At 61.8% G+C, this 56,050-nt stretch carries 54 protein-coding genes, 1 tRNA gene and 1 riboswitch (1 of these 56 cut by a window edge); of the genes, 28 read left to right on the top strand and 27 right to left on the bottom strand.

Annotated elements, in window-relative coordinates; translation table 11 throughout:
• Together MOV63_RS06395 and MOV63_RS06400 are read right to left on the bottom strand one after the other, a co-directional pair.
• On the bottom strand, window positions 1-273 hold a 273-nt coding region (locus MOV63_RS06395), incomplete at its 3' end, for a hypothetical protein (RefSeq protein WP_247032741.1).
• On the bottom strand, window positions 270-1,031 hold the full coding sequence (locus MOV63_RS06400; protein WP_247032743.1) for a helix-turn-helix domain-containing protein: 762 nt from the start codon (window positions 1,029-1,031) through the stop codon (window positions 270-272). The genes MOV63_RS06395 and MOV63_RS06400, both read right to left, overlap by 4 nt.
• A 440-nt stretch (window positions 1,032-1,471) precedes the next feature.
• On the opposite strand from MOV63_RS06400, the gene MOV63_RS06405 reads away from it, so the two are divergent.
• From MOV63_RS06405 to MOV63_RS06435, 7 genes are read left to right on the top strand one after another with little or no spacing between them, the layout of a single operon-like run.
• Window positions 1,472-1,786, top strand: coding sequence for a helix-turn-helix domain-containing protein (locus MOV63_RS06405; protein ID WP_247032744.1), 315 nt, complete (start codon window positions 1,472-1,474; stop codon window positions 1,784-1,786).
• The gene (gene hyfB / locus MOV63_RS06410) at window positions 1,783-3,798 is read left to right on the top strand and encodes a hydrogenase 4 subunit B (protein ID WP_247032747.1); all 2,016 of its coding nucleotides are present in this window, start codon (window positions 1,783-1,785) and stop codon (window positions 3,796-3,798) included. The genes MOV63_RS06405 and hyfB overlap by 4 nt, the downstream gene beginning before the upstream one ends.
• Complete coding sequence (locus tag MOV63_RS06415) at window positions 3,789-4,745, top strand: respiratory chain complex I subunit 1 family protein (RefSeq protein WP_247032749.1); 957 nt, start codon at window positions 3,789-3,791, stop codon at window positions 4,743-4,745. Before hyfB ends, MOV63_RS06415 begins: the two co-directional genes overlap by 10 nt.
• Entirely contained in the window at window positions 4,745-5,413 is a 669-nt protein-coding gene (locus tag MOV63_RS06420; RefSeq protein ID WP_247032751.1) for a hydrogenase-4 component E, read from the top strand. The genes MOV63_RS06415 and MOV63_RS06420 overlap by 1 nt, the downstream gene beginning before the upstream one ends.
• Window positions 5,410-6,870 carry a hydrogenase 4 subunit F gene (locus MOV63_RS06425; protein WP_247032753.1) on the top strand — a complete coding sequence of 487 codons (1,461 nt, stop codon included), beginning with the start codon at window positions 5,410-5,412 and terminating at the stop codon, window positions 6,868-6,870. The genes MOV63_RS06420 and MOV63_RS06425 overlap by 4 nt, the downstream gene beginning before the upstream one ends.
• Window positions 6,871-6,883: 13 nt before the next feature.
• A complete protein-coding gene (locus tag MOV63_RS06430) occupies window positions 6,884-8,395 on the top strand; it encodes a hydrogenase expression protein HypE (RefSeq protein WP_247032761.1) in 1,512 nt (503 codons plus the stop codon).
• Window positions 8,396-8,410: 15 nt separating this feature from the next.
• Entirely contained in the window at window positions 8,411-8,944 is a 534-nt protein-coding gene (locus MOV63_RS06435) for an NADH-quinone oxidoreductase subunit B family protein (protein ID WP_247032763.1), read from the top strand.
• A 165-nt stretch (window positions 8,945-9,109) separates the two neighbouring features.
• Here the strand turns inward: MOV63_RS06435 and MOV63_RS06440 are convergent, their stop codons facing one another.
• A complete protein-coding gene (locus tag MOV63_RS06440; RefSeq protein ID WP_309493821.1) occupies window positions 9,110-9,328 on the bottom strand; it encodes a hypothetical protein in 219 nt (72 codons plus the stop codon).
• 323 nt (window positions 9,329-9,651) lie between these two features.
• On the opposite strand from MOV63_RS06440, the gene coxB reads away from it, so the two are divergent.
• The 5 genes from coxB to MOV63_RS06465 all read left to right on the top strand — a co-directional run bounded on the left by coxB (window position 9,652) and on the right by MOV63_RS06465 (window position 16,597).
• Window positions 9,652-10,719 (top strand): cytochrome c oxidase subunit II, encoded by a 1,068-nt coding sequence (gene coxB / locus MOV63_RS06445; RefSeq protein ID WP_247032768.1) that lies wholly within the window; start codon window positions 9,652-9,654, stop codon window positions 10,717-10,719.
• Window positions 10,716-13,232: a cytochrome c oxidase subunit I gene (gene ctaD / locus MOV63_RS06450; RefSeq protein WP_247032769.1), complete on the top strand. Its 2,517-nt coding sequence runs from the start codon at window positions 10,716-10,718 to the stop codon at window positions 13,230-13,232. Before coxB ends, ctaD begins: the two co-directional genes overlap by 4 nt.
• Entirely contained in the window at window positions 13,229-13,612 is a 384-nt protein-coding gene (locus MOV63_RS06455) for a hypothetical protein (protein WP_038543969.1), read from the top strand. The genes ctaD and MOV63_RS06455 overlap by 4 nt, the downstream gene beginning before the upstream one ends.
• Window positions 13,609-14,235, top strand: a complete 627-nt coding sequence (locus MOV63_RS06460) for a cytochrome c oxidase assembly protein (RefSeq protein ID WP_247032771.1) — start codon at window positions 13,609-13,611, stop codon at window positions 14,233-14,235. Before MOV63_RS06455 ends, MOV63_RS06460 begins: the two co-directional genes overlap by 4 nt.
• A gap of 307 nt (window positions 14,236-14,542) precedes the next feature.
• Window positions 14,543-16,597, top strand: a complete 2,055-nt coding sequence (locus MOV63_RS06465; protein WP_247032773.1) for a response regulator — start codon at window positions 14,543-14,545, stop codon at window positions 16,595-16,597.
• A 21-nt stretch (window positions 16,598-16,618) separates the two neighbouring features.
• Here the strand turns inward: MOV63_RS06465 and rfbA are convergent, their stop codons facing one another.
• The 6 genes from rfbA to MOV63_RS06495 form a co-directional block, all read right to left on the bottom strand.
• Window positions 16,619-17,527 carry a glucose-1-phosphate thymidylyltransferase RfbA gene (gene rfbA / locus MOV63_RS06470; protein ID WP_247032887.1) on the bottom strand — a complete coding sequence of 303 codons (909 nt, stop codon included), beginning with the start codon at window positions 17,525-17,527 and terminating at the stop codon, window positions 16,619-16,621.
• A 4-nt stretch (window positions 17,528-17,531) separates the two neighbouring features.
• Window positions 17,532-18,461, bottom strand: coding sequence for a dTDP-4-dehydrorhamnose reductase (rfbD, locus tag MOV63_RS06475; RefSeq protein ID WP_247032775.1), 930 nt, complete (start codon window positions 18,459-18,461; stop codon window positions 17,532-17,534).
• Entirely contained in the window at window positions 18,458-19,516 is a 1,059-nt protein-coding gene (gene rfbB / locus MOV63_RS06480; protein ID WP_247032777.1) for a dTDP-glucose 4,6-dehydratase, read from the bottom strand. Before rfbB ends, rfbD begins: the two co-directional genes overlap by 4 nt.
• A gap of 27 nt (window positions 19,517-19,543) precedes the next feature.
• Window positions 19,544-20,140: a dTDP-4-dehydrorhamnose 3,5-epimerase gene (rfbC, locus tag MOV63_RS06485; protein ID WP_247032888.1), complete on the bottom strand. Its 597-nt coding sequence runs from the start codon at window positions 20,138-20,140 to the stop codon at window positions 19,544-19,546.
• A 305-nt stretch (window positions 20,141-20,445) separates the two neighbouring features.
• A tRNA-Gln gene (locus MOV63_RS06490) sits at window positions 20,446-20,519 on the bottom strand.
• 169 nt (window positions 20,520-20,688) lie between these two features.
• Window positions 20,689-22,539 (bottom strand): PBP1A family penicillin-binding protein, encoded by a 1,851-nt coding sequence (locus MOV63_RS06495; protein WP_247032889.1) that lies wholly within the window; start codon window positions 22,537-22,539, stop codon window positions 20,689-20,691.
• A 693-nt stretch (window positions 22,540-23,232) separates the two neighbouring features.
• Between MOV63_RS06495 and MOV63_RS06500 the strand changes: the two genes are divergently transcribed.
• The gene (locus MOV63_RS06500) at window positions 23,233-23,487 is read left to right on the top strand and encodes a DUF982 domain-containing protein (protein ID WP_038543958.1); all 255 of its coding nucleotides are present in this window, start codon (window positions 23,233-23,235) and stop codon (window positions 23,485-23,487) included.
• Window positions 23,488-23,668: 181 nt separating this feature from the next.
• Here MOV63_RS06500 and MOV63_RS06505 read toward each other — a convergent pair whose 3' ends face one another.
• Entirely contained in the window at window positions 23,669-23,905 is a 237-nt protein-coding gene (locus MOV63_RS06505) for a BrnA antitoxin family protein (RefSeq protein WP_038543956.1), read from the bottom strand.
• Between the two features lie 361 nt (window positions 23,906-24,266).
• On the opposite strand from MOV63_RS06505, the gene MOV63_RS06510 reads away from it, so the two are divergent.
• The 13 genes from MOV63_RS06510 (at window position 24,267) to MOV63_RS06570 (ending at window position 36,297) form a co-directional block, all read left to right on the top strand.
• Entirely contained in the window at window positions 24,267-24,785 is a 519-nt protein-coding gene (locus tag MOV63_RS06510) for a Dps family protein (protein ID WP_038543954.1), read from the top strand.
• A gap of 109 nt (window positions 24,786-24,894) precedes the next feature.
• Window positions 24,895-25,284 (top strand): RidA family protein, encoded by a 390-nt coding sequence (locus MOV63_RS06515; RefSeq protein WP_247032779.1) that lies wholly within the window; start codon window positions 24,895-24,897, stop codon window positions 25,282-25,284.
• 157 nt (window positions 25,285-25,441) lie between these two features.
• Window positions 25,442-25,588 carry a DUF1127 domain-containing protein gene (locus MOV63_RS06520; RefSeq protein WP_151043146.1) on the top strand — a complete coding sequence of 49 codons (147 nt, stop codon included), beginning with the start codon at window positions 25,442-25,444 and terminating at the stop codon, window positions 25,586-25,588.
• A 786-nt stretch (window positions 25,589-26,374) separates the two neighbouring features.
• Window positions 26,375-27,103, top strand: a complete 729-nt coding sequence (minC, locus tag MOV63_RS06525) for a septum site-determining protein MinC (protein ID WP_038543950.1) — start codon at window positions 26,375-26,377, stop codon at window positions 27,101-27,103.
• Window positions 27,104-27,134: 31 nt separating this feature from the next.
• Complete coding sequence (gene minD / locus MOV63_RS06530) at window positions 27,135-27,950, top strand: septum site-determining protein MinD (protein ID WP_038543948.1); 816 nt, start codon at window positions 27,135-27,137, stop codon at window positions 27,948-27,950.
• The gene (gene minE, locus MOV63_RS06535) at window positions 27,947-28,207 is read left to right on the top strand and encodes a cell division topological specificity factor MinE (RefSeq protein WP_247032781.1); all 261 of its coding nucleotides are present in this window, start codon (window positions 27,947-27,949) and stop codon (window positions 28,205-28,207) included. The genes minD and minE overlap by 4 nt, the downstream gene beginning before the upstream one ends.
• A 205-nt stretch (window positions 28,208-28,412) precedes the next feature.
• Window positions 28,413-28,516: riboswitch (TPP riboswitch) on the top strand.
• 135 nt (window positions 28,517-28,651) lie between these two features.
• On the top strand, window positions 28,652-29,434 hold the full coding sequence (locus MOV63_RS06540; protein WP_247032783.1) for an ABC transporter permease: 783 nt from the start codon (window positions 28,652-28,654) through the stop codon (window positions 29,432-29,434).
• Window positions 29,431-30,375 carry an ABC transporter substrate-binding protein gene (locus MOV63_RS06545; RefSeq protein WP_247032797.1) on the top strand — a complete coding sequence of 315 codons (945 nt, stop codon included), beginning with the start codon at window positions 29,431-29,433 and terminating at the stop codon, window positions 30,373-30,375. The genes MOV63_RS06540 and MOV63_RS06545 overlap by 4 nt, the downstream gene beginning before the upstream one ends.
• Before the next feature lie 97 nt (window positions 30,376-30,472).
• The gene (locus MOV63_RS06550; RefSeq protein WP_038543940.1) at window positions 30,473-31,375 is read left to right on the top strand and encodes an NrtR DNA-binding winged helix domain-containing protein; all 903 of its coding nucleotides are present in this window, start codon (window positions 30,473-30,475) and stop codon (window positions 31,373-31,375) included.
• Window positions 31,376-31,443: 68 nt separating this feature from the next.
• Window positions 31,444-32,415 (top strand): quinolinate synthase NadA, encoded by a 972-nt coding sequence (gene nadA / locus MOV63_RS06555; protein WP_247032799.1) that lies wholly within the window; start codon window positions 31,444-31,446, stop codon window positions 32,413-32,415.
• The gene (locus MOV63_RS06560) at window positions 32,412-33,953 is read left to right on the top strand and encodes an L-aspartate oxidase (RefSeq protein WP_247032801.1); all 1,542 of its coding nucleotides are present in this window, start codon (window positions 32,412-32,414) and stop codon (window positions 33,951-33,953) included. The genes nadA and MOV63_RS06560 overlap by 4 nt, the downstream gene beginning before the upstream one ends.
• A 1-nt stretch (window position 33,954) precedes the next feature.
• Complete coding sequence (nadC, locus tag MOV63_RS06565) at window positions 33,955-34,812, top strand: carboxylating nicotinate-nucleotide diphosphorylase (RefSeq protein WP_247032806.1); 858 nt, start codon at window positions 33,955-33,957, stop codon at window positions 34,810-34,812.
• Window positions 34,813-34,899: 87 nt separating this feature from the next.
• Entirely contained in the window at window positions 34,900-36,297 is a 1,398-nt protein-coding gene (locus tag MOV63_RS06570) for a M20/M25/M40 family metallo-hydrolase (protein WP_247032808.1), read from the top strand.
• Between the two features lie 12 nt (window positions 36,298-36,309).
• On the opposite strand, the gene MOV63_RS06575 is transcribed toward MOV63_RS06570, so the two are convergent.
• Complete coding sequence (locus MOV63_RS06575; protein WP_247032819.1) at window positions 36,310-38,112, bottom strand: adenine deaminase; 1,803 nt, start codon at window positions 38,110-38,112, stop codon at window positions 36,310-36,312.
• A gap of 196 nt (window positions 38,113-38,308) precedes the next feature.
• Here MOV63_RS06575 and fdxA point away from each other — a divergent pair, with 196 nt between their 5' ends.
• Window positions 38,309-38,647, top strand: coding sequence for a ferredoxin (fdxA, locus tag MOV63_RS06580; RefSeq protein WP_247032820.1), 339 nt, complete (start codon window positions 38,309-38,311; stop codon window positions 38,645-38,647).
• Here the strand turns inward: fdxA and MOV63_RS06585 are convergent.
• The 8 genes from MOV63_RS06585 to MOV63_RS06620 form a co-directional block, all read right to left on the bottom strand.
• Window positions 38,644-40,047, bottom strand: coding sequence for an amidohydrolase family protein (locus MOV63_RS06585; RefSeq protein WP_247032821.1), 1,404 nt, complete (start codon window positions 40,045-40,047; stop codon window positions 38,644-38,646). The genes fdxA and MOV63_RS06585 overlap by 4 nt on opposite strands.
• The gene (locus MOV63_RS06590) at window positions 40,044-40,967 is read right to left on the bottom strand and encodes a LysR family transcriptional regulator (RefSeq protein WP_309500816.1); all 924 of its coding nucleotides are present in this window, start codon (window positions 40,965-40,967) and stop codon (window positions 40,044-40,046) included. Before MOV63_RS06590 ends, MOV63_RS06585 begins: the two co-directional genes overlap by 4 nt.
• 138 nt (window positions 40,968-41,105) lie before the next feature.
• Window positions 41,106-41,882: an enoyl-CoA hydratase-related protein gene (locus tag MOV63_RS06595; protein WP_247032823.1), complete on the bottom strand. Its 777-nt coding sequence runs from the start codon at window positions 41,880-41,882 to the stop codon at window positions 41,106-41,108.
• The gene (locus MOV63_RS06600) at window positions 41,879-43,036 is read right to left on the bottom strand and encodes a CaiB/BaiF CoA-transferase family protein (RefSeq protein ID WP_247032824.1); all 1,158 of its coding nucleotides are present in this window, start codon (window positions 43,034-43,036) and stop codon (window positions 41,879-41,881) included. The genes MOV63_RS06595 and MOV63_RS06600 overlap by 4 nt, the downstream gene beginning before the upstream one ends.
• On the bottom strand, window positions 43,033-44,391 hold the full coding sequence (locus MOV63_RS06605; protein WP_247032825.1) for an FAD-dependent oxidoreductase: 1,359 nt from the start codon (window positions 44,389-44,391) through the stop codon (window positions 43,033-43,035). Before MOV63_RS06605 ends, MOV63_RS06600 begins: the two co-directional genes overlap by 4 nt.
• A gap of 54 nt (window positions 44,392-44,445) precedes the next feature.
• Window positions 44,446-45,279, bottom strand: a complete 834-nt coding sequence (locus MOV63_RS06610) for an ABC transporter permease (protein WP_247032826.1) — start codon at window positions 45,277-45,279, stop codon at window positions 44,446-44,448.
• Window positions 45,276-46,070, bottom strand: coding sequence for an ABC transporter ATP-binding protein (locus MOV63_RS06615; RefSeq protein WP_247032827.1), 795 nt, complete (start codon window positions 46,068-46,070; stop codon window positions 45,276-45,278). Before MOV63_RS06615 ends, MOV63_RS06610 begins: the two co-directional genes overlap by 4 nt.
• Window positions 46,071-46,096: 26 nt before the next feature.
• Window positions 46,097-47,131 (bottom strand): ABC transporter substrate-binding protein, encoded by a 1,035-nt coding sequence (locus MOV63_RS06620; RefSeq protein WP_247032828.1) that lies wholly within the window; start codon window positions 47,129-47,131, stop codon window positions 46,097-46,099.
• Between the two features lie 364 nt (window positions 47,132-47,495).
• Between MOV63_RS06620 and MOV63_RS06625 the strand changes: the two genes are divergently transcribed.
• Entirely contained in the window at window positions 47,496-47,942 is a 447-nt protein-coding gene (locus MOV63_RS06625) for a helix-turn-helix domain-containing protein (RefSeq protein WP_247032829.1), read from the top strand.
• Here MOV63_RS06625 and MOV63_RS06630 read toward each other — a convergent pair.
• The 8 genes from MOV63_RS06630 to MOV63_RS06665 form a co-directional block, all read right to left on the bottom strand.
• The gene (locus MOV63_RS06630) at window positions 47,939-48,187 is read right to left on the bottom strand and encodes a hypothetical protein (protein WP_038543913.1); all 249 of its coding nucleotides are present in this window, start codon (window positions 48,185-48,187) and stop codon (window positions 47,939-47,941) included. The two genes, MOV63_RS06625 and MOV63_RS06630, sit on opposite strands and share 4 nt — an antisense overlap.
• Window positions 48,180-48,923 carry a TfuA-like protein gene (locus tag MOV63_RS06635; RefSeq protein ID WP_247032830.1) on the bottom strand — a complete coding sequence of 248 codons (744 nt, stop codon included), beginning with the start codon at window positions 48,921-48,923 and terminating at the stop codon, window positions 48,180-48,182. The genes MOV63_RS06630 and MOV63_RS06635 overlap by 8 nt, the downstream gene beginning before the upstream one ends.
• Window positions 48,920-50,191, bottom strand: a complete 1,272-nt coding sequence (locus tag MOV63_RS06640; protein ID WP_247032831.1) for a YcaO-like family protein — start codon at window positions 50,189-50,191, stop codon at window positions 48,920-48,922. Before MOV63_RS06640 ends, MOV63_RS06635 begins: the two co-directional genes overlap by 4 nt.
• Before the next feature lie 288 nt (window positions 50,192-50,479).
• Window positions 50,480-50,635 (bottom strand): hypothetical protein, encoded by a 156-nt coding sequence (locus tag MOV63_RS06645; RefSeq protein WP_247032832.1) that lies wholly within the window; start codon window positions 50,633-50,635, stop codon window positions 50,480-50,482.
• A gap of 95 nt (window positions 50,636-50,730) precedes the next feature.
• A complete protein-coding gene (locus MOV63_RS06650; RefSeq protein WP_258719128.1) occupies window positions 50,731-52,671 on the bottom strand; it encodes a BTAD domain-containing putative transcriptional regulator in 1,941 nt (646 codons plus the stop codon).
• Between the two features lie 577 nt (window positions 52,672-53,248).
• Window positions 53,249-54,112 carry a carbohydrate ABC transporter permease gene (locus MOV63_RS06655; RefSeq protein WP_038543907.1) on the bottom strand — a complete coding sequence of 288 codons (864 nt, stop codon included), beginning with the start codon at window positions 54,110-54,112 and terminating at the stop codon, window positions 53,249-53,251.
• Window positions 54,109-55,029 carry a carbohydrate ABC transporter permease gene (locus MOV63_RS06660; RefSeq protein ID WP_038543905.1) on the bottom strand — a complete coding sequence of 307 codons (921 nt, stop codon included), beginning with the start codon at window positions 55,027-55,029 and terminating at the stop codon, window positions 54,109-54,111. Before MOV63_RS06660 ends, MOV63_RS06655 begins: the two co-directional genes overlap by 4 nt.
• Before the next feature lie 58 nt (window positions 55,030-55,087).
• Window positions 55,088-56,050, bottom strand: the 3' portion of a protein-coding gene (locus tag MOV63_RS06665) for an extracellular solute-binding protein (RefSeq protein ID WP_247032834.1). 276 nt of this gene lie beyond the right edge of the window; only the last 963 of its 1,239 coding nucleotides appear in the window; its start codon lies beyond the right edge, outside the window; it ends in the stop codon at window positions 55,088-55,090.

Below are 56,050 nucleotides of genomic sequence, written 5' to 3' on the forward strand. Positions count from 1 at the left end.
CGGACGACGGCGGCGCGCCTCGGTGAGGCCGAGCGCTTCCCGCATCAGCGTGGCGAAGGGCAGACCGGCCCCCGCCGCGCGTGCGGTCAGCGCCTGCTTTTCCGATGCCGTGCAGCGGAAAACCACGACGGCATTGAGGTCGCCTTTCGGCGATCGCCGCGCGCTCTTGGTGGGGTTTGAAGGGGAGGCTTGCCTCCCCTCACAAGGCTCCCTGTCGGACGGCTCGCCGTATGACAGGGGTCGCCTTGCTCCCTTCAAATCGCCGTCCGTCATGACGCCCTCCGAAGGTCGGTTTGGCGGGCGGTTTCGGCGGCGATGTGGTCACGGCGGCGGCTGAAGAAAGCGATCCAATCGAGCGCGCTGGAGCTTGCTTCGTCCGGTGGCCAATAGCTTGGCAGGGCATAACCTGCTTTCCCGGTTTTCACCGTTCGCATGCCCAAGGCGTCGATCGAAGGAAAGCCGTGACGACGCAACCAATTGCGCCATTGCTCGACCTGATCCGCCTTGGTCTCGGCCACGAAAACGAGCGGGACGGCTCGCCGCGTCTCGACGCTCGGCGGGGCGTCCTCGCGCGGGTTAGGTTTATATATTTTTTCTTTCTCTAAGTTTGGTGGACATATTTGTCCCCCTTCGCCGGACAGATCTGACCACCTTTCCGGACGGTTTTGACCGCCTTTGTCAGGGTAAAGGGTGACAACTTTGTCCGTCTTTTCGCGGGCGTCCGATGCGCGTAAAATCGACGCCGCTGAGGGACGATATTCTGTGTTGTGCCCGACGCCATTTCCGCGCTGGATCTCGAACCATCCTTTGACCTCAAGTTCACGGACGGCGCGCTGAATGGTCTTGACGCTCTTGCCGGTCGCGTCGGCAATCGTTTGATAGGACGGCCACGCCTTCTCGGTGTGGCCGTTCAAATGCGTGGTGATAATGTAGAGTGCCACGGAGCGTGCGTTGTCGCTCAAATCCTTGTCGCAGCTCAATTGCTGAAGCCATTGCAGCTTCACATCCCGAAATGGCCGCGCCCCGCTCATGCGCGCCTCCCTGGTCGCAATGCGACCGAGAAAGAAGGGCAGAAAATGGCCGGAAAAAGTGGGACGGCGGCTTTACTAAGCCATTGATTTTTATAAAATGGGGTCTTCGTCCCACACGGGGTTAAGCTGCTGATTTTCTTGGAATTCGGCAGGCCCTCCGGGCCCACCAATTCTCTGTTGTCCAACCTGGAGACATAGGTAACAAAACGTACCTAAGACATGGGTGACAACCTCGTGCCGAACGGGTTGTCGATGGTTTGCAATGTCCTCTGCTCCAGGTCGATTTATCCCAGATCATGTCGTCGTCTGCCTGACGGGCACATAACCCGTCAGCCCTCAAAGATGCGTCGTCACCCATCGAAATATTGATCTGAAACATCAGTAGGTATATTATAAATATCGAATATCCGGGTCTGCATAATAAAAACGATGGTTGAATCGTGATTACTGCTGCTCAGATGCGCGCCGCGAGGGCTCTTCTCGGCATCGACCAGCGGAAGCTGGCGGAGCTGGCGGGGATTTCGGTGCCGACGATCCAGCGCATGGAAGCGAGCGCCGACGTGGTGCGGGGAAACGTCGATTCCCTGATGCGCCTGCTGGCGGCGCTCGACAGGGCCGGGATCGAGCTGATCGGCGAGAGAGTGGCCAGCGAAAATGGGGGGCGGGGGGTCCGGCTGAAGGCTGGAGCGGGACCTTCCGGAAACGAGAAGCCGGAACCATCCGGACGCACGCATGGAGCGAGGAGGCGCCCATGACGTCGGTACTTGTCATGCTGCTATGCGTTGCCGCGCTTCTGGCGACAGCGGCGCTCGCGGTTTTCATGGCCCGATCGAAGCAGGCAACGCCTGTCATCTACGGACTGAGCCTTTCCATTGCGGCTGTCGCTTTTGCAACCGGGTTGGTGCAGCTCGTCTCGCCGCCCGCCGAGGTTCCGATCCTCATGCTTCCCTTCAGCCTGCCCTGGCTCGGGGCGCATTTCAGGCTCGACCCGCTGGCCGCCTTCTTTCTTCTCGTCGTCGATCTGGGCGGTGCCTTCGCCAGTCTCTATGGCCTCGGCTACGGACGTCACGAACATGCGCCCCACAGGGTCCTGCCTTTCTTCCCGGCGTTCCTTGCCGGCATGAACCTTGTGATCCTGGCGGACGACGCATTCACTTTCCTGTTGTCCTGGGAATTCATGTCACTGGCCTCGTGGGCACTGGTGATGGCGCATCACCGCGACGCCGAAAACCGCCGGGCGGGCTATCTCTACATCGTCATGGCGAGCTTCGGCACACTCGCCCTGCTGCTTGCCTTCGGCCTCTTGGCAGGGCCCGACGGCGCCTATGGCTTCGCCGCCATGCGGGGCATGGACCACACTCCACTCGCGACCGGCCTCGTCCTTGTCCTGTTGCTGGTCGGCGCTGGTTCGAAGGCCGGTCTTGTGCCGCTGCATGTCTGGTTGCCGCTGGCACATCCGGCCGCACCCAGCCATGTCTCGGCCTTGATGAGCGGCGTCATGACCAAGGTTGCCGTCTACGGCTTCATCCGCGTCCTCTTCGACCTCGTCGGAACGCCGGCCTGGTGGTCGGGCCTCCTCGTCCTGCTGATCGGCAGCGGCACCGCCGTGCTCGGTATCCTGCATGCCCTGATGGAGCGGGATCTCAAGCGCATGCTCGCCTACAGCACGATCGAGAATATCGGCGTGGTCTTCGTCGGCCTCGGACTGGCGCTCGCGTTCAAGGACGCCGGCATGGAACTGGCGGCGGCGCTTGCCATGACCGCCGCGCTCTTCCACGTCCTCAACCATTCCTTCTTCAAGAGCCTCCTCTTCTTCGGCGCCGGTGCCGTCCTGACCCGGACGGGCGAGCGCGACATGGAAAAGCTGGGCGGCCTGATCCATCGCATGCCGGTCACCGCCTTTACTTTCCTGGTCGGCTGCATGGCGATTTCGGCGCTGCCGCCGTTCAACGGCTTTGCGTCGGAATGGCTGGCCTTCCAGGCGATCCTGCAAAGCCCCGACCTGCCCCAATGGGCGCTGACCATTCTCGTGCCGGCCGTCGGCGGATTGCTGGCCCTGTCGGCGGCGCTGGCGGCGGCCTGTTTCGTCAGGGCGTTCGGCATCGCTTTCCTCGGTCGGCCGAGAACCGACCCGGCCGCGAATGCCTCGGAAGCGGATCGCTTCTCGCTGGCGGCCATGTCCATCCTGGCGGGTCTGTGCCTGCTGGCCGGCATCCTGCCCGGGATCGTCATCGACGCCCTCGCGCCGGTAACGCAGCTTCTCGTCGGCGGCCGGATGCCGGTGCAAACCGACATGCCGTGGCTGTCGATCGTGCCGGTCACGGAAAGCCGCAGTTCCTATAACGGCCTGCTCGTCTTCCTGTTCATCGGGTTCTCGGCCTGGCTCACCGCCGGTCTCGTCCACCGTTTCGCTTCGCGTGCCCTTCGCCGGGCGCCGGCCTGGGACTGCGGCTTTCCGCAGATCGACGCCACGATGCAATATTCGGCCGGCAGCTTCGCCCAGCCTGTCCGGCGGGTTTTCGGGACGCTGGTCTTCCGCGCCCGCGAGCGGGTCGACATGCCGCCGCCCGGTACGCTGAGCCCGGCACGCTTTGCATTGGAAACCCATGATCTCGTCTGGGAAGGTCTCTATCTGCCGATCGCCGGCGCCGTGGGTTACGTGGCCGAGAAGCTCAACTATCTGCAGTTCCTCACCATCCGGCGCTATCTGAGCCTCGTCTTCCTCGCGCTCGTCCTCCTGCTTCTGGTGCTGGCGTTATGGTCCTGATCCGCGATCTTCTTGTCCAGGTCGTCCAGATGGCGCTCGTCGTGGCGCTTGCGCCGCTGCTGACCGGCTTCGTCCGCAAGGCGAAGGCGCGGCTCCTGCGCCGGCGGGGAGCATCGGTTATCCAGCCCTATCGCGACCTGTCGAGACTTCTGCGCAAGGAGGCTGTGGTGGCGGAAAACGTATCCTGGCTGTTCAGGATGGCGCCCTACCTTATCTTCGCGGCGACCTGGGTTGCCGCCGCGGTCATTCCCACCTTCGCGACAGGCCTCATCTTCAGCTGGACGGTCGATCTGATCGCCATCATTGGCCTGCTCGGCAGCGCCCGTTTTTTCCTGGCGCTCGCGGGCATGGATGTCGGTACCAGTTTCGGCGGAATCGGATCGAGCCGCGAAATGCTGATCGCCACGCTCGCCGAACCGGCGATGCTGCTGATCATCTTCGCGGTGGCGCTTATTGCCGGTTCCACCCAGCTTTCGACGATCGCCGCCTTCATGACGTCCCCGCAGGTGGGATTGCGCGTTTCGCTGGCCGTGGCGCTGATCGCCATCATCATGGTCGCGATCGCCGAGAACGCGCGCATCCCGATTGACAATCCGGCGACCCACCTCGAACTCACCATGGTGCACGAGGCCATGGTGCTCGAATATTCCGGCCGGCATCTGGCGATGATCGAGCTCGCGGCCATGCTCAAGCTGCTGCTCTATCTCTCCATGATCGTCTGCATCTTCGTGCCCTGGAACATCAAGGGCCCAGAGGCGGGGTATCCGGCCTACCTCGTCGGCTTTGCATCCTACGTCGTCAAGCTTGCGGTCGGCGGCGCGATGCTTGCGCTGTTCGAGACGGCGACAGCCAAGATGCGAGTCTTCCGGGTGCCGCAGTTCCTCGGCGCAGCGCTGATGCTCGGCCTGCTTGCCACGCTGCTCAGATTCGTATCGAGGAGCCTGTGATGCAGGGACCGGTCTATTTCGACATCGCCCACATGCTCGCCGGCGGCCTCGTCCTGGTCAGCATGATGATGCTCTACCAGGACCGGCTCTATGCGCTGCTCAACGTGTTCGCCCTGCATTCGCTGCTGCTCACCCTTTCGGTCGCCTGGCAGGCCTTCATCCAGGGCGCCCCACATCTCTATGTCACGGCGGCGATCGCGCTCGTCTTTAAGGTCGTCGTCATCCCGGTCGCGCTCCACCATATGATCCGCAAGCTCGGCATCCACCGGGAGATCGAGACAGTGGTCGGCATAGGCCTCACCATGCTGGCCGGCATCGGCCTCGTGGCGCTGTCGATCGTGGTGATGCTGCGGGTGACGCCCGAAGCCGACCCGCTGACCCGCGAGGACCTCGCCTTCGCGCTCTCCGTCCTGCTGCTCGGGCTGCTGATCATGGTGACGCGGCGCAATGCCGTCAGCCAGGTCGTCGGCTTCATGTCGCTCGAAAACGGACTGGTGCTCGCCGCGACCGGCGCCAAGGGCATGCCGCTGGTGGTGGAGATCAGCGTCGCCTTCTCGATCCTGATCGCCTTCATCGTCATCGGCGTCTTCCTGTTCCGCATCCGCGAGCGGTTCGACACCGTCGACGTCGGGGCGCTCGACGACGTCAGGGGAAGGCGGCGGAAATGAACGCATCCTCCCTCTTCACCTTCGATGCGGTCGCGGCCATTTTGGCGATCCCGGTCGTCGCGGCGACGCTGCTCGCTCTCATGCCTGGCTACAAGGTGACGGCGCGCGTTAACGTGGCGGCCAGCCTGCTGACGCTCGTCGCCGCCCTTTGCCTGTTCGTCACCGAGCGGCCGGAGCCGGGCCGGTACCTGCTGGTCGACGACCTCAACATCGTCTTCATCGTTCTCAACACCTTCGTCGGCTTCACGACCAGCCTGTTCAGCGCCAGCTATATCGCCCACGAACTGGAGACCGGCCGGCTGACGCCGGCGAACCTGCGCTTCTACCACGCCATGTATCAGATCATGATGTTCGGCATGAACCTGGCGTTCGTCTCGAACAATATCGGCCTGATGTGGGTGGCCGTGGAACTGGCGACGCTGACCACCGTGCTGATGGTCGGCATCTATCGCACCCATGAGGCGCTGGAAGCGGCCTGGAAATACTTCATTCTGGGCAGCGTCGGTATCGCCTTCGCGCTGTTCGGCACCATTCTCGTCTATCTGGCGGCACAGCCGGTGGTCGGAGAAGGGTACGATGCCATGGTTTGGACCCTTCTCGTCGAGCGGGTCGCTGACTTCGACCCGGCGCTGCTTAACGTCGCCTTCATCTTTCTGCTGCTCGGTTACGGCACCAAGGTCGGCCTCGCGCCGCTGCATGCCTGGCTGCCGGACGCGCATGCCGAGGGGCCGACGCCAATTTCCGCCGTGCTGTCGGGACTGCTCCTGAATGTCGCGCTTTATGCCGTGCTGCGCTTCAAGATCCTGCTCGCCGCCAGTCCGGAAGCGATCAGCCCCGGGCCGCTGATGATGACCATGGGGCTGGCGTCGCTGATCTTCGCGGCGTTCATGCTTTACCGGCGCCGCGATATCAAGCGTATGTTCGCCTATTCCTCGATCGAGCATATGGGCATCATCGTTTTCGCCTTCGGCCTCGGCGGCCCGCTCGCCAATTTCGCCGGGCTGCTGCATATGGTCATGCATTCGCTGACCAAATCGGCGATCTTCTTCGCCGTCGGCCACATCTCTCAGATCAAGGGAACCCAGCGGCTTTCGGCGATCCGCGGCCTCACCGAAACCCATCCGGTCCTCGGCTGGGGCCTGGTGATCGGCGTTGCAGCCATTGCCGGCCTGCCACCCATGGGCGTCTTCATGAGCGAGTTTCTGCTTGTCAGCTCCACCTTCGCGCGGCAGCCCCTGCTGGCCGTGCCGCTGGTGTTCGGGCTGCTGGTGGCTTTCGGGGCCTTGTTGCTGCGGCTGACGGGCGTCGCCTTTGGCCAGCCGCGCGGCAGCCGGAAGCCAGCCGATGCCTCTTATCTGCCGATGTATTCGCATCTCGTGCTGGTCCTGATCGCTGGCATTTATCTGCCGCCGCCGCTGGTCGCCTGGTTCCAGCATATCGCCAACCTGCTCCGATAAAGGACTGTTCGTCATGCCGGCCCTGATCGCCATCGCCCCGGAGAGCCGTCTGGTCGGGCACCATCGTCCATGGCCGCGCGCCGTCGCCAATGCTGCGGGCTGGATTGCGGTAACCGAGACCCTTGCAGACAGGCAAAGGACATTGCTCGGGCTCTGGGGAGAAGCGGATGCCGTGCACATGGCGGTGTTCGACGAGGCCGATGGCACCGTCGGCGTTATCAGCCTGGAAGGGCTTGAAGGCAACTATCCTTCGGTGGCTCGCCGTCATCCTCCCGCTCTTCGGCTGGAACGGGCGCTCCGGGATCTGACCGGCCTTGAACCGCAGGGCCTGCCCGACAGCCGGCCGTGGCTCGACCATGGCCGCTGGACCCTGCGTTTTCCGCTGGGTGAGAAGGCCATCAGGCCTGCGGAAGCTGTGCCTTACAAATTCCTGCCGGCGGAAGGCGAAAGCCTGCACCGGATCCCGGTCGGTCCGGTGCATGCGGGCATCATCGAGCCGGGACATTTCCGCTTCACGGCCAACGGCGAGACGGTCGTCCGCCTCGAAGAGCGCCTCGGTTATGTCCATAAGGGCATCGAAGGTCTGATGACGGGGGCCGATCTCGGCAGGGCACTCCAGCTTGCCGGCCGGACCTCCGGCGACAGCACTGTCGCCTATGCCTATGCCTTCTCGCGGGCGGCCGAGGCAGCGCTCGGGCTCGACATCCCGCCGCGCGCAGTCTGGCTCCGGGCGCTGATGGCCGAGCTGGAACGGCTCGCCAACCATCTCGGCGATATCGGCGCCATCTGCAACGACGCCGCCTTCTCGCTGATGCTTGCCCATTGCGGCGCGCTGCGTGAGCGTGTGCTGAGGGCCGCCGATGCCGCTTTCGGCCATCGCCTGATGCGCGATCGCATCGTGCCCGGCGGCGTTGTCGCCGATCTCGACGAGGCCGGTGCGGCGGGCCTGCGCACGCTGCTTGCCGAGATCCGCAGAAAGTTTCCGGCATTGGTGGATCTCTATGACAATACCGCGTCTTTGCAGGACCGGATGGTGGGCACAGGCATCCTCGTGCCGGATCTCGCCCGTCTTTACGGCGCCGGGGGCTATGTCGGGCGTGCGTCCGGGCGCGCCTTCGATGTCCGGCGCGCCTTGCCCTATCCGCCCTACGATGTTCTCCGCTTCGATGTGCCGATACTCGACCAAGGAGACGTCAACGCGCGCATCTGGATCCGCATCCGTGAGGTCGAGCAGGGGCTCTCGCTCATCGAACAGATTCTCGACCAGCTGCCGCCCGGCCCCACACGGCATGACGTAGCCGACAATGGGGAGGTGCGCGAAGGCATGGCCGTCGTGGAAGGTTTTCGCGGCGACATCCTTGTCTGGCTCAGGCTTGCCGGCAACCGGGTGGATCGGTGCCATCTGCGCGATCCTTCGTGGTTCCAGTGGCCGTTGCTGGAAGCCGCCATCGAAGGGAACATCGTTGCCGATTTCCCGCTCTGCAACAAATCCTTCAACTGCTCCTATTCCGGCCACGATCTCTAACGGAGGCAGATAGCCATGCGCAGGCTCCTTTTCGAAAGTCTGATCCGGCCGCCGCTCACAGAAGCGGCCCCGCGACAATCCGATGCGGCGATAGAGGAGCTTGCCACGGCCGTCGACAGGTCGGCCCGTCGCCGGCTTGGCCGCAGCCTGTCGATCCGCGCTGTCGACGCAGGCTCCTGCAACGGCTGCGAATTGGAAATGCACGCGCTGAGCAACGTCTTCTACGATATCGAGCGTTTCGGCATCCGCTTCGTCGCCTCGCCGCGGCATGCCGACGTGCTGATGGTCACCGGTCCGGTGACGCGGAACATGGCCGAGGCGCTGGAACGGACCTACAACGCTACGCCCGGTCCCAAATGGGTCGTGGCGCTCGGCAGTTGCGCCCGCGACGGCGGCTGCTTCGCAGATAGCTATGCGGTCATCGGCGGGGTTTCGAGGGTCGTGCCGGTGGACCTTCATATTCCAGGCTGCCCGCCGCCCCCGACAGAGATCCTGAAGGGCCTGCTTGCATTGCTCGATCAGGCGGACAAGGGAGCCCGCGCTTCGTGAGGCTACTCCAATGGCTCGACGTCTTCAGACCACAGGGCGAATGACAGGTATCCGGAAGGGGCCGGTCGCGGCGCTGTCTTACAGGTTCGCCGTCGTCCGGAACCTGCTGTGGCCTGAGCAGCCTCCACGTCTTCAGGTGCTATATTGGCCTGGAGTATCCGACATCTATCGGCCGATATTGCGCCACGTGCGGACGTCCTCGGACGTCACGCGAATATGGCCGGTCGGATCGAATTGTTTTCCGTCGAACTTGTCGCTCGCAATCCGGCTGAAGACTTCGATATGTTCCTGCAGCCTGAATTCATCGGCGCGTGGGGGATCGGCGATGGCCTCAAGCGCATTGTGGGTAACCACGACGACCTGGTCGCCGATCCCTGTATCCATCAACAGGCGACCCTCCTGTCCGGAGGATGTCAAGAATCCTGACTTCAATTTCAGCGGCATGGTAACCTCCCTTTTGGGTTAAAAGGTGAAATTACCCGCATCAGCGGCGCCATCAGTGATCGAGATCAATCCGGGCAGTATTTTCGAGTGCTCACGGGATGGGATACTCGGCGACCGGTACTACTCGTGCTGATTTCCCTTCGGAGGCCGACCTGTTTTTAAACAATCTTGGTCCGGCTTTCTTTCCTGGAACAAAGCCTCAGGTCGTGCGTTGCGGCTCCATGTCCGGCTGACGGCCGAATGGCGCGATGGGTGCTTGTCGAATGGATGATGACCGCTTGACCGGCGTTGGCCGGCCAATCCGATCAGGACGAGACATCGGCCGGGACGGCATTTCGGGCGGCCATCGGCCGGCAATCCGAGCCACGATCATCCTTCTTCTGTTTCCGCTTTTGGCGTCATGTTCCGGCGTCCAGTCGGCACTCGATCCGGCAGGCAGCGAGGCAAGCGCGGTCGCAACCCTCTTTTTCGTCATGCTGACCGGCGGCGCGGTGATCTGGGCGGGTGTCGTCGGGCTGCTGTTCCATGCCGCGCGCAAGCGTCGAACCTATTCGGAAAAAGGCGCGGGGCAGCTCATCCTCTGGGGCGGGGCTGTTTTGCCGTCGGTCATCCTTGCGGCCCTCCTTTCCTATGCCGTCTGGCTGATGCCCAATGTCCGGCCCTGGTTCCAGGCAGAAGATCGCGGCCTGCGGCGCGTCGAGGTGACCGGCGAGCAGTTCTGGTGGCGGGTGCGTTATCTCGATGACGGTGGCGCGGTCGTTTTCGAAACGGCCAATGAAGTGCGCGTACCGACCGGAGAGCGCGTCGTCTTTCTGCTGAAATCGCCCGACGTCATCCATTCCTTCTGGATACCCGTGCTCGGCGGCAAGATGGACATGATACCCGGCCGTGAGAACCGCCTCACATTGCAGGCGGAAAAGCCCGGTACCTATCGGGGCGTCTGCGCAGAGTTCTGCGGCGCCAGTCACGCGCTGATGGCTTTCACCGTCCATGCGATGGAACCGGAGGCGTACGAGGACTGGTACAAGGCGCGGCAGGCATCCTCCGGCACCCGTGACGCACAGGGGTTGGAGCTGTTCCTAAGACATGGCTGTGGTGCCTGCCATGGCATTTCCGGCACGGAGGCACGGGGAGCGATAGGCCCCGATCTTACCGCCTTCGGCGAGCGTGGCTCGGTCGGAGCCGGAACCCTGGCCAACGAGAAGGATCAAATTGCACGATTTCTGCGCGATCCCGATGCCGTGAAGCCGGAGGCCCGCATGCCTCATTTCAGCATGCTGCCGGAGGCCGAGATCGATCGGATCGCCGCCTACCTGAAGGGGCTCAGATGACCATGGAGCTCGGCAATTTTCCGCCGGAAGAACGGGCGGCGCAGGAGGAACGGCTCCGCAAGGTATGGGAGACGCCGAAGGGCATCCGCTACTGGACCTCTGTCAACAACAGCGAGATCGGCCTTTGGTACGGCGTCACCGCCTTTGCCTTCATGCTGTTCGCCGGCCTGCTCGGGCTCCTGATGCGCCTGCAACTGGCGGTGCCGCAGAATGACTTCATCTCCGCCGAACTCTTCAACCAGGCCTTCACCCTGCATGGGACGGTGATGATGTTCCTGTTCGCGGTGCCGATCTTCGAAGCCGTCGCGATCTTTCTGTTGCCGTCGATGCTCGGCGCCCGCGAATTGCCGTTCCCGCGGCTGTCCGCCTTCGGCTTCTGGAGTTTTCTCATCGGCGGCGTCTTCGTCTGCGGCTCGATCTTCTTCAACGCCGCCCCGAACGCCGGCTGGTTCATGTATCCGCCGCTTGCGACCGACGACGAATATGCCGGCATCGGCGCGGATATCTGGCTGCTCGGCCTGTCCTTCATCGAGGTGGCGTCGATTGCTGCCGCCGTCGAGATCATCGTCGGCATCATGAAATGCCGGGCGCCCGGCATGCGTATCAACATCATGCCGATGTTCGCCTGGTATCTGCTGATCGTCGCGGGCATGATCCTTTTTGCCTTTCCGCCGTTGATCGCGGGCGACATCCTGTTCGAGATGGAGCGGATGTTCGACTGGCCGTTCTTCGACGCGAGGCGAGGCGGCGATCCGCTGCTTTGGCAGCACCTGTTCTGGATCTTCGGCCACCCGGAAGTCTACATCATCTTCCTGCCCGCAATCGCTTTGATGGCGATGATCGTGCCGACCTTCTCGCAGCGGCCGATCGTTGGTTATTCGTGGATCGTCCTGGCTGCCGTCGGTACGGGTTTCCTAAGTTTCGGGCTCTGGGTGCACCATATGTTCGCGACCGGCCTGCCGCAGATCTCGCTTGCCTTTTTCTCGGCGGCATCGGAGGCGGTGGCGATCCCGACCGGCGTGCAGATCTTCGTGTTCATCGCCACCATGCTTGCCGGCCGGGTGGTCTTTTCGGTGCCGATGCTGTTCGGGGCAGGCGGGCTGATCATCTTCGTGATCGGCGGACTGACGGGCGTCATGGTGGCGCTCGTGCCGTTCGACTGGCAGGCGCACGACACGTATTTCGTCGTCGCGCACCTGCACTACGTGCTGATCGGCGGCATGCTGTTTCCGGTCGTCGCCGGCATCTATTACTACTTTCCGTTCGTGACGGGTAAGAAGCTCAGCGATGCCTGGGGAAGGGCTGCTTTCTGGCTGATGTTTGCCGGGTTCAACGTCGCCTTCTTCCCCATGCACTTCTCCGGCCTGCGCGGCATGCCGCGGCGGGTCTTCACCTATCCGGAAGATATCGGCTGGGACTGGTTCAACCTCATCTCGACCATCGGTGCCTTCGTCTTCGCCGCCGGTGTCGCGACCTTCGTCATCGACATTTTTCGCCCGAAACAACAACCGGCAGGGCGCGATCTCAACCCCTGGAATTCCGGGACGCTCGAATGGACCAACGATCCGTCGGAAAGCTGGGGCATGCGCTCGGTGCCGATCATCACCAGCCGCTATCCGCTCTGGGATCAGCCAAACCTGCAGGCGGATATCGAGGCCGGGCGCTTCTATCTGCCGGATGCGAAGTCCGGCAAGCGCGAGACACTGGTGACCTCTGTTCTGGATGCGAAACCGATCCAGTGCCTGCGGGTCGGCGGCGTCTCCTACGTGACGATCATCGCGGCGATTGCGCTTGGCGGCGTGTTCATCGCGCTGACATTCAAATTGTGGATCACGACGATCGTCTTTGCGATCATCACCTTCCTAGCCGTCATCCACTGGCTCTGGAACGGAACGGCGCCGATACCGGAGGCACCGGAGATCGATGTCGGGCTAGGCGAGAAGCTGCCGATCTATGTCTCCGGGCCGGCTTCGGTCGGCTGGTGGGCGATGTTCATCACCATGGTCGGCGACGGCACGGCGTTCGCGAGCCTGATCTTCGGCTATTTCTTCTACTGGACCATCCATGACGATTTCACCGCGATCGCCAAAGGGCCGGGCGTCCTGTGGCCGATGGCGGCGCTGGTGCTCTACGTCATCGCCTGGACGCTGACGCTGCTGGCGCGCCAACTCAACGACAAGGGTCGGCCGGATGCGCGGTTGGCGCTCACCGCAGCTTTCGCCGTTTCGGTCGCCGCCTCGCTTGCGGGTCTTGCCGGTCCCTATCTGTATGGCATGGATCCGACAGCGAATGTCTATCCGGCCATCGTCTGGATCGTCGTTATCTGGACCGTGACGCATGGCATAGTCGGTGCGATCATGCAGGCCTATTGTCTCGCGCGCAGCATCGCCGGCAGGATGACCGCGGAATACGACCAGGATATCCGCAACGTCGCGCTCTACTGGCATTTCATGGCCTTCACCGCCGTCGTCACCTTCGCGGTCCTCGGCCTTTTCCCGCTGGTGGCATCATGAAAAGCATCATTCCGCGCGAAGTCGAAACGCTTTGGACCCTATTTACGGCGCCGACCGTCTGGGCGCTGCATTTCATTGCCTGTTACGTCACGGTTGCGGTCTTCTGCGCGAAGCGGCTGCCGTCCTCTTTCACTTTCGACGGCGTGCGGATCGCGCTTGTCATCGTGACCGCGCTGGCGCTGGCGATGATCGTGCTGTCGGGTTATCTCGCCTGGCGGCAATGGGGTTTCGGAGCGGCTGATCCGCCGCATGACGAGCCGACCCGCGATGCCCGCACCCTGTTTCAGGGCTTTGCGACACTGCTGCTGTCCGGCCTCAGCTTCGTCGCCGTGGTTTTCGCGTCGATCCCGCTGATCTTCATTGCCGAGTGTCAGCCATGACAAAGGCGGCGCTCACAACCGGCCTCGTCATGCTGCTGTTGTTATGGGCGGTGCTGTTGCCCTTTGCCGATCGCAGCTCTTTTTCCGTCCACATGATTGCGCATATGGGAGTGGTGGCCGGCGCTGCGCCGCTGATTGCCGTCGGAATATCGGGGACGGAGCGGGACCTTACCGCCGGCCGAGCGTGGTTCACTCCCCTGCTTGCCTCCGTCATCGAGCTTTTCGCGGTCTGGATCTGGCATATCCCGGCGCTTCGGGCGCTTTCCGAAAGCTCGATTGCTTTCGCGGCACTCGAGCAGGCAATCTTTTTCGGGGCAGGGCTGGCGCTTTGGCTCGCCTGCCTCGGCAGCGGCTTAGCCGGAAGGGAGGAGCGGCGCCTTGCCGGCACGTTCGGCCTGCTTTTAACATCCATGCATATGACCCTGCTTGGCGCGCTGCTGGCACTTTCGCCGCGCCCGCTTTATGGAGAAGGAGAAGTGACCTGCCTCGGCGTCACTCTCGATGCCGCCGCGGATCAGCAGGTCGGCGGCGTTGTCATGCTGCTGGTCGGCGCTGCGGTCTATTTGGCCGGCGGCGTGGCGCTATTGGCCCGCATGCTGAACGCGCCGGTGCCGGATCGCTGAGTCGCGGCGGAAAAGTGGATATGCTTCGCTCCGGTTGGTTGGAAGAGCAGGTCCACAGGTCTGCGGTTGCGGGACAGGTCGCCTCCGGTCATTGCAGAATCCGATCTTACGGAGAACATGTCGTTGTGGCGTGGAAAAGGCGGAGGAAAGAACGGTCGACCGTTGACATCGTCGTTTGCATGACGCTGATCGATGCCATCTCTCCAGCCATCCGGCGCGGCGCTGACCTTCCGGCCCAAATTGGCGTTGCAAGTTTCAGGCTCTGGCTTATTTGATGGAACGTGAACAACGGATATCGGAGTATCAGTTGAATCAAACCCGGCCAGCGCTCCTTCTCGTTACTGCGTCGCTCATCCCGCTCATCATTCTCGCCGCAGTGATGGGCAGGTTCTTCATTCAGGAGCAGCAGAACGCGCTCGACGCCGACATTCGCAGCAAGGCGACGGCCATGGCCGCCACGCTTCAGCGCGAGCTTAAAAGCCAGATTCAGCTTCTGACCGTCGTTGCAGATTCGCCCCGTCTCGATCCGCCGATTCCCCGTTCCGCCTTCGCCGAGACCGCTCGACGCCTGCGGGAGCGAGTGCCTGAATGGGAGCAGATCCGGATATCGGACGAAAAGGGCGAGGTGGTGCTGTCGCTGCCGCCGCTGGAGGGTTCGGTTGAAAAACAGGTCGTGGACATCGAGAGCCACCAGGCCGTGGTTCGCACGGGCGGCGCGGTGATCGGCAATGTTTCGATCGGGCCCCGGGGGCAGGCGGCCTTTGCCGTGAGGGTTCCGATCCAGAGGAATGACAAGCTTCGAGCCATTCTGTCGGTCGTCATCCGCCCGACGATCGTGACAAACCTCCTCTATGCCAACGGTCTGCCGGAAAACTGGGCAGCCTGGATCGTCGACGGTCAGGATCGCCTTGTCGCTTCCACCGGCGCTCCTGCGCTCGCCGGTAACGCGGCAAGCGAGTTCGCAAACTTTTCCGGAACGGATTTTGGTCTGGCAACGCTCAAAAACGGGCAGGAGTTGCGTGTTGCCGAAGTTGCGCTGGGGGAAACCCCATGGCGGGTGAGGGTAGGTCTGCCGGTTGCCGAATATGACAGGCTGGCGCGCAAGGCGACATTGCTGCTCGCCGCAGCCAACTGCTTTACGCTGCTGCTCTCAGGTTCGGCTGCCTTTCTCTTTCACAGGGAGATTAGGGCCAGGAACCGCGAACGCGAAAGCATGGCAAACTGGCAGCGAATGGATGCGCTTGGAAAGCTGACGGGCCAGGCAGCCCATGATTTCAACAACCTGCTCATGGTGTTTCAGTCGGGCGTCGAGGGCATCAGGAGGAGGCGGAACGATGAGCAGCGGGTGACGCAGCTCCTTTCGCACATGAGTGACGGAGTGACGAGGGGAAAGACGATCACCCAACGACTGCTGTCTTTCTCCAGGCGCTCCAACCAAGGTGCCGGACATGTGGAGCTGGACATCAAGCTTTCCGAATTGAGACCGCTGCTGCGACAAGCCGTCGATGACACGATTGTCATGGACATCAACGTTCCGGATGACATCTGGCCCGTTCACGTGGATCCCGCGGGTCTTGAGATCGCGCTGATCAATTTCCTGACCAATGCGCGCGAGGCGATGGGCGGCGGCGGTCAGGTAACGATTTCGGCAAGGAACGTCCTCGATGGCGCTGTGGAAGATCCGACCCTCCAAGGGCAATTTGTTGCCTTGACGATCGCAGACACCGGAACAGGCGTCGCATCCGAGCATCTGGGGCGGGTGTTCGAGCCGTTTTTCTCCACGAAGAAGAACGGCGGCCCAGGTCTCGGACTGACCCAGGTCCATAGCTTTGCGAAAGGGAGCGGCGGTGCCGTCAAGGTGTCGAGTGTGGTTGGCCATGGCAGTGCCTTCACGCTGCTGCTTCCCCGCTCGAACGAACAGCGCATTCCACGCGAACCCGCAAAGCCGGGGGTAGATCTTCCCGGCCAGCTGTTGATAGTGGACGACACGCCGTCATCGCTGGAATCGGTGCGCCTGGCTTTGGAAGGATTGGTTTCCACGATTTTCGTGGCGACAAGCGGCAGCGAGGCAATCGAGGTTCTCGAACGTCACCCGGAGATCGAGGCGGTGATCAGCGACATCATGATGCCGGGCATGTCCGGCATCGAGCTTGCCGAAGAAATACGTCGGAAGAACTCGCGCCTGCCGGTTGTTCTGATGACCGGCTACAGCGACAAGCTTGAGGCCGGCACGGAGGTCGGGTGCCCGGTTGTGGCGAAGCCGTTCAAGATCGAAGACCTGACTGCTTCACTGGAGGCGGCCCAGATTTCGACGGAGAAATCAACAAACGTCGTGCGCCTGGAGATCCCGGCGAAAAGCTGATCCGCTCGAGAGCGCTTCAACTTACCCGACCAGGCTAAGCGGTTTGTGGACCTGCAGCGGTTCGGGAGCCTCCAGAAGCCCCGTCAGATAGCGTCCATAGGCGCTCTTCCCATATTGCCTGGCGAGGCCTTCAAGCTGAACGGCGTCGATGAAGTTCAGGCGATAGGCAATCTCCTCGGGGCAGGAAATCTTGACGCCCTGGCGGCGTTCCAGCGTCGACACGAATTCCGACGCTTCCAACAGGCTGTCCGGTGTTCCTGTGTCGAGCCAGGCATACCCGCGTCCCATCATCTCGACATGGAGCGTGCCGCGATCGAGATAGGCCCGATTGACGTCGGTGATCTCCAGCTCGCCTCGGGCGGAAGGTCTCAGGTTGGCAGCAATGTCGACGACGTCCTTGTCATAGAAATAGAGGCCGGTAACGGCCCAGTTCGAACGAGGGCGTTCCGGTTTTTCTTCGATCGAAGCCGCCTTCATCTGCTTGTCGAACTCGACCACGCCGTAACGCTGCGGATCGTTGACATGGTAGGCAAAAACTGTGGCGCCGCTTTCCCGCGCCATGGCGCTTTTGAAGAGGTCGGTAATGCCATGGCCGAAAAAGATGTTGTCGCCGAGGACGAGGCAGGACGAGCTGGAGCCGATGAAGTCGGCGCCGATGATATAGGCCTGCGCAAGGCCGTCAGGAGAGGGTTGTTCCGCATAGGACAACGAGAGACCCCATTTGGAACCGTCGCCGAGCAGCAGCTGGAAATTCGGGAGATCCTTGGGCGTCGATATGATCAGGATGTCGCGGATCCCCGCCAGCATCAGCGTCGACAGGGGATAATAGATCATCGGTTTGTCATAGATCGGCATCAACTGTTTGGACAGCACTTGGGTCATCGGGTGTAGCCGCGTGCCGCTGCCTCCGGCGAGAATAATCCCCTTCATCATTTCACCTCCCGAACTTTCTGTTTTCAAGGTCGACCGGATCCAGCAGGCGCCTGACGACATATCCCGTCGAGCCCCGCCAATCGGGCATGACGATGCCGTGGCGCCTGTAGAGTCTTGAACAGTCCAGTTGCGAATTGGCGGGTCGCCGGGCGGGTGTCGGGTAGGCGCTGGTGGGGATGCGGACGACCCTTGCGGAAGGCCCGCCATTTGCCGCCGAGATTTTGAAAATCTCGTCTGCGAAGTCTGCCCAGCTCGCCGCGCCCGTTCCGGCCATATGAAAGATGCCGCGCAGTGCACGGTCGTTTGAAGCCAGCAGATTTTGCCCGACGGCGATGATGGCATCGGCAATATCGATCGCCGAAGTCGGGTTTCCGATCTGATCCTCGACGACCTGCACCTCTTCCCTTGCCTCAGCGACTCTCAGCATGGTGCGCAAGAAATTCCGGCTGAACGGGCTGTAGACCCAGGCGGTGCGAAGGATGGCATGGTTTTCGGTTGCGGCCGCCACGTTCCGCTCACCCACCAGCTTGTCGCGGCCATAGACACCAAGCGGCGCGACCGGATCGGATTCGACATAGGGTGAGGGCTTGCTGCCGTCGAAGACATAGTCTGTGGACAGGTGAACGATAGGCACTCGGAGTGCCGCCGCTACGCGCGCCAGTTCTGCAGGGCCTGTTGCGTTGACGGTAAAGGCCACCTCCCTGTCGATTTCGGCCTGGTCGACTCCAGTAAAAGCGGCTGCGGAGACGATCAGGTCGGGGCGAGCGGCCTCGACGGCTGCGGCAATGGTCTCCGGCATCGCCAGATCGAGTTCAGGGCGGCCGAGCGCAATGATTTCGACATCGGTTCGCTTTTTCGTGTTTTCGAGGAGAGACTGAACGACCTGTCCCTTGAGCCCGGTGACCACGTATCGCTTGGGATTGCCCATCATCCAGCCCCGGCCTTGAGAAGCCCGAGGCGACTGCCGTCATATCCCTGGCGAAGCGGCGCCCACCACCATTCATTGTCGAGATACCAGCGCACCGTCTTTTCGATCCCGGTCTCGAAGCTCTCCTGCGCCTTCCAGCCCAGTTCCGTTTCCAGTTTGCTCGCGTCGATCGCGTAACGTGCATCATGCCCCGGCCTGTCGGTCACGAACCGGACCAGATTTTCATGACGGCCTCCGCCCGGCCGCAAATCGTCGAGGATCGCGCAGATGCGTTTTACAACGTCGATATTGCTGCGCTCATTGCGGCCTCCGACGTTGTAGGTTTCTCCGACCCTGCCGCGCTCGGCGATGAGATCCAGCGCCCGGGCATGATCCTCGACGTAAAGCCAGTCGCGAATATTCGCGCCGCTCCCATAGACTGGCAGAGATTTGCCTTCGAGCGCATTGAGGATCGTCAGCGGGATCAGCTTTTCCGGAAAGTGGAAGGGGCCGTAATTGTTCGAGCAGTTGGAGACGATGACCGGCATCTCGTAGGTGCGTGCCCATGCCTTGGCGAGATGGTCCGATGCGGCCTTCGATGCAGAATAGGGTGAACTCGGATCGTAGGGTGTGGTTTCCGAGAACAGCCCATCCCGCTCCAGCGAGCCGTAGACCTCATCCGTCGAAACGTGCAGGAAGCGGAAAGCCTCCTTTTTCCGATGCTCAAGCGATGCCCAGTACTCCCGGGCACATTCGAGCATGGTGAAGGAGCCGAGAATATTGGTTTCGACGAATTGACGTGCGCCGAGGATGGAACGGTCGACATGGCTTTCGGCGGCCAGATGCATCACGCGGTCTGGCCCGAATGTCGAAATCGCGGAACTCACCGCCGCAGCATCGCATATGTCTATCTTGAAGAACCGATAAGACGGCTTGCCTTCAACCGACCTCAGCGATGTCAGCGTGCCGGCATAGGTCAATTTATCGATGTTCAGGACCTCGTACCCCTTTTCGAGCACGAGGTAGCGGATGACCGCCGATCCAATGAACCCCGCCCCACCGGTCACAAGCACGCGCATGCCTTGGATTACCCCCAAAAGCTCTCGTCAACCGCTGCGGCTGAGTTTGCCGAATTGATCGTTGACGGCATAACTGAAGTTGGACTGAAGCTCGGCGAGCGTCGGCTGCCCCCGATCCTTTTCCGACAGGATCGCCTTGTCTGCCGCGACGGGCCATTCGATCCCAAGCTCGGGATCGTTCCAGAGCAGGCCACGCTCGTGTTCCGCGCTGTAATAGTCGGTCACTTTGTAGGTGATGACCGTATCTGCCGTCAGGGTGCAGAACCCATGTGCGAAACCTGGCGGCAGCCAAAGCTGAAGGGCATTTTCGGCCGATAGTTCCACCGAGACGAACTTGCCATAGGTCGGCGATCCGGTACGGATATCAACCGCCACATCCAGGAATGCGCCGCTGGAACACGAGACCAGCTTGCCTTGCGCACGAGGATTGGTTTGAAAGTGAAGACCGCGGACAGTTCCTGCTTCTGCCGAATAGGACCGGTTGTCCTGAACGAACGTGAAAGGACCTACTTCGGATTCAAAAAGGCTTTTCCGAAATATCTCCAGGAAATAACCTCGGGAATCTCCGAATTTCTTCGGAACCAGTAGTAAAACGTCCTCAATGATCGTTTTATCGAAGCGCACAGGGCCCCCATGATCCTGAAACTGCGGAATGTCTAGTGATAAGGCCACATGGATATTCGCAGCGCAATTCAGACGCGGCTCATCAGATCGGCCATGGATCGTCCAATAGCGGTAGTGAAGCCTACGCCCGCTATCTTCCGTCGTTCCGACGGCAAAAGTGTTGGGGGAACGAATACGGGCAGATCGACGCCGCGGTAAATCGTCGTCTGGGTGCTCGACCGAGATCACCCGTTCGGGACGAAAGTGTTACCTATGTCCCAGGAATAAACCGTAACCCATGTGTCCAGAACGGACCCGGAAATAGCTGGCTGGGGCGCCTGGATTCGAACCAGGGATGACGGTACCAAAAACCGTTGCCTTACCGCTTGGCGACGCCCCACCATGACGGCGGTGATGATACCGCCCAGGCAATGCGGGTTGCTCTAGCAAAGCTTCATTCGGCGAGCAATCACAGAACGGTCGTTTTTTGTTAAATCTCATACTTTCATTGGCTTCGGAAATTTACTCGGAACTGGTGCGCCGCCACTCCGCGCTCCGAATGCCAGCGTTCACCTTTCGCAAAGCCTGCGCTCGCCCCGAAAAGGTTGATAGGTGCAGTCGGAGGCCCGGAAAGAGCGGTAGCTGCGGGAGCAGGCGGTGATATTGCAGGAGGGCGCCGCCCCCGGCTCACCGGTCGCCAGACCCTTGTCCAAATCGAAATCGGGAGCGGGCTCGGTCATTGCCGCGCGGATGAAGTCCCGCCAGATCCGGGCTGGTAGTGACCCGCCCGTCACGCCTTTCATCGGCGTATCGTCGTCATTCCCGACCCAGACGCCGACGACCAGGCGTTCGGTGAAACCGACGAACCAGGCATCGCGATTGTTCTGGCTGGTCCCGGTCTTGCCGGCCGCGAACGTGCCGGGGTCTGCATCGCGGCCGGTACCGCGTTCGATGACGAGCTGGAGCAGGCCAAGCAGGTCGGACTCGTAGGGCGACAGATCGATGGAGGGCGTCGTCTTTTCGCCCACCCTGAAAGTCTGGGATTGTCCCGATGCTCGAAAATCAACAATCCCCCATGGCTCGACCGGCGCCTTGCCGAGGCGAACCGACGCATAGGCGCTGGTGAGGTCGAGCAGGTTCACCTCCGATGTTCCGAGCGCCAGAGATGGGGTCGGTGCCAGGGGCGTGTCGATGCCGAGTTCCTTTGCGGCGGCGACGACGTTGTCGAGCCCGACATCCTGGGCGAGCGCGACGGTTGCGGCATTCAGCGAACGGGCGAAAGCTTCGGCCAATGTGACCCAGCCGCGGTAAGCGCCGCCGGAATTTTCAGGCGACCACCCGTCGATTTCGATCGGTGCGTCGAGGACGCGGTCAAAAAGGGTCAGTCCTTTCTTCAGGGCGGCGTAATAGACGAAAAGTTTGAACGTGGAGCCGGGCTGCCGCATCGCCGTGACGGCGCGGTTGAACTGGCTCGTCTTGTAGTCGTGCCCGCCGACCATGGCAACGACGGCGCCCTCTGGCGTCATCGCCACAAGCGCTGCCTGGCTTGCGCCAAGCGACTTTCCCTCTTCGTCGAGAGCCTGCGTTATCACCTTTTCGGCAATGCGCTGAAGACGCGGGACCACGGTCGTGCGTACCGTGGTCGAGCCTGGGGTGGCGCCTGCGATCTCGCTTGCCTGCGGCGAAATCCAGTCGGCGAACCAGCTTCCCGAACGGGGTGTCGGCGTCGTCGGGCGGAGCTTGCCAAATTCCGCCCTGGCGGCGGCTGCTTCGTCTGGCGTCAGCTTGGCATTGTCAACCATCGCGGCGAGCACAGTCGCTGTCCGTTGGCGGGCGCCCTCGATATTGTCGATCGGGTTCAACTGGCTCGGCGCCTTCAGGAGTCCGGCAAGTAGCGCCGATTCCGACACATTGAGGTCTCCGATGTCCTTGTTGAAGTAAATCCGTGCTGCGGCCGGCATTCCGGTGGCACCCGAACCGAGATAGGCGGCGTTCAGATATCGGGTCAGGATTTCCTGCTTGCCCAGTTTCCATTCCAGCCAGAACGCAATGACCACTTCCTGGATCTTCCGCTTCAGCGTCCGGTCGCTTTGCAGATATTGCAGCTTGATCAATTGCTGGGTGATCGTGCTGCCGCCCTGGACCACCGAGCCTGCCTGAAAATTCCTGATGAATGCGCGGCCGATTCCCTGCGGATCGACACCGTAATGGGTCATGAACCGCCTGTCCTCGATCGACAGGACAGCGTCGACGAGGGACTGCGGAAACTGATTGTAAGTCGTATATGGCCCCTGATACGGGCCTTGCCGCACAAGCGGCCCGCCATCCGCCGTTTCAAGCACGATGACAGGCTTCAGCGTGCCTGCGGCGATCTCCCGCCACGGCACGTCCTTCAAGGCCCATACTAGAACGCCCGCCATGACGAGGACGCAGGCAAATGATGCGAGTGCTGCCACGGTTATCCAGGACAACCGTCTTGACTGCCGGTTCTGCCTTGAAACTGGCCGCCAATGCCGTAAGGCGACCATTGCGGAGAGGGCTTTGCTGCGGAGGCCTGAAAGGCGTTCCGCTGCCGGCCTGGATGTCGGGTCGGGTTCCCGCTTTTTCGGCCTTGTGTATTTCTCCCGAAGCGTAGCGGCGGCATTCCTTATCCAGAGAGAGCCCGATCGCCACGACGTTCCGATATCCTGGCGGAGCGCGGTCAGCAATTCACGGACGGCGCGCCCGCTTTGCCCAAAGACGGGAGCAGAATGACCGCTCGTTTTCTGATCGTCTGGCGGTTCGCCCGGGTGCAAGCCTTTTTCGTCAAGCTCGCCCGTTTCCGGCACGCCCTTTGGTGCCGCCTCTGTGTCAGTCATCGGCGCGGGCTCGCTGAGGGCACGTTCATCCGGTTTCTTCGAGTTGTCCTCAGGGCGGGTCATTCACTGCGGTGCGGTTGGATCTCGTAAATGAAATAGTGCGTGACAGCACAAAAGGAAGGTGCTGCCGCGCCTATCGGTGATCAGAAGCCGTGATGCTCTACTCCCAATGAAGTAAGCGCGGTCAAATAGATAGACGGCGAAAGCCATGTCACTATCGGATCTGCAAGTTTGATCTGCAAGCGGAGGAAATGCATGAAAAAACGGGTGATGAGCGATCCGAACTGGCCGGAGCCGGTGATCGTAACAGTCGGGCGGAGGTCTCCGGAAATTATTCGAACTCCTGCAGAGGCCTTGATCTACCTTACCAACAAATGGCCTGGCGCGCGCAACGAGCGCTATAGAACGGCGACCGAGTTCTGCTCGGCTGCGCTGCGCAGACAGGTAGACGCCGCATCTGCACGTGAGACGTTTCTGTCCGCCGCTCTCGAAGCGGGAATGCTCCAATAAGCCTCATCTTCTGCGGCACGGCCAATCTTCATGGACCTGTTTGCAGATGGATATAGCAAAGCGCCGAAAAATCCCGGGCCGCAAGACGGTGGCTGTCGAGCAGCGTCGGTTGGCGCTGCTTGTACGGCCGCAAGCGAGGCCGAAAATCACCTCTCATAGCGCGGTGACCATGCCATGTCGTTCAATCCCTGTCGTTCATGGCCGCACGGAGCGTGTCGTTGATGCGATCCTGCCAGCCGGGGCCATCTTCCTGAAAATAGGCGAGCACGTCGCTGTCGAGCTTCAGCGACACGAGCTCCTTGACATTGGGTGGCGCCCGCCGCTCGACGGCGGGAGCCGGGGCGGCCTTCTTGGTCGGCGAGAACAGCGCCTCGGCAGCTTCGAGTGGATTGACGGGCCGGCGCGGGGGACGTGTCATGATTATCTCCGTAGTCAAAAGGGGAGGGTATTCGCCGTCGCAGTTCTGGCCTGCAGACGCGGCTCTTTTCTCGAACTATCAGCAAGCTTGGCGAAATAGCAATCACGGAGCAGGGCGGTCAGCGGGAAGAGGCATTGCCAATCGGCATGTGGGCCGTACCGGCTCCGCAAACCTCGGAAACCCACTATGGGATTTCTGCTCTTGGTCGTATAACCGTCCTCGATCCCGAGAACGCTCTCCCGAGCACTTCTGTTGACGCACGCTGTCTCCGCCGATCGTCCTCGGATCAGTCCCGTTCGACTGGCCTCCGGTCAGTCTGTCCAAGTCCGAAGCCCATCCGTCTCACCCAAGGAGAACGACCATGGATCGTACCGCCGTTGAAAACCGCCGCAAGGCATCGTTGAACACTCCCTCCGATCTGCCCTCCAACGCCACCGCCGATATTGCCGGTGCGCTTGCGGCGCTGCTTGCGGACACGTTCGCGCTCTATCTCAAGACCAAGAATTTTCACTGGCATATGAGCGGCCCGCATTTTCGCGATTACCACGTGATGCTCGACGAACAGGGCGAGCAGATTTTTGCAATGACCGACGCGATCGCCGAACGTGCCCGCAAGATCGGCGGCACGACGATCCGCTCGATCGGCCATATCGGCCGGCTGCAGCGCCTTCTCGACAACGACGCCGATTTCGTCACCCCGCGCGACATGCTTGCCGAACTGAAGGACGACAACCAGCAACTCGTGTCCTTCCTGCGCCAGGCCCACGAAGTCTGCGCCGAACATAACGACGTAGCCACGACGAGCCTGCTGGAAGTCTGGATTGACGAGACGGAACGCCGCGCCTGGTTCCTGTTTGAGACGACACGCGGCGCCGAATAAATCGGTCACCAATTGAAATCTATAAAGAACCCCCGGCGGCAACGGCATCGCTGCCGCCGATCGTCGCGATGACATCTCATCCACCGTTCAGAACCAGTACAGGCATTTCATGATTCAAGACTTCTCCTCCATCATCGACCGCTTCGGTATCGGCAGCCGCGGAAGTTCGGCTGTCGTGCATCAAGGCACCGGCTATTTCGCCGTGACGCCTCAATCCCCTTATGACGGTGATTTGAGCACTGCCGAACAGACCCGGCAACTGCTCGCCAAAGCCGAAGCGCGGCTTGCCGAAATCGGCAGCGCCAAGCAGGGCCTGATCTTCTGCGCGATCATATTGGCCGACATGGACGGTTATGCCGAAATGAACGAGGTCTGGGACGCCTGGGTTTCGGGCATGGCTCCGCCCGCCCGGGCCTGTTTCGAGGCGCGGCTTGCCAATCCCAATCTGAAAGTCGAGATGATCATGGTGTGCGCTGCGGCATCGACCAAGGCGGAATAGCGGGCATTTCCGCAAGACCAATGCAGGTTTTGCATGGGTGCCCTGAGGCTTTGTTGCTTTTACAGGCAGGTGGGAAGGATTATATCCCTGTCATCGAACGACGCCGGAGCCAAGAACGGTTGCTGCCGTCAGACAGTCTCGGGAAAGGGACCCGATCATGAACGTAGCACGCTCTTTCAACAACTGGCGCAAGTATCGTCAGACCGTCACCGAACTCGGCCGCATGACCAGCCGCGAACTGCAGGACCTCGGCATCGACCGCTCCGACATCCGCAGCGTCGCCCGCGCAGCCATCGGTCGCTAATCGCGATATTGCTGCCTCGACCATGCACGACGCCCGCCATTGCTGCGGGCGTTTTTGCGTCAGAAGATGCTCCGCGCGCGCGGCCTTTTTCAGACGTTCACTACCCCGTTTTCCGGTATGCATTTTTCGTATAGCTGCACTGCAACATAATGACTATCAATCGAGCAGGATCGTTGTATAGTCATACTTATCGAAGCAATGCACCTCCTCCCGCAGAGCTTCGTGTTATCAGACGGCCCACTCCTCCTCCCAGGGACGTCTGTAGGAATGGCGGCACTCCTCCTCCCAGCCGCTGTTCGGTTCTTTACGGAAAGCCTGCCGCACCTCCTCCCGCGGCAGGCTTTTTCGTTTTGGGGCTGAGGGTTTCCAGAATTCAAAATCACTCGTTCGAGAGAAGCCGCTCAGGCGGCATCCGGATCTCGATTCGTGCCTTGAAGTCGAAGACGCGGTGAAGCGATTTATTGCCACATCGCCGAGAAGGGGGCGCGCGCGGAAAACGGTCTTCTGCGGATTCTCACGGCAACCGGATCTCCATAACGGCCAGCATCGCAGCCATCGCGGAAGCGCCGGAAGAGATGATTCGCCTCCAGCGCATCGCCGTATCGACCGGCCTTTTCTCTTCCTCGCTACCGGTCTTCTCTTTATCGCGCGGCCTATGTCGCTGAGGTACGCCTGATGCAAAGGAAGATCGTAACGATCGGTTAAAACGAGGTCATCCGCGGGGTCTTCGTTTACCGTTTGTTAACCATGTCGGCGCTAGAAACGGTCAACGATTTCTTTACGTAGATGACCAAAATGCTAACAGACGCTCGCGCTATTCGTATCAAGGGCCGTTCTTTTCTGGCGGTCGTGCTTGCTCCCGACCTTCCCTTCGATGACTGGCTTGTCAGGCTGGATGATCTCGCGGCGCGTTCCGCCGGGTTCTTTCTGGGCCGACCGGTCGTGCTCGATGTCACCGATCTGCCGATCGATCGCGCTCAGTTGAAAGAGCTCATCGCCGAGCTTGCCGGGCGCAGCGTCAATATCATGGGCATCGAAGGCGGCCGTCCTTCGATCCTTGGGCCAGGCATGCCTCCGGCACTCAAGGGTGGTCGGCCGGTCTCCGACGAGGCCGTCGCCAAGGAGCCGATCATCGAGCTGCACAACAGCGAGCCGAAACCGTCAGTGCCCGAGATGCGTCCGACCTTGCAGTCCATCGTCATTCGCGATCCCGTGCGGTCGGGGCAGTCGGTGATCTTCCCCGAAGGTGACGTGACGATTATCGGATCGGTCGCCTCGGGAGCTGAAATCATCGCTGGTGGCTCGATCCACATTTACGGGACCCTGCGTGGCAGGGCCATGGCAGGATCGCTCGGAAACGCATCGGCACGCATCTTCTGCCGCAAGCTCGAAGCCGAGCTTTTGGCAATCGACGGCATCTACAAGATGGCGGACGACATGGCCCCAGGCCTTCGCGGACATTCAGTCCAGCTTTGGCTCGAAGGGGATTCGATCATGGCAGAGAAACTTATTTGAGCCGCAACCGGCCAGCAAACAGGAGAGCAAGATGGGGAAAGTCATCGTAGTCACTTCGGGCAAGGGCGGGGTTGGCAAGACGACCTCGACTGCCGCACTCGGAGCGGCTCTGGCCCAGCGAAACGAACGGGTTGTCGTCGTCGATTTTGACGTCGGGCTGCGCAACCTCGACCTCGTGATGGGCGCCGAACGTCGGGTCGTTTACGATCTGATCAACGTCATCCAGGGCGAGGCGAAGCTCTCGCAGGCCCTGATCCGCGACAAGCGCCTGGAGACGCTGTTCCTGCTGCCGGCATCGCAGACGCGCGACAAGGACAACCTGACGCCCGAGGGCGTGGAGCGGGTCATTACCGAATTGAAGCGGGTCTTCGACTGGGTCATCTGCGATAGCCCCGCCGGTATCGAAAGCGGCGCCACGCTTGCCATGCGCCACGCCGATATGGCTGTGGTGGTCACCAATCCGGAAGTCTCGTCCGTCCGCGACTCGGACCGCATCATCGGTCTGCTGGATTCGAAGACGATGAAGGCCGAGCGCGGCGAGCGGATGGAAAAGCACCTGCTTCTGACGCGTTACGACGCTAACCGCGCTGAGCGGGGCGATATGCTGAAGGTCGAGGACGTGCTGGAGATCCTCTCCATCCCGCTCATCGGCATCATCCCCGAAAGCATGGATGTCCTGCGCGCCTCGAATATCGGTGCGCCGGTCACCCTGGCGGACGCACGCAGCGCACCGGCCATGGCCTATTTCGATGCCGCACGCCGGCTTGCAGGAGAAGTTCTGCCGATCACGATCCCCGGGGAAAAGCGGGGGATATTCGGCAAGATCTTCGCACGGAGGGCCGCATGACCATATTCAACCTTTTCCGCAAACAGCGCTCCGCACCCACGGCCCGCGAACGCCTGCAGGTGCTTCTCGCCCACGAACGCTCATCGAGCGGCTCGGACCTCGTATCCTTGCTTCGCGAAGAAATCCTTGCGGTGATCGCCAAGCACGTCCAGGTCGACAGCGACAAGGTGCAGGTCAAGATGGACCGCGACGAGAACGTCACGATCCTCGAGATCGACGTCGAGATCCCGTTGGATGCCGTCAGCCAGGCTGCCTGAGCCGGCAGCACTCGGCCAATTCGAATTTTGAACGCGGACAACCTGGTTGTCCGCGTTTCGTATTTCGCCTTCTTGCGCGAAGGAAGAAGGCCGGCTTGGCATCTCGCTCAGCCGGCAGCTCCTCTCGACCGTCTCGACGCGCTGAGTGGAAACGGCCGCCAATCCGGCCCGCTTGACAGGATTGCTGAAAACCGACAGTTATCGTCGTAATTCCGAGGGGGGCATCTTGACGATGCTGAGATGGCGGTGAGCCGGACCCTTGAACCTGATCCGGGTTATGCCGGCGTAGGAACGGAAATAGGCGTCGACCGACGGCACTTTCTCTTCTCCGCTTCACCTGGGTCTCCGTGATTGACTGATCTGGAGATCGACCGATGACATCCATTCTTTCCGTGGTTCCGCGAGGATATCCGGTCCTGGCGTGCAGGTTCGACGCGTAGCATCATGCGCGCGTCCCATGCGGTCATCGGCCTCGTCCTGCTTGTCACGCTCTGGCAAGCGGGCGTCTGGCTGTTTGCTCCGCCCCACTATATTCTGCCGTCGCCTGTAGCCGTCGCGTCCGCCTTCCTGCGGCAGCCTGGTTTCCTGCTGCAGAACAGCGCCGTCACGCTGATCGAAATCGCGCTAGGCCTCGCGATCGGGGCCGGCCTCGGCATTGCCACGGCCTTCGGCGTTGCGGCGCTGCCGCGGCTCGGCCGTCTCGTCTGGCCGATGGTGCTGATCCTGCAGGCCTTTCCCGTCTTCGTACTGGCGCCGATCCTGGTTCTCTGGCTGGGCTTCGGCCTCGCCTCGAAAGTGGCGATGACGACGATCATCATCTTCTTTCCGGTCGCCTCCGCCTTTGCCGACGGCCTTCGCCGCACCGATCAGGAAATCCTCGACGCCGTCTCGCTGGAGGGCGCCAGCCATTGGCAGACGCTGGTGTCGATGCGCGTGCCGCTGGCGATCCCGAGCCTCGTTTCCGGCCTTCGGGTCGCGGCACCCCTGGCGCCGCTCGGGGCGGTCGTCGGGGAATGGGTGGGCGCGTCCGGCGGGCTCGGCTTCGTGATGGTCCAGGCCAATGCCCGTATGCAGACCGACACGGTGTTTGCAGCGATGACCATACTGGCAATCCTTACCCTCATTCTAAGGCTTCTCATCGACCGGCTGACCGCCGGGCTCGCCCCGTGGGCTAGCGAAGCTGACCCTTCATCTTCATCCGCATCAGGGAGTTCCGTCCGATCATGATCCGTATCCTCACCGCGTCCTTCATCGCGCTGGCCAGCCTTGCCACTCCGATTTCTGCGCAGGCGGCCGACAAGCTGAGCGTGCTGCTCGAATGGTTCGTCAATCCGGACCACGCGCCAATGGTCATCGCCAAAGAGCGCGGGCTGTTTGGCGATGACCATCTCGACGTCGAGCTCATCCCGCCGTCCGATGCCTCCGCGGTGCCGCGGCTGGTTTCGGCGGGCCAGGCGGATATCGGCATCCACTACCAGCCAAACCTCTATCTCGACCACGAAGCGGGCCTGCCGCTCGTGCGGTTCGGTACCCTGGTCGAAACGCCGCTCAACACCGTCACGGTGCTGGCGGACGGTCCGATCAAGAGCCTCAAGGACCTGAAAGGCAAAAAGGTCGGCTTTTCCGTCACGGGTTTCGAGGATGCGATGCTGAAGCGCATGCTGGCTTCGGAAGGGCTTTCCAACGATGACGTGGAGCTGATCAACGTCAACTTTTCGCTGTCGCCGTCGCTGATCGGGGGCAAGGTGGATGCGACGCTTGGCGGTTTCCGCAACTTCGAGCTGACCCAGATGAAGCTGGAAGGCCATGCGGGGCGGGCGTTTTTCCCGGAAGAGCACGGGGTTCCTGCTTATGACGAGCTGATCTTCGTCACCCGCCGCGATCTTGCTGGCGACAACCGGCTGCCGCGTTTCCTGCATGCGGTCGAACAGGCCTCGATCTACATCACAAATCATCCGCAGGAGGCCTGGCAGCTTTTCATCAAGGCCTATCCGAGCCTCGACGACGAGCTGAACCGCACCGCGTTCTTCGACACGCTGCCGCGTTTTGCCAAGCGTCCGGCCGCACTCGACCAGGGCCGTTACCAGCGCTTCGCCACCTTCATGAAGGAAACCGGGCTGATCAAGGCAGTGCCTCCGGTCTCCGACGTCGCGGTCGAAATCAAATAGGCCAAGTTGCTGATATCGTTTGATTTGAGCTCCGGGATTCGCGTAACGTGATTTTCATGCCAGACAGGCTTTCCACGTTACGTGACCCGGAGTTTGCTTGACCATCGGACTTGCCCATGCGGAACTGATCGCGGTTCTGTCCGCCGTCACCGGCGACGAGCCGCGCGTGATGACGGTACGCTCGGGAGATGCGCTGCCGTCCGGCCCTTTCGAGCTCGGCCATCGCAGCCTGCAGGCCGGGCTTCGCGAATGGGTCGGGGACCAGACGGGCCATCCGCTCGGTTATCTCGAACAGCTCTATACCTTCGCCGACCGCGACCGGACCCATGAGGATGCCGAGGGGCGGACGATCTCGATCAGCTATCTCGGCCTCGTCCGCGAACAGGCCGCACCCGGCGCCGGAAAACCCGGCTGGCACGGCTGGTACGAATACTTCCCCTGGGAGGACCATCGCGGGGGGAGGCCGGAGATACAGGCGGCCATCACCGACCGCCTGCAGGATTGGGTCACTTCGGAAACGGCGCGCCGCGAACACCGCCAGCGCCGCGTCGATTTTGCCTTCGGGCTAGACGGTGCCGCCTGGAACGAGGATCTCGGCCTGCAGCGTTACGAGTTGATGTATGAGGCAGGCCTTGTGACCGAGGCCGGTTGTCCGCCGGCCAAAAATTTCGGTCGATCGATGTTTGCCGATCACCGCCGTATCCTGGCGACCGGGATCGCGCGGCTGCGCGCCAAGATCAAATATCGCCCGGTAGTCTTCGAATTGATGCCGGAGAGTTTTACGCTGTCGCAATTGCAGCGCACCGTCGAGGCGCTGGCTGGCCTGACGCTGCACAAGCCGAACTTCCGCAGGCTGATCGACCAGCAGGAGCTGATCGAGGAAACCGGGGAGGCGACCAGCGAGACTGGCGGCCGGCCGGCCAAGCTCTTCCGCTACCGTCATGCGGTCCTCGAAGAGCGCGCGCTTTCCGGTTCGAAACTTCCGCTTTCACGCAATTGACATAAACTCTAAACGAGAATATGTCTCTGCGCCGGATATACTCACTTCGAGTATAAAAGGAGTCGCTCATGAATTCCCCGGTTTCGGTTTCCCAGCTTTACGATCGTGTCAGCCGCGTCATCCCGAAGGCCGAGTGGATGAGCTACGAGGCGGATGTCGCCGCGATCCTGGAGCTCAAGCGCACCCGCAACGCCGTCATCCTCGCTCACAACTATCAGACGCCGGAAATCTTCCATGGCGTCGCGGATATCGTCGGCGACAGTCTGGCGCTCGCCCGCAAGGCGATCGATGTGGATGCGGATGTGATCGTGCTCGCCGGCGTGCATTTCATGGCGGAGACGGCAAAGCTCTTGAACCCGGGGAAGACGGTGCTGATCCCGGACATGGCGGCGGGCTGTTCGCTGGCGGATTCGATCACGCCCGAGGACATCGCGCTGCTACGGCAGGCGCATCCCGGCGTGCCGATCGTCACCTACGTGAACACGTCTGCGGCGGTGAAGGCTGCATCCGACATCTGCTGCACCTCAGGCAATGCCAAGCAGGTGGCGGAATCGCTCGGCGTTCCGAAAGTGCTGATGATCCCGGACGAATATCTGGCGCAGAACGTGGCGCGGGAAACCAATGTGGAGATCATCGCATGGCACGGCCATTGCGAAGTGCACGAGCTGTTCAATGCGCAGGACATCCGCGATCTGCGCGAGGCGCATCCGGGCGTGGTGGTGCTGGCGCATCCGGAATGCCCGCCGGAAGTGGTGGCCGAGGCCGACTTTGCGGGATCGACCGCCGTCATGTCGGATTATGTCGGCCAAAAGAAGCCGGCCCGCGTCGTGCTTCTCACCGAGTGCTCGATGAGTGACAATGTCGCCGTGCATCATCCGGATGTAGAATTCGTGCGGCCCTGCAACCTCTGCCCGCACATGAAGCGGATCACGCTCGCCAACATCCGCAAGGCGCTGGAGGAAAACCAGCACGAGGTGACTGTCGATCCGTCGATCGCGGTTGCCGCCCGCCGCGCCGTCGAGAGGATGCTCGCCATATGACCGAGATACTCGACCATCTCGCCGACCGCATCGCGATCGTCGGCAGCGGCCTGGCGGGCCTTGTGACGGCGCTGACCTTGGCGCCGCAGCCCGTCGTGCTGATCACCCGCGCCGCCTTGGGTGCGGAAACGTCGAGCGCCTGGGCGCAGGGCGGCATAGCTGCCAGCCTCGGGCCAGACGACAGCGCGGACCTGCATCTGGCCGATACACTCGCAGCCGGCGACGGACTTTGTGATCCGGCAGTCGCCGCTTCGATCCTGAGGCAAGCCCCGGACGCCATCGCCATCCTGGAAAAACTCGGCGTGCGTTTCGACCGGGCCGGCGACGGTTCGCTTTCGCTCGGCCTGGAGGCTGCCCATTCGCGCCGCCGTATCGTGCATGTGGCGGGCGACGGCTCGGGCGCGGCGATCGTCCGGGCTCTGCTCGAGGCCGTTTCCAGAACGCCGTCGATTACGGTGCTTGATGGTGTTGAGGTTCGTCGGCTTTTGACGAATGGCGATGCGGTGTCCGGCCTGCTCTGCGCGGCGGGCTCGGGAGCGGTTGTTGTTCCGACCACGCGGGTGGTTCTGGCGACCGGCGGCCTTGGGGGACTTTATGATGCGACCACCAATCCCACCGGCAATTTCGGCCAGGGCGTGATGCTTGCTGCACGGGCGGACGCGGTGCTTGCGGATATGGAATTCGTGCAGTTCCACCCGACGGCGCTCGACTCCCAACGGCGGCCGCTGGCGCTGGTCAGCGAGGCGGTGCGCGGCGAGGGTGCGGTGCTGGTCAACGAAAAGGGCGAGCGTTTTCTCGCCCGCGAACCGGGGGCCGAACTGGCCGCGCGGGATATCGTGGCCCGTGCGATCAGTGCCGAGATCGCCCGCGGCGGGCGTGTCTTTCTCGATGCCCGGCCGGCGCTCGGAAACGGGTTCTCCAGACGGTTTCCGGCGATCGACGCCCTCTGCCGGGAGGCGAGTGTCGATCCCAATTCCGACCTCATTCCGGTTCGTCCCGCCGTGCATTACCACATGGGCGGGGTGGCGACGGACGTGAACGGCCGCAGCTCGGTGCCCGGCCTCTGGGTGGTCGGGGAGGCGGCTTCGACCGGTCTCCACGGCGCCAATCGGCTCGCCAGCAACTCGCTTCTGGAAGCCGCCGTCATGGGCATGCGGGCCGCGCAGGACCTCTCGGCGACCTCTGCCGGAACGCCTCATCAGGTCAACGCTGCCGAGCTGCCGGTGCCGGCGGATATTTCTACCGTGCGGCCGATCGTATCGCGGCATCTCGGCGTCCTCAGAAACGCCGGTGCCATTCATGGCGCTATCGCCAGCCTGTTGCCGCTCGTCGAAAGCGAAGGATCGGCCGCCGATCCAGCAATCGTCGCGTTGCTGATCGCCGTCTTCGCGTCGCTGCGAAAGGAATCCCGCGGCGCGCATGCCCGCACCGATTTCCCGCTGAAGCTCGCCTATGCGGAACGGAGGCAGATGCGCCTTGCCGATGCGCTGGATATCGCCCGCGCGACCGCTTCCCATCCCCTTGCCCGGAGTGCCTGACATGATCCTTGCCGCCCTTCCGCGACTTCTCGTCGAACCGCCGGTGCGCGCAGCGCTTCTGGAAGATCTCGGCCTTGCCGGCGACGTCACCTCGGCGGCCGTCATTCCGGCCAATCATCGCTCGACGGTTGTCATGGCGGCCCGCAAGCACGGCGTCATCGCCGGCCTTGATGCGGCCGAGCTCGCCTTCCAGCTCGTCGATCCGAAGATCGTCATGACCCGTCATATCGAGGATGGCGGGGCGGTGAAGCCCGGCGATGTGATCGCCACGATCGAAGGTCCGTCCCGCGGCCTTCTGACCGGAGAACGCACCGCCCTCAATTTCCTCGGCCATCTCTCCGGCATCGCCAGCGTCACGGCCGGCATCGTTGCGGCAATCGAAGGCACCAAGGCCTCGGTCGTCTGCACCCGCAAGACGACGCCGGGGCTTCGGTCGCTGGAAAAATACGCGGTGCGCGCCGGCGGTGGCATGAACCATCGCTTTGCGCTCTATGACGCCGTGCTGATCAAGGACAATCACCTGGCGATTGCCGGCGGCATCGCCGAATCCATCCGCCGCGCCAAGGCGGGCGTCGGACATATGGTGAAGATCGAGGTGGAGGTGGATACGCTCGACCAGCTTCACGAAGCCATGCAGGTCGGCGTCGATGCGGTGTTGCTCGACAACATGACGCCGGACCAGCTTCGCGAGGCTGTCGGCATCGTCGCGGGCCGGGCGATCACCGAAGCGTCCGGCGGGATCACGCCGGCGACGGCCGCAGCCGTGGCCGCCTCGGGCGTCGATCTGCTCTCCGTCGGCTGGATCACCCACAGCGCGCCGACGCTCGACATCGGGCTCGATTTCCGGTCCGCAAATTAGGTGACCGACGGCGCCGGAGGCTTCCGGTGTCGTTGAAAACAATGGTACATCCTTGATCCGGAACACCGAACGGGCAAGGAGTGCAAGATGCCGAGAATACCCGAAGACCAGATCGACGCCGTGCTGGCTCTTGTCGATGCCGAAATCGACGAGAGCCTCGCGCGCCTCTTCGACCTGATCCGTATTCCGAGCATCTCCACCGATCCCGGCTATCGCGATCAGTGCAAGGCGGCGGCCGAGTGGCTGAGCCGCGATCTCGGAGCGATCGGCTTCGATGCCTCCGTCCGGCCGACCACGGGCCATCCGATGGTCGTCGCGCATCAGAAGGAGGCGGCCGGGCCGCATCTGCTGTTCTACGGGCATTACGACGTCCAGCCGGTCGATCCGCTGGCGCTCTGGACGAGCGATCCGTTCGAGCCGCGGCTGGAGCCGTTGCCGAATGGCGATACTGCGATCGTCGCGCGCGGCGCTTCGGACGACAAGGGGCAGATGATGACCTTCGTCGAAGCCTGCCGTGCCTGGAAGGCCGTGACCGGCAGGCTGCCGGTGCAGGTCAGCATCCTTTTCGAGGGCGAGGAGGAGGCGGGCAGCCCGAGCCTTGCGCCCTTCCTCGATGCGACCGCGAGCGAGCTGAAGGCGGACATGGTCTATGTCTGCGATACCGACATGTGGGACCGGCAAACTCCGGCCGTCACCACCATGCTGCGCGGGCTCTACAGCACCGAGGTCGAGATTACCTGCGCCGACCGGGATCTGCATTCCGGCATGTTCGGCAATGCCGCCCGCAACGCGCTCCAGGTTCTCGCGGATGTGATCGCGAGCCTGAGGGCGCCGGATGGCGGAGTGGCGGTCGAAGGCTTTTACGACGGTGTCAAGGAACTGCCGGAAGCCATCAAGGCGCAGTGGCAGCGGCTGCCGTTCGACGAGAAGGGTTTTCTCGCCGATATCGGGCTCACGATCCCCGCGGGCGAAGCGGGCCGATCCCTCCTCGAACAGGTCTGGGCGCGGCCGAGCTGCGAGATCAACGGCATCAGCGGCGGTTATACGGGCGAGGGGTTCAAGACAGTGATCCCCGCCAAGGCGATGGCGAAGATCTCGTTCCGGCTGGTCGAGGGCCAAGTGCCGGAAAAGATCCGCGACGCCTTCAAGGCACATGTCGCGGCGCGCATCCCTTCCGACTGCTCGGTGACATTCAACGATTTCGGCCTGGCGCCGGCGACCGTGATGCCGATCGAAAGCCCGTTCCTGACGAAGACGCTCACAGCGCTTTCGACCGAATGGGGGTGCGAGGCGGCACTTGCCGGAACGGGTGGCTCGATCCCGATCATCGGCGAGTTCAAGCGCCGGCTCGGCTGCGACGCGTTGCTTGTCGGCTTCGCCCGCTTCGACAACCGCGTTCACAGCCCGAACGAGAAATACGACCTGTCGAGCTTCCACAAGGGCATCCGCTCCTGGGTGCGTATTCTGGCCGAGCTTGCAGACTGATCCTGTCGCTGCTCAGGCTTTTTCGAAGAGCGGCGAGATGACCATTTCCGGAACCAGGACAAGTCCCTTGTCGGTGATGCGGATTTCGGGGATGACTGAGAGCGGGATGAGGTTGAAGCCCATATAGGCAATGGTGCAGCCTGCCTTTTCCCATTCGAGCTTGAGGGCCTTCACCTCGTCGGCAACCTCGTGGACGCGCTTGTCGGAGAGCAGACCGGCGATCGGCAGCGGCACCATCGCCGTAACCTTGCCATCCATGACAACGCAGACGCCGCCCTGTTTTTCCTCGATCGCATCCAGCGCCAGCTGCATGTCGGTCTCGTTGGTGCCGGCGACGATGATGTTGTGGCTGTCATGGCCGACCGATGAGGCGACGGCGCCTTTTTTCAGGCCGAAGCCGTTGAGCAACCCATGTGCGACATTGCCGGACGATTTGCCGTGCCGTTCGACGACGGTGACGAAGCAGAGGTCGTGGCGGTCGAAATGCGCCTGCCAGTCGTCGGCGGGTTCGAGCGTCACCGTGACGTGGCCGAGCGTGATGCCGGGAAGTTCGGTACGGATCGTATGGGCGGTGACCGTGTCGGTCGGAAGATCGGGCGCCAGCTTGAGGTTTCTCGGCAGCTTGACGGTGTGGTAGGCGGCCTCTGGATAGCGATAGGGTTTTGAAAGCGCTTCATCCAGGATTGGCGTGATCTTGCGGTTGTCGACCACGAGTTCGCCGCCGTACCAGGTGCTGACTGGCTTCAGGTCGTCGCTCAGAAGCACGAGGTCCGCCCTTCGTCCGCCGCCAAGACCGCCGATCTCGCCTTCCATGCCGAAACGGGTCGCGCCGTGCAGCGAGCCCATCGCCCAGGCCTGTTCCGGCGTCATGCCGGCCTTGACAGCCTCGCGTGTCACCCAGTCGAGGCCGAAGGCGAGCAGATCCTCGGCGTCGCGGTCGTCGGTGCAGACGGCGACGCGTTTATGCGAGGCGCCAAGTTCGGTGATCGTCTTGATCGCATGCGGCAGGGAATGCCAAGGCGTTGTCGGCGGGCCACCGCGCAGGAAGAGCCAGACGCCGGCTTCGAGCAGGTCGTCGGCAATGTCGCGGTCGATCGCCTCATGGGTATCGGTGACGCCGGAAGCGGCGTAGGCGGCAACGAATTCCCGACCATAGACGTGGCCCGAGACCGGCCGGCCGCGCTGGAGTGCTGCTGCAAGAATGGCATGGCTGCGCTCGTCGCCCATCGCGACGGGGACGAAATCCATCTTTTCGCCGAGCGCCACGGCCTCCGGCCATTTGTCGAACAGTGCCGCGATTTTTGCCGGCGTCAGGTCGCCGCCGGCGGTTTCGAGCTGCGGAGACGTCGCCGGCACTGTGCTGGGCACGGTGAGGAAGATCGACAGTGGTGCCTGGCGCGCATCTTCAAGCATTGCCTCAACACCCGCGACATCCATGACATTGCCGATCTCGTGGCTGTCGCAGAAGATCGTCGTGGTGCCGTTGAGGAGTGCTGCCTCGGCATAAGCGCAGGCCGTGACCATCGAGGATTCGATGTGGATATGCGGATCGACGAGGCCCGGAGCAATGATGCCGCCTTTGGCGTCATAGAGTTTTGCCGAGCCGTTCCGGTAACTGCCGGCCGGTTTTACGGCGGCGATACGGCCACCCGAGACCCAGACCTCGCGACCGTCGAGAATGCGCTCCGAATAGGTGGACAGCACGCGCGCACCCTGGATGACCAGATCGGGGTCGCGACGGGCCGAGGCGACATCGGCGAGACGGCGGGTCATGGTCGAAAGCGGCTGAACGGAGAAGCGGGTAAGGGTGCTCATGAAAAATCTCATTTCCAGTACTTAGGGCAGGACAGGTGGATTGTAGGGAAAGCCGGCGAGGCAAGGAAGCGTCAATAGGGCGGGAAGACTATTGGAGCGTTGCCGAAATTCGAACTCTTGCGGCGAAATATGCTTCTTTTCAGCAACGCCAAGGTTTGGGATAGTGCTGTCGAGGCAATGAGAGGCGAACGATCCGATGGCCTATATCATCACCGAACCCTGTATCGACGTGAAGGACGGCGCGTGCACCGCAGCCTGTCCTGTCGACTGTATCTACGAGGGCGGGCGGATGTTCTATATCCATCCGGACGAATGCATCAATTGCGGCCTCTGTCTCTCCATCTGTCCGGTCGATGCCATCGCCTATGACGAGGAGGCGACCGAGGCGCAGATGGCATTCATTCCGGTCAACCGGGATTATTTCGGGCCCGAAGTGACCGGGTTGGGATCACCCGGCGGCTGGGACAAAAGCCGGACGAGGGCCATCGATCACCCGGTGGTGACATCGGCGCCCGTGCGCGAGGCGGCTCACTAAGCGTTGGTCCAGCTTCCGTAATAGGCGCGGGTGGCGGCGATCAGCTTGCCGCATCTCTCCCGCTCGATGGTCAGGCGCGGCAGGTCGGCCTTGGCCTGGGCCAGCAGTTCCTTGCGAGCTGCGTCGAAATCGACATTCACGAGCCTGCCGTCTCGCATGACCGGCTGGCCGGCGACATAGACGGCCTTGGCATGGGTGGCGGACATGCGGTTGAGGAGCACTTCTGCCTCATCGAGATCGTCGAAGATGCTGTCGGCGATCAGCGCGCCGTAGTCGATCACCGTAAAATCCTCTCCGAGCGGGGCGTTGACGACGGTCGCGCCGGTCTGGATTGCTGCGTCGAAAATACGGGCTGCAGTGAAGCTTCGCTCCAATTCGCGTCCGCCGTGCAGGAAGTAGAGAAGCCGCATTTCGCGCCAGAGATCCTGGTCGTCGTCGAAGGCGCTGCCGTCCAGCCCGATGCCGAAGCGCAGGCCGCGTTTGACCGCATCCGCCAGCGGCGCGATGCCGGAGCGCAGGCGCAGGTTGGCGGAGGGATTGGAGACGAGCTGGACGCCGCGTTCCGCCAGCAATTCATACTCGTCCGGACGGAGCTGCACGCCGTGTGCAACGGCAAGGCGCGGCGAAAGGAAGCCGATGTCGTCGAGATAGCGGACAATGCCTTGCGGGAAGCGACGGTCCAGCCATGCCCGTTGCCGCGGGCTTTCGAGCAGGTGCATATGGATGCGGCGGTTGTTGGCGGCCGACGCCTCGGCGATCGCTTCGAGCAGCGCGTTCGAGCACCATTGCGGGCCAATTGGGCCGTATTGAACATCGACTAGCGGATTGGAATTGGCCGCGGCAACGGCATCGGCGGCGGCGAGCTGATCGCGGAACGGGGCATAGCGTGGGGCGAGGGGAGAAAGAACCTCCCAGTCCGCCGGGCTCAGGAATGGCTTCAGCCTTTCGGGACCGCCGTCATAGGCCCAGGCGTCGTGGTCGAGAAGCGGGCAGGAGAGGCCAAGGCGGACGCCGATGTCCCCCGCCGCGCGGATCACCTCCAGAGCCTCGTCGACCATGCGAGCCGCATTGAGGGAATTGTGGCAATGGATGGTCGCGGCGACGCCTGTCTTTGCGAGGCGCCCGAAGGCGACGAGGGCTTCGAGATAGGCGTCGGTGTGGGGGCGGAGCCGCATGGTCGGGATCCACGCTTCCAGCGCATCGTCGAGGCTGCCGAAATCCAGCGTGCGGATGCCGTAGCCGTGGTCATGGGCGTTGACCGGCATCGGCAGAAGCAGCTCTCCACCGGAAAGCGGAATGGCCGAGGCCAAGGCGGGAAGGGCGGCTTGTGCCGCATCGCCGCGCAGGGCCTTTTCGTGGCCCGGATACTGTAGGAAACGCGTGTCCTCGTTCGATGTCACCGCTTGATGACCTCCGCGATCTGGTTGCTGAACTTTTCGAGATCGACGCTGAGCGCCTCGATCACGGCTTCCGTGGCGTGGGTGAGCTGACGGTTGTGGGGCGCGACGATGCCGACCTCCATGTTCTGCAGGCGGGAGCCGGCGATCGGCAGGGCGACCACGTCGCCGGCCTTCAACTCCTTCAGGAGACCGAGCGGGGTGAAGAAGGCGACGCCTTCGCCGGACAGGATCAGCGGTTTCAGCATCATCTGGTTATTGGTGGCGACAAGCGTGCGGCCGACACGATCGAGCGAGGCGAGTTCGACGGCGATCATCGAGCTCATCACCTCGTTGTCGAGCTGCAACAGCAGCTTGAACTGGGCGCATTCCTGCAGGGTGGCGCTTTTCTGGCGGGCCAGCGGATGGTGTTTTGCTACCATGACCATCAGCGGCATGCGCACGCCGTGGACCAGCTTGATATCGTGCGGCCGGGCGAGGTCGAAGGTGATGCCGATATCGCAGTCGCCGTCGGCGACAAAATGGAAAATGTTGTTGAAATTGTCGGCGCGGATGCGGAAATCGACGGCCGGGTTCTTGTGATGAAATCCCATCACGAATTCGGGCATGAACTGCACAGCAAGGCTGTCGAGGCAGGCGATGTGGACGCGGCCGGTGCGCTTGCCCTGCAGGTCGCCGAGATCCGATTTCATGATCTCGTAGTGATGAATAGTCTCCTTGACGTGCTTCAGCACCACCTTGCCGGCGGAGGTGAGGCGCAGGCCGTCGGAGAACCGTTCGAACAGCGGCGTGCCGAGCTCGTCCTCAAGCTTGCGGATTTGCCGGCTGACGGCGGAGGTCGCGACGTGCAGCTCTTCGGAGGCCTTGCGGATCGAGCCGGCGCGCGCAACTTCGACGAAATATTTCAGGATACTGGCGTGCATATTCATCCCCCAAGATCCTGAAATTCATACCATACCTGAAGCGTGTTGCGATCCTTCGGATTCGCTTGCCACGCTTCCGTTCCTTGTTGGATGCATGTCTTTACCGCAAAACCGCCGCACACTTTTGCGCGACATGCATCAGCGGCCCTGCCAAACCGGAGCGCGCTTTTCGCGGAAGGCCGCCACGCCTTCGACGGCGTCCTCGCTCTGCAGTGCACGGATGAGCGCGGGGGTGCGCAATCCTTGAGCTTCCGCGGGGCTGAGATGGCCGGTGCGGTTGACCGCCTGCTTGATCGCCTTCAGCGACAGCGGGGCACAGGCGACGATATCGCCCACCCATCTGTCGACGGCTGCATCAAGCGCATCGAAGGGCACGGTCTCGTTGACGATGCCGAAGCCCTGCATTTCGGCGGCGGTAAACTGCCGGCCGGTCAGCATCACGGCCATGGCAAGGTTGTGTGGGATTTTCCGCTGCAGGAGCACCATGCCGCCGTCGAGCGGCATGCGACCGACGCGCGCTTCCGGCAGGCCGAACTTGGCGGTGTCGGCGGCGATCACAATATCGCAGCCGAGCACCATTTCGAAGCCGCCGCCGAGCGCATAACCGTTGACGCGGGCGATCACCGGCACGTCGAGCGACTTGCGGAAGGCAAGGCCGCCGAAGCCGTTGGTGCGGCTTTCAGCCCAATATTCGAGGCCACTCTTGGTGGCGCCGCCCTTGAGGTCGGCGCCGGTGCAGAAGGCCTTTTGGCCGCTGCCGGTCAGGACCACGCAGGAGATGTCGTCACGGGCCTCGATCTCGGTCCAGATCGCCTCAAGTTCCTTTTCGGTCGCGGCATCGACGGCGTTCATGCGGTCCGGGCGGTCGAGCGTGACCCGTGCCACCCGGTTCTCGACGGAAAATCCGACGGTCATGCTGCATCCCCGCGACGAGCTTCCAGCGAACCGAGGATTTCGTCATTGTGCTGGCCGAGACGCGGCGGGGAGATGCGAACCGAAACAGGGGCCGCCGACATGTCGATCGGCGAACCGATCAGGCGGATGGGACCGGCAGCCGTTTCACCCGCTTCGAGGATCATCTTGTTGATGACCGTCTGCGGATCCTGCAGCGCTTCGGCGAGGTTACGCACGGGCGCGCAGAGGATATCAACCTCTTCCAGGCGCTTCAGCCAATGGGCATTGCTGTTCCTGGCAAAGTTCGCGCGAAAAATCTCCTGCAGTTCCGGGCGATGCGCCATCTGGGAATCGAAGTCCTTGTAGCGTGGCTGGGCGGAGAGATCCTCGATTTCGAGCGCGTTGCAGATGTCCTGCAGCGGGTTCTGCTTGAAGGCGCCGACCATGACGATCGCGCCGTCGGTGGTGTCGAAGACGCCGGTCAGTGGGAAGGCGCCCCAGTTCAAATCCTTCTCGCGCATCATGTGCGCGGCACCTTCCTGCATTTGCATGGCGAGCATGGAATTGTAGAGGCTGACGGCAACCTGCTGGCCTTCGCCGGTCTTTTCCCGGTGCAGGAGCGCCAGGAGGATGCCCTGGACGAGGTGCATGCCGGCGGAATAGTCGGCGAGCGGGGTGGCATAGATCGAGGTCGGATGGGCGCTGTCGGACTTGCGGCGCATGACCCCGGAAAGCGCCTGGGCGAGGATATCCTGGCCGCCCTTGTGCTGGTAGGGGCCGGTGAGGCCAAAACCGGTGCCGACCGCATAGATCAGCCGCTTGTTGATCTTTTTCAGGTCGTCGTAGCCGAAGCCCATGCGTTCCATCACGCCGGGGCGGAAGTTGTTGACCACCACGTCTGCGCCGGCGATCAGCGCCAGCACCGCGTCGCGGGCTTCGGTGAGCTTCAGGTCGAGCGCCAGGCTCTTCTTGTTGCGGTTCAGCGAGCAGAAGACCGGATTGTTGAGGCCGTCCGGATCGGAGCCAAGCGACCAGCGCGACAGGTCGCCGATCTTGGCCTTTTCGATCTTGATGACCTCGGCGCCGTAATCGGCGAGCGTCTGGGTGCAGCACGGGCCTAGCATGACCTGCGTGAAATCGATCACGCGGACGCCGTCGAGGGGTAGAGAATTCATTCCGCAGCCTCCAGGAATGTTGCATTGTCGGAGGGCACGTCGCCGGGATCGGCACCCTGGGCCCGCATCTGTTTCTGGATAGCCCGAATATCGGCTTTCCGAACGGTGGTTCCGGCGTTGAGCGCCACGACGGCGGCAACGCCCGCGGCCTCGCCCATTGCCATGCAGGGCGGGATTTCGCGGCTCGACTTCTGCGCCTGCGGTGTCGCCGAGTAGTGACGTCCGGCGACGATCAGCTGGTCGATCTCGCGCGGCAGCATCGAGCGGTAGGGCGTGTAATAGTCGCGGCCGCGGCAGACGGTGTCGGAGAAGTGGATGCGGTTCATCACATCGTCCTTGGTGACGACGTATTCGCCTTCGAGAAGTCGCGTCTGGCGCACACCGGTCTGGGGCGCGAAATCGACCACATAGGCCTTCTCGAAGCCGGGCATCTTTTCACGGGTGAAATCGAGCAGGCGGGCGATACGGTTGCGGCCTTCGATTTCCGCCTTGGTCAGGTCCTCGGTCTTGAGGCCGGAGAGGTTCGGCATATGCGGGCAGTTGAGCCAGACGACGCCGGGCAGAGGGGTCTTCAGCCACCAGAAGGACCAGCAGCCGCCGATCAGGCGTTTTGCCTCATGGTCGATCTTCTTGAAGGCTTCCGGCTCCTCGAATTCGAAGCGCTCGGCAGCATCGGTATCGACGCCGCCCCAGCGGGAGACGGTGGTCAGGATGAAATTGGATTCCACATGCGAGGCGCCGGCGGAGGCCGCGACATCAAGGTCGCCGGTGGTGTCGATGACGATATCGCCGAGGATCGCTTCCATGCCGGACTTGGTCTGGCAGATGACGCCCTTGATGGTCTTGCCTTCCATGATCGCGGAGGAGAACCAGCTGTGGGTCCGGAGCTTCACTCCCGCTTCGGTCAGCACGTCGTAGGAGGCGCGCTTGAAGCCGTCCGGGTCGAAGGCGGCGGAGAAGCAGATCGGGTGCGGCATGGACTGGGTGTGGAAATCGAACAGGCCCCAGCGCGCCCAGCGCCGCCAGGCGTCGGGCGTCTCGCGGATGTCGAGTTCGCGGTCGCGGCCGGTGGGCGTGACGCAGAGGTCCCACTTTTTCATGCGCTCGATCATCTCCATGCAGATGCCCTGCACGGTGATTTCGAGGTTGTTGATCATGTCGTCGAGCACCAGCACCATGCCGCCGGCGGCAAGCCCGCCGACATAGGGGTAGCGTTCGAGGAGGGTCACCTTGGCGCCGTTGCGGGCTGCGGAAACGGCGGCTGAAATGCCCGCCGGCCCCCCGCCGACCACCACCACATCGGAACGGTCGACCACTGCGACGTTGCGCGCCGCCTGAAGAATTGTCTGTTGCATTGGTTCAAACTCCCAAAAAGTTGGGCTGAGGACAGTTGGTTCGGTGCGTTGGGCTCAATGCGATCCGGCCGGCTTCCAGCGGATCATCCGGGCTTCGATCACCGAGACGATGAAGAAGAGGACGACGGCAAGGACCGCGGCGATCACGACGGTTGCGTAAAGCAGCGGCGAGCGGAAATTGTAGGTCGCCTCGATGATCAGGGCGCCGAGGCCGAAGCTGGAGCCGATCCATTCGGCGACGATGGCGCCCATGACGCTGCTGGTCGCGGCGATCTTTAACGCCGCAAACAGGAACGGCATAGAACTCGGCAGCCGCACCTTCCAGAGGATTTCCGTGTTGCTGGCAGACAGCACCCGCATCAGGTCGAGCATGGCGGGGCTCGCGGATTTCAGGCCCTGAACCATGTTGACCAAAGTCGGGAAGAAGCAGATCAGCCCGGCGATGATGATTTTTGGCGCAAGCCCGTTGCCGAAGATGAGCACAAGGATCGGGGCGAGCGCGATGATCGGGATCGCCTTGATGAAGACGGCGATCGGATAGAAAGCTTTTTCCGCCGTCGAACTGTGGACAAACCAGATCGCCAGCAGGATGGCGACGAGATTACCGAAAACGAAGCCAAGGAAGGCTTCGAGGATCGTCGGCAGCATGTTGGTCCAGAGGATCTTGGCGTTGTCTTGGAAGGCGTAGGCGACGTCGACCGGGCTCGGAGCCATGAAGGTCGGGATCTTGAAGAACCAGACGACGAACTGCCAGAGGACCACAAGCCCGACGGCGGCTGATATGGCCGGCATATGTTTGACGAGAACGCCGGCCGTTGCATCGAGAAGCGCGATCTTTCGCTCGGGTGGGGCACCGGTCTTGGTGGTGGAGGAAACGACGTGGCTCACAGGCATTCCTCCAGAAGGCGGCGCAGGTGCGCGGTGACGCCGATGAATTCGACGGTGTCACGCACGGCAAGCGAACGCGGGAAGGGGAGATCGACCTTCATGAATTCCTTGACGCGACCCGGATGGGCTTGAAGCATCAGCACGTTCTGGCCGAGGAAAGCCGCTTCCGGGATGGAATGGGTGACGAACAGGATCGTCGTTCCCGTTTCCTGCCAGACGCGCAGCAGTTCCTCGTTCAGCCGATCACGGGTGATCTCGTCCAGTGCCCCGAATGGTTCGTCCATCAGAAGGATGCGCGGCCGCGTGATCAGCGCGCGGGCGATCGCCACGCGCTGGCGCATGCCGCCTGAGAGCTCGTGAGGGAGCGCATTTTCGCGCCCCTTCAGCCCGACCATCGCCAGCAGTTCATGCGGGTCCGCGTGGTCGCCGGTTTGGGCGTGTTTTCCGACTTCCAGCGGCAGTCGGACATTGTCGAGCACGTTCCGCCAGGGAAGCAGCGTCGCGTCCTGGAAAACGAAGGCGAAGTCGCGGCTCTCGCGAGCTTCCTGCGGGCTGCGACCGAAGACGGAAATCGAACCGTCGCTGATGTGGACGAGATCCGCCACACATCTGAGCAGGGTCGATTTTCCGCAGCCGGACGGCCCAAGCATGGTGACGAAGGCGCCTTCCGGTATGTCCACGGAAACATCGGAAAGGGCCGTGAACTCGTTGTTCCTATCACCAAACCGGACGGAGAGGTTTCGGATCGAAACCGCCGTGGCTGCCGGTTCGGTCTGGGGAACGTTCGGCATCAACTTCGCCGTTCCTAACATGGCCATCACCCCACCTGTTTGCGGATGTCGCTGGTGGCTTCGAGGATGGAGAAGTTCGCGACGTCGTCGACCGTCGGAACCGTTCCTTTGAACTGCTTGAGATCGGCATAGGCCTTGATCTGCGCCGCCCAGTTTTCACGCGACATGGTGCCCCAGCCGGACGTCTTGGTGGTCGCGCCGAAGGAGAAGTCGACGCACGGGGCCACGGCTTTCATTTCGCTGGCCTTGTCGAGGATCGGATAGGCCTCACAGAGCATCTCGACCGCTTCCTTCTGGTTGTTGCGGACATAACCCCAGCCCTTGGCAGCGGCGCGGGTGAAACGTTCGAGAACATCGGAATGTTTGGCGATCTGGTCGTCGGTCGTGTAGTAGACGTTGGCATAGAGCTGAAGGCCGCTGTCCCAAAGCATCATGTCGACGCGATTGTCGCCGAGGACATCGAGGGCATTGACGTTGGTGAGCCAGCCGGTGACCGCATCGGCCTGACCGGTGATCAGCTGGTTCATGTCCGAACCCATGTTGACCATCTTCACCTGGTCCTCGGCGATGCCGTTCTGGGCGAGCAGTGCGCGCAGCAGGATGAAGGCGGTCGGCTGGGTGGCGATCGTCTTGCCGATCATGTCTTTCGGGGTCTTGATCGCCTTGTTCTTCAGCGAAAAATAAGTGAAGGGGTGCTTCTGGTAGCCGGACAGGAAGGCCTTGACCGGCAGGCCGGCGGAACGCGCCAGCATCACGGACGGGCTGGAAGAGATCTGGCCGGTTGCGGACTGGCCCGATGCCACGCCCGCGACGCCGTCGACGCTCGGTCCGCCGGGGACGATTTCAAGCTCGATGCCCTGTTCTTCGAAGAAACCCTTCTTGATGGCGGCGACTTCGCCGAGTACGCCGTTCGAGACGAGCCAGCCGAGCTGCATGCGCACCTTGGCCACATCCTTGGCATTGCCGGCGCGGATGCCGAGGACGCTGGAGGCGGCGGCGAAGCCACCCAAGGCCGCAGCGTTGGATATGAAACGGCGGCGATTCAGTGTGAAATGAGACATAGCGTTCCCCTGTTGGCCTTATGGCCTGATACATTTTCGCTTGACTTGGCCGGTCTCAGCGCCGGATTGAGGGGAGGATGGCGCAATGTCGTGTTCTAATAAAGAACAATATTTCGCATATTTGGTTGCCGAAAAGGCAACGCCAAAACGCGCGGCGATTCTATTGAATTTGCAATCGTCAAGTCCGTCGCCCGAACCGAAGCATCGATTTAACGCCAAGACTTTGCGAAGCCCTGATTTATGGTGGACGTTTACTTAATTATCCACTCAAGATAGAAAATGCTTGCAGGGGTACTCGGCAACTTATCGATGATAGGATACAAATAACACGTCAGTATCCTAGTGCCAAAGAGATGGTCCCTCAGTGAGCAAAGCACCGAATGCAGCCGACAGAGAGGTTGGAAAGCGGATCCGCCTCTACAGGCGAGAGAAAAAACTTACTCAGCCGCAACTTGCCCACCATGTGGGCATCACATCTCAGCAACTTCAGAAATATGAAAACGGCATCAACCGGATTGCAGTTGGCAAGCTGGTGGAGATCGCAACTGCGCTGAAGGTCGAGATGGTGGCGTTCTTCGATCGGATCCCGACGGTCGAACCATCGAACGACAATCAGCTCGAAGACCCGCAATTCGATTTCACCCATGAGGCGCTGCTGATGAGCACCGCCTTCATGAGCATTTCCAAACCGGTTCTTCGCAAACGTATCCTGGAATTGGTTCAGGCGGTTGTTGCAAGGGAATTCGAGGCGGAAGCGCTTCTGGCCGATATCGAAAGACAACCGGCCCGATCAGCGGCCCCTGACGCCTAGGTTCTGGGACCGTCCTCATCGAGGGCTATCTTCGTCTTGCTGCGGAATATCGCGTTCAGCTTCACGCTCCGCTCGTTTTCGGGGCTGACGCCCTCCCAATCGAGTGAGAGTTGAAGGAGAGCCATGTTCGTCAAGTGGACGACCGTGGAGAGCTGAAGCGATTCCGCCTCCTTGTTGACCGCGGAAAGCATGCGGAACAGGCGGGCATATTCGTCACTGGCGACGTCGTGGGCGAGATCAATCATTCATGGATCCTTGCGACGAGTCCATCTCGTCGCGCAGTTTTTCCCAATGGGCGGTCTGTGCGAACGTCCATTTGGAGTGTTTACGGGAACTGGTAATGCCGTTGAGCCAAACGAGAACGGCCCTCGCATCCTCACGTTTCAATTCCACCTTGTGGCGTTTAATGTCGTGAAGGATCACCGCACCGCGCTGAGGATCACTGAACTCGCATCGTTCGAGAATGGCCTGATAGGTCCGCTCGGTGTAGTGCATGAAATTGGCAGCGAGAAAAAACCGTTCCCGCTCGGCAGCTGAAATGAGCCCCATCCGCCCAAGCTTGCGGATCGTTGCCTCGTAGTCGACGCGCGGCACCGAGAGCGGCATCCATCCGAGCTCCTCGGGGCCGTGGATCAATGCCACGGCCTCGTCGTCGATCAGCCGGCCGGCTGCATAGTCGGAATATATCCGGCCGATGCCGATCATTCCGAATGCCTCGCATTCGGCAGCGCGCAGCGCCCCCATGCTCGAGCCGCCGCCGATGGAGACATCGCGGCTCAGCGCATAAAGAATCTCCTTGTGCCACACGGAGGCGGACTCGCCGAAATAGCCGTCGATCAGGGCGATCGCCGTGGCGCCGTCCTCGACCGCCTTCAGGATGTCTCCGCGGGCCGCAGGTCCGCGGAAGGTCAGCGACGGGAATCGCTGTTTCATCTGGCGGGTCGACGACCCGAGGCTTGGCCCGACGAAAACGACTTTCAATGCCGTGATCTCCTTATGGCATTTGCAGCGCGGATACCGAGCTGCAAATATTGTCCGGAAAGTTCGACTTCCAGGCCTGGAACGATGACCCGGACGACCGAAACGGGGAGCCCGGCATCCTGCATGGGAACCGCAACCACCTGCCTGATGCCGGCAAGTCTGAGACGACCGAGTATGTGATCGATCGTGCCGTTGATGGAGTGGCGGGTTGCGTCAAGCTCGCGATACTGGACCGGGCGCCTGTCCAGCGACGACAGGGCGACCAGGCGGCTGAGAGCGTTATCCGCCCGTATGTGCTGATAGATGCGGGGCGAAAAATCGTCGCGGCTGCCGGCAATCGCGGTCAGACGGCTCTGTGCTGCTTCGGTTATGGCGCGCAGCATTGCGCGCACCGGGTCGGGATGGCAGCCGCAGCCGCCGCAAATCTGGCTCCAGCGCGGGTCTGATCGCTTGGCCGTGGCGTCCGGGATAAGCACGGCCAGAAATGCCGGAACCTGGAGGTCTGTCGTCATGTCGAGGAGAAGGAGCTGCATGCCCGCATTGCGAAGGCGGCTGACCATGAGGTCGAGCACGGCATCCTCGACGCTGGCCGGATCGACGAGGCAGGCATTCAATTCGTCCTCGGATTTGAGCTGGACAAGGGTCCAGGCATCGCGCTCGACGAGTTCGCACAGCCCGTGCAGGAGTGCCTCCGCATGGGTGTTTCCGGATGCGAGGCCATCGCTGGACTGCTCGAACCCGGCAGGCCGTTCGCCTCGGTGATCCATCCCGGCGAGCCACCAGGGCACCATGATCTGATTGCCGGAGAGAATGTCGAGACCGGTGACCCAGGGTATCTGACGGTCGCCGATTTCGGAGGGCACGCACCGTGCGGTCGAATGAAGGTCGATCATACCCGCGGCAGAGCCGGCGACGTCGTTGACGGTCGCCCAGGTCAGCGATGCCGGTTCGACCTCGGCAACCCGTGTCTCAAGGGCTTCCATGGCGGCTGAGGTGCGCGCCGCATCGGTATCGACGCCTTTGCCCTGGAAGACGGAGAGAGTGTAGCTGTTGGGCCGCGTCGCAAAGGCGACGGGAATGCCGACCCGGTCGAGGCCGGTCAGGAAGCCGACCCGGGTGATGCCGAGATCTCTGAAAAACGGGCTGATCGCGTCGAAGGTTTCCGCCGGCGACACGCGCCGGTCATGATACGTGCTGAAACCCTGCTCCCGCTGTGTGAGGGAGGCTGCGAATTTCTGGATCGTCTGCGTCGATGACTGGATCTGCATCATCATTTCCGGCTGCCAAATTTCGAATGACCCCGATCTCGAACGAGATTGGGCGGGCGACTGCCGGGTCTGCAAAAGTGGTTGCGATGCCGAACTCATCCCGTCGATTCGTCCTCTCTAAGAGTCTCTATGGGAGAGGAGACCAAAGGCACCGTGACTTGGGCGTGACAGGCTTGTGAAGGGGCAAGTTTGGTTGCTGAAAAGACCTTTGCTTGGCGGCATTCCAGAGCCGTCGCGGCTCGTGGTTAAGCCCAAGGCAACCGTCGGCACCTTGGGCTTCCAGGCTCATTACTGATATCTCATTGCATGCGTGACCTGAGAGAGCGCGTTCGCCGCAATCTCGGTCCGGCCGCCAAGCACGGCTTCGGCAGCGGCGGAAAACCGCAGCGTCGGGGCAGAGGCAGTCGTCTCAACCGGCTTGGATGTCTTGAACTTCGTTTCCATGCTTTCTCTCCGCTAAAAGGCAGCTTGTGCTGCGTTGCGTAGAGAAAGGACCACACAGGGTGTTATTCCAGCGTGACAGGCATTTTCACGCCTTTTTACGGCAGCCCAGCGAGCCTGAGGCCGTGAATGAGCAGCTCGGCATGCGCCGGGTCACGGTCCGGCACGAAGTAGCGGATATCTTCGCTGCGGAAATCGGGGAAATTTTCCCGGACGATCGCCGCATATCTACGCGCGGCCGGCATGTCGCCTGCCATCGCGTGACTGGCGGCAAGCAGCCGCGCGGTGGCGTGTTTGCTGCGGACCGGGTCGATCGTATCGATCGCTTTTGAATATTCCTGGCGCACGTAATAGGTGGAGCCCAGTATCCAGTAGTAATAATCCGGCGGCAGAGGGTTCAGCTTGAAGGCTGCGAGCCCGAGATCGAGAGCCTTGTCCAGATCACCAGCATGCGACAGAGCGTCCGAATAATCGACGAGCACGTCCGCATCACTCGGATTGAGGTTCTGGGCCTCCTGAAAAAGGTCCAGGCTTTCGTCGAAACGCCGGCGATAAAGCGAGATGAAACCGAGCTCGCGGAAGGCGCGGCCGCTGCCGGGATCGAGATCGCGGGATGCGCGGGCGGATTGATTGGCCACATCCAGCAACTCGTTGTCCTTCATGCCGCGAACCAGCCATTCCATGCCGAGCGAGCGCGAAATTCCGGCATGCGCCGGCGAGAAACTGTCACACCGCTTGACCGCTGACTTGAACCATTTGCGCGCCTGACGCAGATGCGGCAGGTCCGTGCCGGACAGATAGCGCTTTCCTTCGAGGTAAAGGCGGTAGGCAGAGGGGTCGACGTCGTCGAGGGACCTGGCGATTTCATGCCGTTCGATGACATCGGTCAGCGACATCGAAATACGCCGCGCCAACTGGCTGAAGGATGCTCTCATCTGCTGGACGTCGAGCGGCAGGTTGATGGCCCAGAGCACTTCGCCGGTGCCCACCCTCGTCAGCCTGCAGGTCGCAAAGATCTCGTCGCCTTCACCCTGGATCGTCACGAACACGGAATAATCGAACTGAAGGTCGCTGAGGGCCGATTGGCGCTGATTTGGGTCGCCCGATCGATTGAGCAGCTCGAAACTTGTATGGGCGGCGATGATCTTGAAGACACGCTGATGGCTGAGACCGATCGTGACGTCTTCCAAAAGAGCTCTGCCGAGGCGCTGGACCAGCGCGTCCTGGACGATCGTCTCGGGCGGCAGGATCACCACGCGCGGCTGTGCCGGCATGAGACCCTTTGATCGCTCCTCCGTTTCCGGTGTACGGTCCGAGCTGGGCCGACTGAGGATGCCGAGTTCGTGGGCGAGCCCAACCGTCTCCGGCGTCGGCGGCGTGCCGTAGTCGGCCCTGAGCTGGTCCCGGCATCGGCTATAGGCCTGGCGGGCGGCGGCGAAGTCGCCGTGGCCGACGTGATATTTCATCAGCGCTCGCGCGGCGCCCTCGTGAGAGGCATCCAGTTCGATCAGGTGGTTGGCAAGCAAGGGTAGTGATGAGGATTGCTGGTGGGACGATATCGCGAGCAGGCTTTCGATGTGGCTCAGTCGCCAGTCACCGACCTTGCGCCGCGCATCCAGAAGCCAGTCCTCCGCGCCGCCGGTCGGAGCCTCGACGGCTTCGAGCAGTTCGCCATGAACAAGGTCCCATTTATCCTCGTCTAACGGTGCCGCCTCCATCAAGGCGAGGAGATCAACCGTGAACCGATCGCAATCAAGGCGCAGCGTTTCTTCGTCGTTGACGAGGATGGCCGGGGCGTCCGGGCCGACCGCCTTGGCGATGCGTGCCAGAAGCTGACGCAGGCTGTTGGCGCGCTTTTCCGCATCATGGGAGGGCCAGAGCAACCGCCGTATCGTTTCGCGGTCGACCGTCAATCTGGGCGCCATCGCAACGACAGCAAATAGAAAATAGGCTTTTTCCGGCAGCGCGATGCTCACGCCGTCCAACTCAAGCGAGGGGCGACCGAGCAACCGGATTTGGAGCATCGTATTTTCGAGCATTGTATTGCTGTTCGGAACTACGCGTTGTTGTAGAAAATATGTATCGTTATGGGGACGGTCTGTACATTCATTTCTGATACTGCTGAGCTAATAAGCTCCAAGTACGAAACCCGCTTCGGCAAATTACGTTGTATTGCTCTCGTCGAAGACGCGTTTTCATCCTCCGCCGCAGATCGGAAGCAGGTTGTAAGATATTTGCTCGACCGACATCAGGATATCGGCCTCGGTCGGACCGGATGAGCTCGGGAATTACGCCGGGCTTCCGAGGAACTGGAAGTACGCCCAGGCGAGAACAAGGCATACGATCACGGCTGCAACAACTGCCAACTTGCGTAGCAACGGATTCGGCTCTCGCGGCGGCGGTTCCGGGCGTCGGAATTTGATGACGTTGTCGTTCATGAATCTGCTTTTACCGCTGAACGTCTTGAACCGCTACAGGGTTGCGATTGTTTTATGGTGTTGCGGGTGCGAGCCGCATCCGAGACGTGCATAACAGCACATCGATCCGCGTTCAACTTGCCATATTCACGGCAGTCCCTGCGTTCAGTGGGCATTCCAAGCGTGGTTCTTGACCTCCCTACTTCACTGCTCCCGCCGTCATGCCGTTGATGAACTGGCGGGACAGGATGATGTAGACGATGATGACCGGCGCCGAGGACAACAGAAGCCCCGCGAACAGCACGCCCCAATCTGTCGTGTATTCGCCCATGAAGGTCGTGAGGCCTTGCGGCAGGGTCTTCAGGTTGTCCTTCTGGATGAAGATCAGCGGGAAGAAGAAATCGTTCCAGATCGGCACGACGTTCTGGATGCCGGCGATCACCAGGGCCGGCCGCACCAGCGGCAGCATGATCGACCACATGATCCGCGGTTCGCTGGCGCCGTCCATGCGGGCCGCGTCCTCAAGTTCGTTCGGAAGCGTGGCGATGAAGCCGGTCATGATGAAGACGGTGGTCGGCAGGCCCATCGCCACATAGATGACGATCAGCGACAGCTGCGTGTTCAGGATGCCGAGATCGCGCATCAGGATGAAGAGCGGGATGATCGCGAGCTTCAGGGGAAGCGTCAGTCCGGCCAAGAAGAACATCAGCACGAAGCTCGATCCCCGGAACTTGTAGCGACCGACGGCATAGGCCGCCATCGTCCCGAGCGTCAGGATCACGACGATCGACGCGCCGGTGACGATCACCGAATTCAGGAGATAGCGCAGGAAGTTGGTCTGGCTCCAGATCTTGACGATGTTGGCAAGGTTGGAGAAATCCGGGATGCCGAACGGCGACTGGAAGATCTGCGCATTGGTCTTGAACGCGGCAAACAGCATGATGACGATGGGAGCGAGCATCACCACCGTATTCAGGATCAGGATGATCTGGATCAGCCCATCCTTGCCGAGCGTGGCGAGCATGCCGCGCCGATCGTAATAGCTTTGCGAAGCAGTGCTCATATCTGGATTTCCCTGGCCCGCAGCTTGAAGGTGATGACGCCGGCCACCAGCGCGATGAAGACGAAGATCAGCACGGCAAGCGCGCTGCCGGCGCCGAAATCCTGGCCCGAGCCGGACATGTTGCCGAAGGCGGTGCGGTAGAAATAGAGCCCGAGCACATCGGTTGCGCCGTGCGGAGAGCCTTCAAGGCCGACCATCACGTAAGGAATCTCGAACCAGTTGAAGCTGCCGACGAAAAGAAGCGTGAAGACGACCGTGGCGCTTGGCGCCACCAGCGGCCAGACGATCTTGGTGATCTTGGTCCACTCGCTTTCGGTTTCCATGCGAACGGCATCGAGGATTTCACCCGGAATGCGCTGCATGCCTGCGAGGAAGACCAGCGTCGGGAAGCCGACCATGTGCCACGCATTGGCGAATATCAACGACCAGAGCGCGGTGGAATCCTGACCCAGCCAGGGCTGGGCAAGTCCGCCAAGGCCCAGCCCGCGGAACGAGATGTTGACCACGCCGAAAAGCGGATGAAGGAAGAGCTTCCAGAGAAAGCCAACGATGATGGTCGACAGTACGACCGGCAGGAAGACGGAAATCCGGTGGAAGGCAGCACCCGGCAGCTCGCGCCAGAGACAGTAGGCGAGCAGGAATCCGACGCCGTTCTGCAGCACCATCAGCGCAAAGAAGACCCAGACGTTGTGAAGGAACGCGTTGACGGTCCAATCGGCATAAGGCTGGGTGAACAGCACCTTGTAGAAGTTTGCGAAACCGACGAATTCGCCGCGCGCCAGCCCGTTCCAATGGAAAAAGGCATAGGCGAAGGCCGAGATGATCGGGTAGACGACAAACAGCGCTACGAAGGCAAGCGGCGGCACGATCAGGGCCGAAATCCAGAGCCTTCGCGAAACAAGGGGCGATCCGGGCATTACAACTCTCTTGAGATTGGAAGCGGGGCGGCTTGCAAAGCCGTCCCGCTGCTTGAGGTCACTTCTTGAACGGGGCGTACCAGTTCGCAAGGCCGGTCGTCAGGTTCTTTCCGACCTCTTCCGGGGTCGCCTTGCCGCCAAGCAGCTTCTGGATCTCGCTCTGCAGCAGGACCGAACCGGACGGCTCGCCGTAACGGAAATGGACCAGCATCAGATAGGGGATCGAGTGCTTGTTGAGGTCGGCGACTTCGCCAAGCAGCGGGTCCTTGAACGTCACGCCGGGTACTGCCGAGATGTTGTTCAGGTCGTTGGCGAACATCTGGCCGAATTCCTGGCTGGCGAGGAAGTTCAGGAACTTGACCGAAGCTTCCTTGTTCTTGCCCTTGGCGTTTGCCGCATAACCGCCGTCGAAATAGAGGGCGACGAGCTTCTCGTCCTCGGCCTTCAGGCCGGGAGCCGCGAAGATGCCCATCTTCATGTTGGGGTTCTGCTTCTTGAAGTTGGCAAGCTCGTAGGAGCCGCCGACAAACATGCCGGCCATGCCCGATGAGAAGAGCTGCTGGGCGGAAGCATAATCAAGACCGATGAAGCCCTCCGGGAAATATTTGGTGATTTCCTTGAGCTTGGTGAGTGCCCCGACATAACGCTTGTCTGTGAAGTCCGCCTTGCCAGCCATCAGGTCATCGTAGAAACCGCGGCCCATGATCGAGGATACGAGGCCGCCGACCACGACTTCGTTCTGCCAGGCGGTTGCCGTGCCGTTGGCAAACGGCATGACGCCGGCAGCCTTCAGCTTTTCGGATGCCTTGATGAAGTCATCCCAGCTCTGCGGCTCGCTCAAGCCGTTCTTGTCGAAGATATCCTTGTTGTAAATCACCAGCATGGTCTGGCTGGCAAAGGGTACGGCGTAGGTGGTCTTGTTCGAACGCATCGTCTCCGAGGCGAGCGCCGGCGCGGTGAAGGTCGAGAGGGCCGGGACATTGGTCTTGTCCAGAGCCAGAAGATAGCCACCGCTCGCGAT

The organism is Neorhizobium sp. SHOUNA12A (assembly GCF_023006505.1).
Taxonomy (GTDB): Bacteria; Pseudomonadota; Alphaproteobacteria; order Rhizobiales; family Rhizobiaceae; genus Neorhizobium.

Excerpts from the sequence above, each read along its gene's own strand:
- MOV63_RS06400 (WP_247032743.1), bottom strand. The coding sequence starts at position 1,031 with ATGAGCGGGGCGCGGCCATTTCGGGATGTGAAGCTGCAATGGCTTCAG.
- hyfB (WP_247032747.1), top strand. The coding sequence starts at position 1,783 with ATGACGTCGGTACTTGTCATGCTGCTATGCGTTGCCGCGCTTCTGGCG.
- MOV63_RS06415 (WP_247032749.1), top strand. The coding sequence starts at position 3,789 with ATGGTCCTGATCCGCGATCTTCTTGTCCAGGTCGTCCAGATGGCGCTC.
- MOV63_RS06420 (WP_247032751.1), top strand. The coding sequence starts at position 4,745 with ATGCAGGGACCGGTCTATTTCGACATCGCCCACATGCTCGCCGGCGGC.
- MOV63_RS06425 (WP_247032753.1), top strand. The coding sequence starts at position 5,410 with ATGAACGCATCCTCCCTCTTCACCTTCGATGCGGTCGCGGCCATTTTG.
- MOV63_RS06430 (WP_247032761.1), top strand. The coding sequence starts at position 6,884 with ATGCCGGCCCTGATCGCCATCGCCCCGGAGAGCCGTCTGGTCGGGCAC.
- MOV63_RS06435 (WP_247032763.1), top strand. The coding sequence starts at position 8,411 with ATGCGCAGGCTCCTTTTCGAAAGTCTGATCCGGCCGCCGCTCACAGAA.
- MOV63_RS06440 (WP_309493821.1), bottom strand. The coding sequence starts at position 9,328 with ATGGATACAGGGATCGGCGACCAGGTCGTCGTGGTTACCCACAATGCG.
- coxB (WP_247032768.1), top strand. The coding sequence starts at position 9,652 with ATGGATGATGACCGCTTGACCGGCGTTGGCCGGCCAATCCGATCAGGA.
- ctaD (WP_247032769.1), top strand. The coding sequence starts at position 10,716 with ATGACCATGGAGCTCGGCAATTTTCCGCCGGAAGAACGGGCGGCGCAG.
- MOV63_RS06455 (WP_038543969.1), top strand. The coding sequence starts at position 13,229 with ATGAAAAGCATCATTCCGCGCGAAGTCGAAACGCTTTGGACCCTATTT.
- MOV63_RS06460 (WP_247032771.1), top strand. The coding sequence starts at position 13,609 with ATGACAAAGGCGGCGCTCACAACCGGCCTCGTCATGCTGCTGTTGTTA.
- rfbA (WP_247032887.1), bottom strand. The coding sequence starts at position 17,527 with ATGAAGGGGATTATTCTCGCCGGAGGCAGCGGCACGCGGCTACACCCG.
- rfbD (WP_247032775.1), bottom strand. The coding sequence starts at position 18,461 with ATGATGGGCAATCCCAAGCGATACGTGGTCACCGGGCTCAAGGGACAG.
- rfbB (WP_247032777.1), bottom strand. The coding sequence starts at position 19,516 with ATGCGCGTGCTTGTGACCGGTGGGGCGGGGTTCATTGGATCGGCGGTC.
- MOV63_RS06495 (WP_247032889.1), bottom strand. The coding sequence starts at position 22,539 with ATGGCGGGCGTTCTAGTATGGGCCTTGAAGGACGTGCCGTGGCGGGAG.
- MOV63_RS06500 (WP_038543958.1), top strand. The coding sequence starts at position 23,233 with ATGAAAAAACGGGTGATGAGCGATCCGAACTGGCCGGAGCCGGTGATC.
- MOV63_RS06505 (WP_038543956.1), bottom strand. The coding sequence starts at position 23,905 with ATGACACGTCCCCCGCGCCGGCCCGTCAATCCACTCGAAGCTGCCGAG.
- MOV63_RS06510 (WP_038543954.1), top strand. The coding sequence starts at position 24,267 with ATGGATCGTACCGCCGTTGAAAACCGCCGCAAGGCATCGTTGAACACT.
- MOV63_RS06515 (WP_247032779.1), top strand. The coding sequence starts at position 24,895 with ATGATTCAAGACTTCTCCTCCATCATCGACCGCTTCGGTATCGGCAGC.
- MOV63_RS06520 (WP_151043146.1), top strand. The coding sequence starts at position 25,442 with ATGAACGTAGCACGCTCTTTCAACAACTGGCGCAAGTATCGTCAGACC.
- minC (WP_038543950.1), top strand. The coding sequence starts at position 26,375 with ATGACCAAAATGCTAACAGACGCTCGCGCTATTCGTATCAAGGGCCGT.
- minD (WP_038543948.1), top strand. The coding sequence starts at position 27,135 with ATGGGGAAAGTCATCGTAGTCACTTCGGGCAAGGGCGGGGTTGGCAAG.
- minE (WP_247032781.1), top strand. The coding sequence starts at position 27,947 with ATGACCATATTCAACCTTTTCCGCAAACAGCGCTCCGCACCCACGGCC.
- MOV63_RS06540 (WP_247032783.1), top strand. The coding sequence starts at position 28,652 with ATGCGCGCGTCCCATGCGGTCATCGGCCTCGTCCTGCTTGTCACGCTC.
- MOV63_RS06545 (WP_247032797.1), top strand. The coding sequence starts at position 29,431 with ATGATCCGTATCCTCACCGCGTCCTTCATCGCGCTGGCCAGCCTTGCC.
- nadA (WP_247032799.1), top strand. The coding sequence starts at position 31,444 with ATGAATTCCCCGGTTTCGGTTTCCCAGCTTTACGATCGTGTCAGCCGC.
- MOV63_RS06560 (WP_247032801.1), top strand. The coding sequence starts at position 32,412 with ATGACCGAGATACTCGACCATCTCGCCGACCGCATCGCGATCGTCGGC.
- nadC (WP_247032806.1), top strand. The coding sequence starts at position 33,955 with ATGATCCTTGCCGCCCTTCCGCGACTTCTCGTCGAACCGCCGGTGCGC.
- MOV63_RS06570 (WP_247032808.1), top strand. The coding sequence starts at position 34,900 with ATGCCGAGAATACCCGAAGACCAGATCGACGCCGTGCTGGCTCTTGTC.
- MOV63_RS06575 (WP_247032819.1), bottom strand. The coding sequence starts at position 38,112 with ATGAGCACCCTTACCCGCTTCTCCGTTCAGCCGCTTTCGACCATGACC.
- fdxA (WP_247032820.1), top strand. The coding sequence starts at position 38,309 with ATGGCCTATATCATCACCGAACCCTGTATCGACGTGAAGGACGGCGCG.
- MOV63_RS06590 (WP_309500816.1), bottom strand. The coding sequence starts at position 40,967 with ATGCACGCCAGTATCCTGAAATATTTCGTCGAAGTTGCGCGCGCCGGC.
- MOV63_RS06595 (WP_247032823.1), bottom strand. The coding sequence starts at position 41,882 with ATGACCGTCGGATTTTCCGTCGAGAACCGGGTGGCACGGGTCACGCTC.
- MOV63_RS06600 (WP_247032824.1), bottom strand. The coding sequence starts at position 43,036 with ATGAATTCTCTACCCCTCGACGGCGTCCGCGTGATCGATTTCACGCAG.
- MOV63_RS06605 (WP_247032825.1), bottom strand. The coding sequence starts at position 44,391 with ATGCAACAGACAATTCTTCAGGCGGCGCGCAACGTCGCAGTGGTCGAC.
- MOV63_RS06615 (WP_247032827.1), bottom strand. The coding sequence starts at position 46,070 with ATGCCGAACGTTCCCCAGACCGAACCGGCAGCCACGGCGGTTTCGATC.
- MOV63_RS06620 (WP_247032828.1), bottom strand. The coding sequence starts at position 47,131 with ATGTCTCATTTCACACTGAATCGCCGCCGTTTCATATCCAACGCTGCG.
- MOV63_RS06630 (WP_038543913.1), bottom strand. The coding sequence starts at position 48,187 with ATGATTGATCTCGCCCACGACGTCGCCAGTGACGAATATGCCCGCCTG.
- MOV63_RS06640 (WP_247032831.1), bottom strand. The coding sequence starts at position 50,191 with ATGCAGATCCAGTCATCGACGCAGACGATCCAGAAATTCGCAGCCTCC.
- MOV63_RS06645 (WP_247032832.1), bottom strand. The coding sequence starts at position 50,635 with ATGGAAACGAAGTTCAAGACATCCAAGCCGGTTGAGACGACTGCCTCT.
- MOV63_RS06650 (WP_258719128.1), bottom strand. The coding sequence starts at position 52,671 with ATGCTCGAAAATACGATGCTCCAAATCCGGTTGCTCGGTCGCCCCTCG.
- MOV63_RS06655 (WP_038543907.1), bottom strand. The coding sequence starts at position 54,112 with ATGAGCACTGCTTCGCAAAGCTATTACGATCGGCGCGGCATGCTCGCC.
- MOV63_RS06660 (WP_038543905.1), bottom strand. The coding sequence starts at position 55,029 with ATGCCCGGATCGCCCCTTGTTTCGCGAAGGCTCTGGATTTCGGCCCTG.